Genomic DNA, 55756 nt, shown 5'->3' with positions numbered 1-55756 from the left:
CGGAGCCCCAGGGCCGGCAGGCCGTGCTGGTCGGGTACGGCGCGGCGCCGTCGTCCACCAAGCGTCGGCCGCGCAAGGCGCGGCCGGAGACGGCTGCGGCCTCGGTGGCCGCAGCCGTGCAGGCCGAGCTGAACGGGCACGGCGCGGCTCCCGCCGGCCCGGCGACCCCGGTCGCCCCTGCAGGTGCCGGAGCCGGGGTCGCTCAGGCGCCGGCCGCGCCCGCCGCCCCCGCGGCGCCGGCCGCGCCCGCCGCCGTACCCGCGCAGGGGCGGGCGCTCGCCAAGCCGCCCGTGCGCAAGCTCGCCAAGGACCTGGGCGTCGACCTGGCCTCCGTCACCCCGACCGGCCCCGGCGGGGTCGTCACCCGTGACGACGTGCACGCCGCCGTCGCCGCGGCGACGCAGGCCGCCCCGGTCGCCCCGGTCGTCGGGACGCCCCCCGCCGCCGTGCCGGCCGCCGAGGCCACCGCGGCCCGCGAGACGCGGATCCCCGTCAAGGGCGTCCGCAAGGCCACCGCACAGGCGATGGTGGCCAGCGCCTTCACCGCGCCGCACGTCACGGAGTTCGTGACCGTCGACGTCACGCGCACGATGAAGCTCGTCGAGAAGCTGAAGTCCGACCCGGACATGGCGGGCCTGCGCGTCAACCCGCTGCTGCTGGTCGCCAAGGCGCTCCTCGTCGCCATCAAGCGCAACCCGGCGGTCAACGCCGCCTGGGACGAGGAGAACCAGGAGATCGTCCTCAAGCACTACGTGAACCTGGGCATCGCCGCCGCGACTCCGCGCGGTCTGATCGTGCCGAACATCAAGGACGCCCACACCAGGACGCTCCCGGAGCTCTCCCGGGCGCTGGGCGAGCTGGTGGCGACCGCCCGCGAGGGCAGGACGAGCCCCGCGGACATGGCGGGCGGCACCGTCACGATCACCAACGTCGGCGTCTTCGGCGTCGACACCGGTACGCCCATCCTCAACCCGGGCGAGTCCGCGATCCTGGCCTTCGGGGCGATCAAGCTGCAGCCGTGGGTCCACAAGGGCAAGGTCAAGCCGCGCCACGTCACCACCCTGGCGCTGTCCTTCGACCACCGCCTCATCGACGGTGAACTCGGCTCCCGCTTCCTCGCGGACGTCGCCGCCGTCCTGGAGGACCCCAAGCGCCTGATCACCTGGGGCTGACGACAGCACGAGGGCCCGCGAGGGCACCCAAGGAAACAGGGCCCGGACGCATCTCTCCTCACCCCCCTCCAGCGAGGAGAGAGCGCGTGTCCGGGCCCTGTTTCCGTGTACGGAGCGGCCTCGGGCCCCCACCCTGACAGAGGGTGGAATGGCCCGTGCTGGGCAATTTACTTAAGATTGACCGACACTTGCAGTGTCGGATTGGGAGGCCGCCGTGAAGGGCGCCGCTGGTCGTGCCGACGACGGCGAATCCATCAGCCGCCTGCTGCGGGCCTGGCGCGCACGCGTCGACGCCCGGACCGTCCCGGAACTGCGCTACGTCCACCCCCGCCCCGGGCGCCGGCTCTCGCAGCAGCATGTCGCCCGGATGACGGGCGTCAGCGAGGGGTGGTACCGCGCCCTGGAGGCCGGCCGGCGCCAGGACTTCTCCGAGGGCTTCCTGCTGCGCGTCGCCGCCGCCCTGCGGCTGAGCGAGGACGAGACCCTGACCCTCTTCCTCGCCGTCACCGGCCGCCGCCCGCCCCGGCCCGCCGAGACCTGCGGCGACCTGCCCCAGGGCGTGCGCGCCCTGCTCGAACAACAGGTCACCTACCCGGCCTATCTCTCGGACGGCGCCTGGAACATCGTGGCCGCCAACACCCTGATGGGCGCGTGGTTCCCGTGGGTGCTGCGGCCCCGGCCCAACCTGATGCGCTGGGCCCTGCTGCATCCCGAGGCCCGCGAGCAGATGCTCGACTGGGAGGACAGCTGCGCCCGCGTCTACCTCGCGATGCTCCGCGTGGCCGCCAACAGCAACCCCACCGACACCGCACTGCGCGCCCTCGTGAGCGAGATCCTGGAGGCCGACGCCGACTGCCGGCGCATCTGGGCCGAGGAGTTCGACGTCGTCGAACACCGCGACGGCCACGTCTTCCGGCTGCGCCTGCCGTACCACGACCACGCGGAGGTGCGGGTGACCAGCCACGTCCTGTTGCCGATACAGCGCATGGACCTGCGCTTCGTCTTCATCACCCCGGTCGACGGCCCGGTCGAGGCGGCCGGCTAGGGCGCCCCGCAGGGGCGCGGGGAACTGCGCGATCAGCCACCGGCGGTCTGCAGCCGAGATGCCACCCCCGGGGTCCGAGCGCAGCACGGCACTCCGCCTGCGGGCGCATCGTGGCTTATCGCGCCCACGCGGCGGCAGCCGCACATCGACAAGGGGCCCCGCGCCCCTACGGGGCACTGCCCTAGGGCGTGTCTGATGAGTCGGTGACCGCCTGGGACATGGGTCGTTCTTGGCCGAGTGGGGCGTGGCGATTTGAGCGAGGCGGAGTGGGCCCGGCTGGAACCGCACCTGCCCGTGAACGTTGGTCGGGGCGGTCGGTGGAAGTGTCACCGCAGGGTGATCAATGGGATTCTGTTCCGGTTGCGTACGGGGATTCCCTGGCGGGACTTGCCGTCCCGGTTCGGCAAGCGGCAGACGGTGCATGGCCGTCATCGCCGATGGTCGGCGGACGGCACCTGAGCGAGGGTTTTGCAAGGGCTTCAGGTCGTTGCCGATGCGGAGGGGCGGATCGACTGGTCCATGGTCGGGGTGGACTCGACCGTCCTGCGTGTCCACCAGCACGCGGCCGGCGCCCGCAAGCGCACCCCGACAGTCCCGGGTAAGCGGACCCGCCCTGCTTGGCACCGGTCGGACGAGGCCCTGGGGCGCTCCCGGGGGGGCCTGACGACGAAGATCCACCTGGCCAGTGAGGGCGGCAGGCGCCCGCTCGCCCTGCTGCTCACCCCGGGGCAGTGGGGTGACGGGCCGCAGATGACCGAAGTCCTCGACCGCATCCGCGTTCCCCGCCCAGGCGGCGGACACCCCCGTACCCGGCCCGGATGTCTAAGCGCCGACAAGGCGTATTCGTCACGCCGCAACCGCCGCTACCTGCGCCGGCGCCGGATCCGGCACGTCATTCCTGAGCGCCGCGACCAGCGGGCCCACCGCCGCATCCGCGGCAGCGCGGGCGGCAGACCCACCGGCTTCAACCGGGATCAGTACGCACGCCGGAACGAAGTCGAGCGCGCCGTGAACGCCCTCAAAGGCTTCCGGGCCGTAGCGACAAAGTTCAACAAGCGCGCCTACGTCTTCCATGGCACGGTCACGCTCGCTGCGATCCGGCTCTGGCTACGCCCGTGACCTGCTTGGCGTCCCCAGCCATTCAGGGCACCACAGCCGGGATCACCACCCGGGCAGGCCACTCTTAGGACACCGCCCGATCGAGGATATCGAGAATGGAGGCGGAGGCGCTGCTGACTGCGTCACCGACGCTGCCGAGGACACCGTCGGCGGCCTGAGCGGGAGTGGCCAGCATGACACTGGCCAGCGCGAGTAGGGCACTTGCTGCAGTAGCGGCAACCACCCGGCGAACACGGATCATGGCATGCCTCCCAAGGACGTGTGCGCGTTGGCACTACGACTAGCCAGCTGGCAGCATTCCCCGTGCATAGCTCGTACACGAGGCACGCAAAAGGCGCAGGGAAGCCTTCAGGAGCGCATGAGAACCGCTGCGAGCCTGCGCCGACGCCGTAACAGACCCATCAGACAGGCCCTAGCGCAGCACGCGGTCCTTCAGGGCCGGGAAGTCCTCGCGGATCTTCGCCACGCGGGACACGTCCAGGTCCACGGTGAGGATCTCCTCCTGCTCGCCGGCCTCCGCCAGCACCTCGCCCCAGGGGTCGACGACCAGGCTGTGCCCGGCCTGTTCGACGCCCGCGTGGGTGCCCGCGGTGCCGCAGGCCAGGACGTAGGACTGGTTCTCCACGGCGCGGGCGCGGGCCAGCAGCGTCCAGTGCTCGCGGCGCCTGGCCGGCCAGCCCGCCGGGACGACGAAGGCCTCGGCGCCGGCGTCGACCAGGGAGCGGAACAGCTCGGGGAAGCGCAGGTCGTAGCAGGTGGCCAGGCCGACCGTGGTGTCCGCCAGGCGGACGGTGGTGGGCTCGGTGCCCGCGGCCATGAGTACGGCCTCGCCCTCGTCGAAGCCGAAGCGGTGGATCTTCCGGTAGGTCGCGGCGAGTTCGCCGGTGGGGGAGAAGATCAGGGAGGTGTTGTAGAGCCGGCCCTCGGCGTCCCGCTCGACGACGGAACCGGCGTGCAGCCACACCCCGGCCTCGCGCGCGGCCCGCGCCATGACCGCGGCCGTCGGCCCGTCCGGCGTCTCGGCCTCCGCGGCGTACGCCTTGTACGCGAAGGCGCCGACCGTCCACAACTCCGGGAGGACGACGAGATCACTGCCGCCCAGGCCGCGCACCAGATCCGCGGCGCGCTCGCGGCGCGCGGCGACGGACTCGTCGGTGTCGACACCCAGCTGGATCAACGAGGCGCGCACAGTACCACCACTCTCCCCATCCCTCGCCCGAAACCTCTGCCGGGGCGACCTGTCGCAGCGTAACTTAGCCGGTGAGAACCCACGCAGCACTTGCTCCCCGCCACTTGCCACGTACGTACGCACGCGCCCACGCACGCACCAGCACCGCCGAGGGAACCGCCCGTGACAGTCCACCCCAGCCTGCAGCCCGCGATCGACGCCTGGACCCATTCCGTCGAATCCGTCAACGAGTTGGTCAAGCCCCTCGCCGAGAGCGACTGGAACCGGGCCACCGAATGCCCCGGCTGGTCGGTGCGCGACGTCGTCTCGCACATCATCGGCGTCGAGTGCGAAATGCTGGGCGAACCACGGCCCATCCACACCCTGCCGCGCGATCTGCGCCATGTCACCGACGAGTTCACCCGCTACATCGAGGTGCAGGTCGATGTGCGGCGCTGCCACACCGCGCCGGAGATGACCTCCGAGCTGGAGCTGACGATCATCCGGCGCTCGCGGCAGCTGCGCGGCGAGCACCGTTCGCCGCAGGCCGTCGTGCGCTGGCCGCTGGGCAGCGGCACCGAGCGCACGCTCGAACGCACCCTGATCATGCGGGCGTTCGACGTGTGGGCGCACGAACAGGACCTGCGCCGCGCCCTGGGCGTGCCCGGCAACCTCGACTCGCCCGCCGCCGCCATCAGCCGCGACGTCCTGCTGGAGGCCCTGCCCACCGTCGTCGCCCGGGACGCGGGCGCGCCCGCCGGATCCGTCGTCGTCTTCGACGTGCACGGCCCGCTGGAGTTCCTGCGGACCGTACGGGTCGGCCCGCAGGGCAAGGCGACCGTCGACACCCGCGTCTCGCTCGGGCCCACCCTGACGCTCGGCCTGGACTGGGAGACGTACGCCCGCCTGGCCTGCGGCCGGGTGCGTCCCGAGGCGGTGGCCGGCAGCGTCAAGACAGAGGGCGACGAGGAGCTGGCGCAGCGGATCCTGCACTCCTTCGCCGTCACTCCCTGAACACGGGCAGCGCGGGCCGTCAGTTGGTGGTGCCGCTGTGCGGCACGGGCACGTGCACGGTCTCCACGCGCGAGGCCACGATCCGCTCCCGCTCGCGCCGTCGCGCCCGCCCGCGCAACCGGAGGATCTGCGTCAGGCCCAGGGCCTGCAGCACGAAGACCGAGGCGAACGCCGTGCGGAAGTCCTCGCCGGTGGCGTCCAGCAGCAGGCCCACCGCCAGCAGGGTGGTGATCGAGGCGATGAAGCCGCCCATGTTCACGATGCCGGAGGCGGTGCCCTGGCGCTCGGGGGGATTGGCGGGCCGCGCGAAGTCGAAGCCGATCATCGACGCCGGCCCGCAGGCCCCCAGCACCACGCACAGCGCCACCAGCAGCGCCGTCGGCGCCCGGCCCGGCCAGCACAGCACCGCCGTCCACATCAGGGCGGTCGCAGTGAGCGTGCCGAGGACCAGCGGCAGCCGCGCCGCGTGGTGGCGGGCGATGACCTGCCCGTAGACGAGGCCGACGGCCATGTTGGCCAGCACCACCAGCGTCAGCAGCGAGCCGGCCGTGCCGCGCGACAGGTGCTGGTCCTCGACCAGGAACGGCATGCCCCACAGCAGCAGGAAGACCATCGCCGGGAACTGCGTGGTGAAGTGCACCCACATGCCCAGCCGGGTGCCCGGCTCCCGCCACGCGTCGGCGATCTGCCGCCCGACGCCGCCGTGCCCGGGGCGGGCACCGGGGGCCGGGGCATGGCCCTCGGGGTGGTCCTTGAGGAAGACCAGCAGCAGGACGAGCACGAGCAGCCCCGCCGCCGCACTGCCCGTGAACGTCGCCGTCCAGCCCTCGTCGTGCAGCAGCCGGGCCAGCACGAGCGTGGAGACGAGGTTGCCGGCCATCCCGAACAACGCGGCGACCTGCGCGATCAGCGGCCCGGTACGGGCGGGGAACCAGCGCGCCCCCAGCCGCAGCACGCTGATGAACGTCATGGCGTCCCCGCAGCCCAGCAGGGCCCGGCAGGCCAGCGCCATGCCGTACGCATGCGACAGCGCGAACCCCAGCTGTCCCACGGTGAACAGCACCGTGCCCAGCGCCAGCACCTTCTTGGTGCCCAGCCGGTCCACCATCAGGCCGACGGGTATCTGCATGCCCGCGTAGACCAGCAACTGGAGTATGGAGAACGTCGACAGCGCCGAGGCGTTGATGTGGAAGCGCGCCGCCGCGTCGATGCCCGCGACGCCCAGGCTCGTGCGGAAGATGATGGCGACGAAGTAGACGGCGACGCCGATGCCCCACACGAAGACCGCCCGGCGGCCGCCGGGCGGGTCGGCGGCCCGGCTCACCGCTCGTCCCCGCGCGCGAGGTTGCGCACCCAGCCGATGTGCCGGTCGACGACGGCGGTTGCCGCGTCGGAGTCCCCCGCGCGCAGCGCCTCGAGGATCTCGGTGTGCTCGGCGATGTTCTTGGCGATCCGGTCGGGGTGGGCGTGCATGACGGCCACGCCCATGCGCAGCTGCCGGTCGCGCAACTGCTCGTACAGACCGGCCAGGATGCGGTTGCCGGCATTGCGCACGATCTCGGCGTGGAAGGCGCGGTCGCTGTGCGAGACGGCGGCCAGGTCGCCGGCCGCGGCCTGCCGCCGCATGTCCGCCACCAGCCGCTCCAGCCGGGTCAGCAGCTCCGGCGGGGCAGGCACGGCCTTGGCCACCGCGTGCTTCTCCACCAGCAGCCGCGTCTCCACCACGTCCGCGATCTCCTGCGCCGACACGGCCAGCACGAGCGCCCCCTTCTTGGGGTAGAGCTTGAGCAGCCCCTCGCCCTCCAGCCGCAGCAGCGCCTCCCGCACGGGCGTGCGCGAGACCCCGACCTCCTCGGCCAGATCGCCTTCGGTGAGCAGCGTGCCCCCTTCGTAACGCCGCTGCAGTACGGCGTCCTTGACATGCGCGTAGACGCGATCGGCGGCGGCGGGACGTCTGACCTGGACGGTGGGCGCGCTCGGCATGCGCACAGCATAGATACAACACAGATGCGTGATGAGCCCCTGTCCGCCATGTGGAACGCCCCCGGCCGTGGACAAACCGATGTGATCCTGCGTTCATCAACGGATGGCACCCTGGTGACATGAACGCTGCCTCCCCCGCCCCGCGTCGTGCCCGTGTCCGTGCCCCCGAGCTGGTCGGAAAGGGAGGCTGGCTCAACACCGGGGGCGAGCAGCTGACGCTCGCCGGGCTGCGCGGCAAGATCGTGATCCTGGACTTCTGGACCTTCTGCTGCATCAACTGCCTGCACGTCCTCGACGAGCTGCGCGAGCTGGAGGAGAAGCACCGGGACACCGTGGTCGTCATCGGGGTGCACTCGCCGAAGTTCGTGCACGAGGCCGACCATCAGTCGGTCGTCGACGCCGTCGAGCGTTATCAGGTGCACCACCCCGTGCTCGACGACCCCGAGCTCGCGACGTGGAAGCAGTACGCCGTGCGGGCGTGGCCCACGCTCGTGGTGATCGACCCCGAGGGGTACGTGGTCGCCCAGCACGCCGGGGAGGGGCATGCGCACGCGATCGCGCGCCTGGTCGAGGAGCTGGAGGCCGAGCACGGGGGCAAGGGGACGCTGCGGCGCGGCGACGGGCCGTACGTGGCGCCCGAGCCGGTCGCGGGCGACCTGCGGTTCCCCGGCAAGGCCCTCGTCCTGCCCGGCGGCAACCTGCTCGTCTCCGACTCCACGCGGCACGCACTGGTCGAGCTCGCGCCCGACGGGGAGAGCGTGGTGCGCCGCATCGGCAGCGGCGAGCGGGGCCTGGCCGACGGGCCGGCGGAGGTGGCGCGCTTCAGCGAGCCGCAGGGGCTCGCGCTGCTGCCCGACGGCACGGTCGTCGTCGCCGACACCGTCAACCACGCCCTGCGCACGTACGACCCGGCCACCGGCCTCGTCGCGACCGTCGCCGGCACCGGACGGCAGTGGTGGCAGGGGTCGCCGACCGACGGCCCGGCCCGCGAGGTGGACCTGTCCTCCCCGTGGGACGTGGCCTGGTTCGAGGGGCGCGTGTGGATCGCCATGGCCGGCGTCCACCAGCTGTGGACGTACGACCCGGCCGCCGGCACCGTCGCCGTCGCCGCCGGCACGACCAACGAGGGCCTGGTGGACGGGCCCGCCGAGCAGGCGTGGTTCGCCCAGCCCTCCGGGCTCGCGGCGGCCGGCGAGCGGCTGTGGGTCGCCGACTCCGAGACCTCGGCCCTGCGCTACGTCGAGCGGGACGGCGAGGGGTACGCGGTGCGCACCGCGGTGGGCACCGGCCTGTTCGACTTCGGGCACCGGGACGGCGCGGCCGGCCAGGCGCTGCTGCAGCACCCGTTGGGCGTGACCGTCCTGCCCGACGGCTCGGTGGCCGTCTGCGACACCTACAACCACGCGCTGCGCCGCTACGACCCGGCCGCGGGCGAGGTCACCACGCTGGCCACGGACCTGCGCGAGCCCTCCGACGCGGTGCTCGTCGACGACGACATCGTCGTCGTGGAGTCCGCCCGGCACCGGCTCACGCGGCTGCGGCTGCCCGAGGAGGCCGTACGGGTGGAGGCGGTGGCGCACCGCACGCAGCGGGAGGCGACGGCCGTCGCCGGCGGGAAGCTGCTGCTGGACGTGGTCTTCCAGGCCCCGGCCGGGCAGAAGCTGGACACGCGCTACGGGCCGTCCACGCGGCTGCTGGTGAGCTCGACGCCGCCGGAGCTGCTGGCGGAGGGCGCCGGCCAGGGCAGCGATCTGCGCCGCGAACTGGTGCTGGCCGACGGGGTGGCCGAGGGCGTGCTGCACGTCTCGGCGATGGCGGCGTCCTGCGACGACGACCCGGCCAACGAGTACCCGGCGTGCCACGTCCACCAGCAGGACTGGGGCGTGCCGGTGCGCATCGCGCCGAGCGGCGCCGAGCGGCTGCCGCTGGTACTGGCGGGCCTGGACGGCTGACCCGGCGGGCGGGCTGCGCGGGGCGCCCTTCGGGGCGCAACAGGGCACCTCGTCTGCGGGCGCGCGGTGGCTTATCGCGCAGTTCCCCGCGCCCCTTACGGACACTGCACCAGCCCACGGCGCCCCGAAGGGGCGCGGGGCGGTATCGATCTGCGGCTGCCGCCGCGCGGGCGCGATCGGCCACCGATGGCCCGCAGTCGACGTGCGACCCCGGGGCCGGGGCGAGCGCGGCGCCCTGTCTGCGGGCGCGGCGGGAGTCCGGCCCCGCCCGCAGCGGAGCGTCACCGCACGAAGCGGTGGTCCTCCTCGACGACCGGTGCGGCCGGGGGCGGCGGCTGCGTCCTGCGGCGTTTGAAGATGCTGATGTAGGCGGCGAGGCCCAGGATGCCCGCGGCCATCAGCATCAGGCCCACGAGCGGCAGGTTGACCCCGTCGACGTGCCAGTCGACGGCGAACGTGAGGATGCCGCCCACGGCAATCAGGGCGACGCACCATCCCATGCCCATGCGGAAGCCTCCCATGCGATCGGCTCGCCGGTGGTGACCGGCCGGGCATGAGTGCGGCTACCCGGCCTGTTCGCGCCCATGCCGGGGTTCACCACTTGAGGGCGGAGGCCTCGTCCGGCTGCCAGTACGTCGTGCGGGCGGTGTCGTCGACGCGGAGGGTGCCGCCGGGCAGGTCGGGGTGGGCGGGCTCGCTGGACAGCGGCTCGCCGGCCGGGGTCTGGAAGCTCACCGAGATCTGTTCGGCGTCGTGGCCGTTGCCGCCGGAGCCGTCCGCGGCGGAGGCCAGCACCCCGGCGTAGGCGGACTTGCCGGGGGCGAGGGTGAGCCTGCCCTGCGTCCTGCTCTTCTCCTCGACGCCCACCGTCGCCTGGTCCTGGTCGAAGCGCAGGAAGGGGAAGCCGTAGGCGACGCAGGCGGCGTCGGAGGTGTTGGTGGCCACCAGCACCACGTGGTGGGCCGGTGAGCTCACGGCCTTGACCTCGATCCTGACCGCCCCGGGGCCGCAGGCGTCGCCCTTCTCCCCCGCCTTGTCGTCGACCGTGGTGCCGGCCTCGCCGTCGTCCTCCCCGCCCTCGCCGCCCTCGTCCCCGGCGAGGGTCTGCGGCTCCGGGGCGGCGGAGGGGCTGCCGGTGGCGGCGGCCTGCTGGTCGTCCTCGGCCTGGCCGCTCCCGGAGTCCGAGCCGCCGCCGCAGGCGGTCAGGGTGAGGGCGGCCGCGGTCGTGAGGGCGGCGACGGCGATCCGCAGGGTGCGGGTGGTCATGGTGCTTCCCCCGGGGGAGTGGGAACGGTGCGGGCAGCGGGTGTGTGGGCTCAGCCTTCCAGGAAGGCGGTCAGTGCGGAAGCCAGGAGGTGCGGGTCGTCGGAGCCGCACAGCTCGCGGGCGGAGTGCATGGAAAGGATCGCCACGCCGATGTCGACGGTGGTGATGCCGTGCCGCGCTGCGGTGATGGGACCGATGGTGGTGCCGCAGGGCATGGAGTTGTTGGAGACGAAGTGCTGCCAGGGCACGCCCGCGCGCTCGCACGCCGCGGCGAAGAGGGCCCGTCCGTGGCCGTCGGTGGCGTAGCGCTGGTTGACGTTGACCTTGAGGATCGGGCCGCCGTTGGGCAGGGGGTGGTGGCCGGGGTCGTGGCGCTCGGCGTAGTTGGGGTGGACGGCGTGGCCGGTGTCGGAGGACAGGCACACGGTGCCGGCGAAGGCGCGGGCGCGGTCCTCGTACGTGCCGCCGCGGGCGAGGACGGACCGTTCCAGGACGGTGCCCAGCAGCGGGCCCTCGGCGCCGGTGTCGGACTGGCTGCCGTTCTCCTCGTGGTCGAAGGCGGCCAGCACGGGGATGGAGGGCAGGCTGGCGGAGGTGGCGGCGGCGGTGAGGGCGGCGAGGCCGGCGTGCACGGAGAGCAGGTTGTCCATGCGCGGGCCGGCGAGCAGCTCGCGGTCGCGGCCGAGGTAGGCGGGCGCCTCGACGCTGTGCGTCATCAGGTCCCAGCCGGCCACCTCGTCGGCGGCCAGGCCGGCCTCCTCGGCGACGAAGCGGATCAGGTCGCCCTCGTGGACGTCGCCGAGGCCCCAGATGGGCGTCATGTGGCGCTGCTTGTCCAGCTTCAGGCCGTCCTGGTTGACGCCCCGGTCGAGGTGGATGGCCAGCTGCGGCACGCGCAGCAGCGGGCGGTCGACGACCACGAGCCGGTGGCTGCCGTCGCGCAGCGTCAGCCGCCCGGACAGGCCCAGGTCGCGGTCGAGCCAGGTGTTGAGCAGGGTGCCGCCGTAGAGCTCCACGGCCACCTGCCGCCAGCCGTGCGCACCGGTGTCGGGCAGCGGCTTGACGCGCAGGTTGGGCGAGTCGGTGTGCGCGCCGACGATGCGGAACGGGGAGGCGGGGGTGGCGCCTTCCGGCACGTACCAGGCGATGATCGCGCCGCCGCGCCGCACGAACTTCCCGCCGGCCTGCCCGTCCCAGGCGTCGGTCTCGGCGACCTCGTGGAAGCCGGCCTTCTGCAGCCGCTCGGCGGTGGTGGCCACCGCGTGGTACGGGGAGGGACTGGCGACGAGGAAGGACATCAGGTCGTCGGTGTGGCCGCGGTCGAAGCGGTGCGCAGAGCTCATGCCAGCAGCATAAAGATGGGGGCAAGAGCCGGGCTGCCCTTTCGGGGCCCGGCTCCTGCCCGTGAATCCATCGGTGGGGGCGCCTTAGAAGGCGGCCTCGTCCAGCTCCATCAGGGAGCTGTCGACGGTCTCGGCGAGGACGCGCTCGGTGGCGACGCCCGGCAGGACCGTGTCGGCGAAGAAGTTCGCCGCGGCGATCTTGCCGGTGTAGAACGCCTTGTCCTTGGCGGAGGCGGTCGGCAGCTTCTCGGCGGCCACGGCGGCGCCGCGCAGCAGCAGGTAGCCGACGACGACGTCGCCGGAGGCCATCAGCAGGCGGGTGGTGTTCAGGCCCACCTTGTAGATGGACTTCACGTCCTGCTCGGTGGCGGCGAGGTCCGTCAGCATGGCGCCGACGATGCCCTCCAGGTCGACGGCGGCCTTGGCGAGCTTCTCGCGGGCCTCGGCGAGCTCCTCGCCGCCGGCGGCCTCGGCGAGGAACTTCTTGATCTCCTCGGACAGGGCGGTCATGGCCTGGCCCTGGTCGCGGACGATCTTGCGGAAGAAGAAGTCCTGGCCCTGGATGGCGGTGGTGCCCTCGTAGAGCGTGTCGATCTTGGCGTCGCGGATGTACTGCTCGATTGGGTACTCCTGCAGGTAGCCGGAGCCACCGAAGGTCTGCAGGGACTGGGCGAGCTGCTCGTAGGACTTCTCCGAGCCGTAGCCCTTGACGATCGGCAGGAGCAGGTCGTTCAGGCCGTGCAGGGCCTTGGCGTCCTCGCCCGCGGCCTCCTTGACCTGGATGTCGTCCTGGATGGCGGCGGTGTACAGCACGAGGGCGCGCATGCCCTCCGCGTACGCCTTCTGCGTCATCAGGGAACGGCGCACGTCGGGGTGGTGGGTGATGGTGACCTTGGGCGCGGTCTTGTCCATGAACTGCGCCAGGTCGGTGCCCTGCACGCGCTCCTTGGCGTACTCCAGCGCGTTGAGGTAACCGGTGGAGAGGGTGGCGATCGCCTTCGTGCCGACCATCATGCGGGCGAACTCGATGATGCGGAACATCTGGCGGATGCCGTCGTGCTTGTCGCCGATGAGCCAGCCCTTGGCGGGGTGCTTGTCGCCGAAGGTCATCTCGCACGTGTTGGAGGCCTTCAGGCCCATCTTGTGCTCGACGTTGGTGGCGTAGACGCCGTTGCGCTCGCCCAGCTCGCCGGTCTCGAAGTCGAACTCGTACTTCGGCACGAGGAAGAGGGACAGGCCCTTGGTGCCCGGGCCGTGACCCTCGGGGCGGGCGAGGACGTAGTGGAGGATGTTCTCCGCCATGTCGTGCTCACCGGAGGTGATGAAGCGCTTGACGCCGGTGATGTGCCAGGAGCCGTCCTCCTGCTGCACGGCCTTGGTGCGGCCGGCGCCCACGTCCGAGCCGGCGTCCGGCTCGGTGAGGACCATGGTGGAGCCCCACTGCTTCTCGGTGGCGAGCGCGGCGATGTGCTTCTGCTGCTCGTTGCCCTCCTCGAAGAGGATGCCGGCGAAGGCCGGGCCCGAGGAGTACATCCAGATGGCGGGGTTCGAGCCCAGGATCGACTCGGCGTACGCCCAGATCAGCGAGCGCGGGGCGGTGGTGCCGCCGATCTCCTCCGGGATGCCCAGGCGCCACCACTCGGCGTCCATGTACGCCTGGTAGCTCTTCTTGAACGTCTCGGGGACCGGAGCGGTGTTCGTCTCCGGGTCGAAGACCGGGGGGGTGCGGTCGGCGTCGGCGAAGGACTCGGCCAGTTCGTTCTCGGAAAGGCGCGTGATCTCCGACAGGATGCTCTTCGCCGTCTCGACGTCCATCTCCCCGAAGGGACCGGTGCCGTACAGCTTGTCGCGGCCGAGGACCTCGAAGAGGTTGAACTCGATGTCGCGAAGATTCGACTTGTAGTGGCCCATGACAGACGGCTCCGTAGGTGACGGGAGGGCGTTCCTCTGTGCGTACCGGTCAGTAAGCAGCATGATGCTACCCGTCGGTAATAAGATGCAAGACCCGATCGGCCAACTGTGACCCTTTACGCTTTGGGCCATGTACGGCTACGACCAGACCGCGGCACAGCAGGGTTACGCGCCTCCGCAGCAGCCGGGCGGCTACGGCGAACAGCCGCTCTACCCCGAGCCGTCGCCCCCGTCCCTCGCCGACGCCGTGCGCGCCTTCACCACGGGCCAGATGTCCGCCGAGGACTTCCAGACCGTCTTCTCCGGTTCCAAGGTCTACTGCCCGCGCGGCGACAACCCCGGCTTCCTCGCCCTGCACAACACCCAGCAGCCGGTGATCCCCATGTTCACCTCGCTGAAGGAGCTGCGGCGCTACGCGGGCAAGGAGTCGAAGTACTTCGTGATCACCGGCGCCGAGGTGCTCGACCTGCTGCCGACCGGGTACGGCTTCGTCCTCGACATGGAGGGGGACCACCGCATCGTCTTCGACGCGAAGTCGGTCGAACAGATGGTGGACTTCGCCATGCGCCGGATGTACGGCTAGACGCCATTGCTTCGCAGATGGCTGAGGCTGCGCTAGCCGTCCGTCGCTAGCCGTCCGTCGCGCGGCGGTAGAGACGCGCCACCGCGTCACCGAAGTAGGGGCTGTACGAGGTCTCCTCGTCGCCGCCCTCGTCCTTGCCGCCCAGCACGCCCACCAGCGTCGCGCCGTCGTCCGCCAGGAACGGACTGCCGCTGGTGCCGTTGAGCAGGCCCTCGCAGTCGAACCGCAGCTGCGTCGCGCCCTCGGCCTGCGTCGTGCCGCGGCAGGCCACCGGCCGCTCCCCGTCGTTGGGGTAGCCCACCACCCGGGCCGGGCCCCGCGCCGGCGGGTCGAAGCGGATGCGGGCCGCACCGGTCGCCCGTTCGAGTGAGCCGGCGCCCTCGGCGGGCTCCATCCTCAAGAAGGCCACGTCGTAGTCGGGGTCGCGGTCCTCGGTCCACTCCGGGGCCACGTCGATCGACCGGGGCACCCACACCCCGTACGGCGCCGCGCCCCGGTCGTAGCCGGGGACGAAGGCCAGGTCCGTGCGGAAGCCGTCCATGTACACGCAGTGCGCCGCGGTGACCACCAGGTCGCCGGCCGCGCTGTGGACGACGCTCGCGGTGCAGCCGTGCACCGGCTCGTCCTGGGCCGTGTAGAACAGCGGGCCGACCGCCGGCGAAGGGTCGGCCTCGGCCGCCGCGCCGTCCTCGGTGGCGGCGGCCGCCTGCGGGGCGCCCAGGGGGCGCTGCCCGCCCTCGCGCACGGCCTCCTTCATGCGCTCCGCGCTCCGCTCGGCGACCTTCCGGGGCTGGGCGTAGTGCCCCTTGCCGTCCCCGGCCGCCAGCGGTGCGTCCGTGGCCAGGCCGCGGTGCGCCACGAGCAGGGCGACGGCGGCCAGGACCAGCGCAAGGGCGGCGACGGCGAGGACGCCGCGGGCTCTGAGACGGGAGCGCATTGATCAAGTGTGCCTCCTTCCGGGGGAACCCGCCGGGTGGAGGAGGGGGCGGGAATGTGTCGCCCTTGCCTGTTGTTAAGTATTCAACTAAATTGGAGGTACGACCGAGGAGGCCACCCATGCCCGCAGTCACCGCAACCAACCCGCTGGCCCTGCCGCGCGTCACCGCGCCCGCCGGCGGCGCCCCGCGCCCCGTGGTGCACGTCGCCACCGCGCCCAGCGGCTTCGAGGGCGAGGGCTTCCCCGTCCGCCGCGCCTTCGCGGGGATCCCGTACCGCCACCTCGACCCGTTCATCATGATGGATCAGATGGGCGAGGTGGACTACGCGGCAGGCGAGCCCAAGGGCACCCCCTGGCACCCGCACCGCGGCTTCGAGACCGTCACCTACATCATCGACGGCACCTTCATCCACCGGGACTCCCACGGCGGCGGTGGCGTGATCACCGACGGCGACACCCAGTGGATGACCGCCGGCTCCGGCCTGCTGCACATCGAGACCCCGCCCGAGGACCTGGTGATCAGCGGCGGGCTGTTCCACGGCCTCCAGCTGTGGGTCAACCTGCCGGCCGCCGACAAGATGATCGCGCCGAAGTACCAGGACATCCGCGGCGGCAGCGTCAAGCTGCTCGCCTCCGAGGACGGCGGCGCGCTCGTCCGCCTGATCGCCGGCGACGTCGCGGGCCACGAGGGCCCGGGAGCGACGCACACGCCGATCACGATGATCCACGCGTCCCTGAGCCCCGGCGCGCAGCTGACGCTGCCCTGGCGGCCCGACTTCAACGCCCTCGCCTACGGCCTGGCCGGCCACGGCTCGGCCGGCACCGAGGGCCGCCCCTTCCGGATGGGCCAGGCGGTCGTCTTCGGCGAGGGCGACACCCTCGTCGTCCGCGCCGACGCCGCCCAGGAGACCCGCACGGAGAACTTCGAGGTGGTCCTGCTCGGCGGCCTGCCGATCCGCGAGCCGATGATGCACTACGGGCCGTTCGTGATGAACACCCACGCCGAGCTGGCCCAGGCCTTCGAGGACTTCCAGGCCGGACGGCTGGGCACCATCCCGGCGGCCTGAGCCGGGGCCCTGCGGGCCCGTACCCGAGTGGTGCCGGGCCCCTGCCGGGGGCACGGTGGAAGGAGGCCTGTCCGCGCCAGGAACGGAGGTCCCGGCCATGACCATCAGTCCCTACGGAGTGGTGACCGGCCGTGCGACCGGCAAACACCGGGAGCCCGGCACCAGCGACAAGCCGCACTTCCAGCTGTTCATCGAGGACAACGCCGGCACCCGCTACCAGGTGCCGGTGAACGTCCTGTCCGACACGCCCCCTTCCCAGGTGCTGTTCCTGGCGGACGACGACTTCCGTCATCCGGTGACGGACCTCCTGCCGCCGGCGGGCAGCGGCTGGCACCCGCTGGCCTCGCACGCGGGTACGGGCGCCCTCGACTACGTCCGGGGCAATCTGTTCGACCCCACCCGGATGCGGGTGCTGCCGCCGGACGTCCAGGGAGTGGACAACGACCTGGAGGACTTCCTGGAGCACTACACGGACCGCGCCATCGCCGACCCCACGGTGGCCGTCTACGCCTTCGGCCAGGGCTTCGGGCGGGTCTCCGTCCTGCGCAGGATCGTCCGCTTCCTGGCCCGCAGGCACACCCACCAGGGCCCTGGCGTCCACGACATCCACATGAATCAGGGCAACGGCGTCAAGCACCGCCCCGACGACGGCGTCTGGCAGGACGGCGGACTGCTCTTCCACTTCCCCGCCGAGCACCGCTGGGTGGGGATCTTCCTCGCCTTCCAGTCGCAGTCCTGGCACACCGACGACCAGGGCCACAGCATCGGCCCGCCGTCCCCGCCCCGGGAGCGCGTGGCGCCGGTGCGCATCGTGGCCGCCCGGGTCGGTGGGCCCGCGGGGTCGGACGGCCAGTCGGTCACGCTGCTCAACGCCTCCGCCGACATCGTCGACCTGGGCGGCTGGCGGCTGGCCGACGAGCGCGGCCACGTCCGGCCGCTCCCCCCGCGCCGCCTCGCCGCCGGCGGCACGGTCACCGTCGAGGGTGGCGACGGGCTGCGGCTCAGCCGGACGGGCGGGGCGCTCAGCCTGCTCGATCCGGTGGGGCTGAAGGTGCACGGCGTGGCCTACACCGACGAGCAGGTGCGCCAGGAGGGCTGGACGACCACCTTCGCCTGAACTGCAACGCCTGAACTGCGTTGCCTGAACTACATCGCCTGAACTACGTCACCGCCTCGAACCGGGCCTCCACCGCAGCCGCGGCCTCGTACAGCTCGAACCAGATGCTCTTGCCCGCGCCCTGGGGGTCCACGCCCCATGCGCCGGCCAGGAGTTCGAGCAGGACCAGGCCGCGGCCGGAGGAGGCCATCTCACCGGGGTGGCGGCGGTGGGGGAGTTCGTCGCTGGCGTCGGCGACGCTCACCCGCAGGCAGCGGGTGCCGGGGGTGCCGGACAGCTCGGCGATCAGCAGGGCGTCGCCGTCGGTGTGCACCAGCACGTTGGTGATGAGTTCGGAGACCATCAGCACCGCCGAGTCCCGCTGCTCCTCGTCGGGCCAGTCGTGCAGCAGTTCGCGCACCTGGTGGCGGGCCTCGGCGATGCGCTCCGGCTCGGCCTGGGCGATGCTCATGACCGTGCGCCGCGGTGGGCACGGCACGGCGCCCGTGCCCACGGGCAGGTCGCGGCGCAGGAGCAGCAGGGCGATGTCGTCCTCGCGGCGGTCGATGAGTGGGCCGGTGGTGTAGTGCGAGGGCGGGCCGTGGACGGCCTGGACGAGGTCGTCGGCGAGCTGTTCGAGGTCCTCGGCGCCATCGGGGCCGGTGCCGTGGTCCTCGATGATCTGCCGCAGCCGCGTCCAGCCGGTCTCCAGGTCGTGGCCGCCGGTCTCGATGAGCCCGTCGGTGCACACCAGCATGGTCTCGCCGGGCTCCAGCACGATCCGCGTCGTGGGGTAGTCGGCGTCCGGCACGATGCCCAGCGGCAGTCCGCCGGCCGTGGGGCGTACGAGCAGGGTGCCGTCGCTGAGCCGGATCGCCGGGTCGGGGTGGCCGGCCCGGGCGATGACGAGCAGTCCGCTGCTGGGGTAGACCTCGATGTACAGGCAGGTGGCGAAGCGCGGGTCCGCATCCTCGTCGGCACCGTTGATGCCCGCCAGGAAGCGCGAGGCGCGCGAGAGCACGGCGTCCGCGTGGTGGCCCTCGGAGGCGTACGCGCGCAGGGCGATGCGCAGCTGGCCCATGAGCCCCGCGGCCCGTACGTCGTGGCCCTGGACGTCGCCGATGACGAGGGCGAGCCGGCCACCGGTGGAGGCGCCGTCCTCGGAAGTTCCGCCGGGCAGCGGGATCATGTCGTACCAGTCGCCGCCGACCTCCAGCCCGCCGCCGGTGGGCACGTAGCGCGCGGCCACCGTCATGCCGGGGATGTCGGGCTGGACGGTGGGCATCATCGAGCGTTGCAGGCCCACGGTGAGCTCACGCTCGGACTCGTGCACGCTGGCGCGCCCGAGCGCCTGGGCGAGCATCCGGGCGACGGTGGCGAGCACCGAGCGCTCGTCGGGGGTGAAGGAGACCGGGACGGAGAAGCCGGCCATCCAGGCGCCGATGGTCTGCCCGGCATTGATCATCGGCAGGAAGGCCCAGGACCGGCGGCCGAAGCGCTCGACCATCGGGTAGATCTCGGGGAAGCGGCGCCGGTAGTCCTCGGGCGAGGGCAGGTACACGGCCCGGCCGGTGCGGATGACCTCGGCGGCCGGGGCGCCGGCCCCCATGGGCTGGTCCATGAAGGCGTCCATGTCCCCGGGGGCGTAGCCGTGCTGCCCGATGAGCTTCACCCGGCCGGCCTCGCCGACGAAGACGGCCAGGCCCGAGGGCTCGAAGCCGGGCATGGACAAGGTGGCCGCGACCCGCAGCACCTCGGAGGTGGAGCGGGCCTCCGCCAGCGCCCGGCCGGCGTCCAGCAGGAACGCCTCGCGGTTGCGCCGCCAGTCGCCGGTGACGGTGCTGCGGGCGGCGGAGGTGCCGGGCTGGGGTGCGGGGACCTCTTCCAGCGTGCCGACGAGGCGGGCGGCGGGCCCGATGCCGTACGGCCGGGTGCGGCTGCGCACGGTCCGCAGCACCCTGCCGTCCTCGTCCACGACCCGCAGCCGGGCCTCGGCGAGGGTGCCCTCGGCGGCGGCGAGGGAGATGATGCCCTGGACCTCCACCCAGTCCACGGCGTGGAAGCGGGCGCGCACGCCGGACTCGGTCAGCTCCACCCGGGTGGGCGGCAGGCCCATGAGCCGGGCGCCTTCGGCGTCGAAGGTGACGGTGCGCGAGGCGGTGTCCCAGTACCACAGGCCGGTCTGGACGGCGGCCAGTACGTCCTCAGTGCGCATTGCCCCACTTTATGCAGGTACGGCCGGAGCGGACCACTGATGGTATGCGAGGGGCAGTACCCTTGCCTGGTGCTGTATGCGCACACTCCACGACGCCTTCGACCACGACTTGGATGAACGATGCATCGTTACCGGTCCCACACCTGCGGCGAGCTCCGTGCGGCCGACGTCGGCACCGACGTGCGGCTCAGTGGCTGGCTGCACAATCGGCGCGACCTGGGCGGCATCCTCTTCATCGATCTGCGTGACCACTACGGCCTGGTCCAGCTGGTGGCGCGCCCCGGCACCCCGGCCAACGAGGCGCTCGGGCACCTGACCAAGGAGACCGTCGTACGCATCGACGGCAAGGTCGTCAGCCGTGGCGCCGACAACGTCAACCCCGACCTGCCCACCGGCGAGATCGAGATCGAGGTCGCCGAGGTGGAGGTGCTCGGCGCCGCCGAGCAGATCCCCTTCACCATCAACGCCGAGGACGGGGTGAACGAGGAGCGCCGTCTGGAGTACCGCTTCCTCGACCTGCGCCGCGAGCGCATGCACCGCAACATCATGCTGCGCACCGCCGTCATCCGCGCCATGCGCGAGAAGATGACCGCGCTCGGCTTCAACGAGCTGGCCACCCCGATCCTGTCCGCCACCTCTCCCGAGGGCGCGCGCGACTTCCTGGTGCCCTCGCGCCTGCACGCCGGCCGCTTCTACGCCCTGCCGCAGGCCCCGCAGCAGTTCAAGCAGCTGCTGATGATCGCCGGCTTCGACCGCTACTTCCAGATCGCGCCCTGCTTCCGCGACGAGGACGCCCGCGCCGACCGCTCGCCGGGCGAGTTCTACCAGCTCGACGTGGAGATGTCCTTCGTCGAGCAGGAGGACGTCTTCCAGGTGATCGAGAAGGTCATGACCGAGCTCTTCGAGGAGTTCGGCGGCGGCCGCCACGTCACCTCCCCCTTCCCGCGGATCCCCTTCCGCGAGGCGATGCTCAAGTACGGCTCCGACAAGCCGGACCTGCGCGCCAAGCTGGAGCTGGTCGACGTCTCCGACGTCTTCGAGGGCTCGGAGTTCAAGGCCTTCGCCGGCAAGCACGTGCGGGCCCTGCCGGTGCCGGCCGTCCAGGACCAGCCGCGCAAGTTCTTCGACGGCCTCGGCGACTTCGCGGTCGAGCAGGGCGCCAAGGGCCTGGCCTGGATCCGCGTGGGCGAGGGCGGCCAGCTGTCCGGCCCGATCGCCAAGTTCCTCACCGAGGACGACGTCAAGGCCCTCACCGAGCGCCTCGGCCTTCAGGCCGGCCACGCCGTGTTCTTCGGCGCGGGCGACTTCGACGAGGTCTCCAAGATCATGGGCGCGGTGCGCGTCGAGGCCGCCAAGCGGGCCGGCCAGTTCGAGGAGAACGTCTTCCGGTTCTGCTGGATCGTCGACTTCCCGATGTTCGAGAAGAACGAGGACACCGGGCAGATCGAGTTCTCCCACAACCCGTTCTCCATGCCGCAGGGCGGTCTTCAGGCCCTGGAGAGCATGGACCCGCTGGACATCCTCGCCTGGCAGTACGACATCGTCTGCAACGGCGTCGAGCTGTCCTCCGGCGCCATCCGGAACCACGAGCCCGACGTCATGTACAAGGCGTTCGAGATCGCCGGCTACAGCAACGAGGACGTCGAGCGCGAGTTCGGCGGCATGCTGCGCGCCTTCAAGTTCGGCGCCCCGCCGCACGGCGGCATCGCCCCGGGCGTCGACCGCATCGTGATGCTGCTGGCCGACGAGCCCAACATCCGCGAGACCATCGCCTTCCCGCTCAACGGCAACGCCCAGGACCTGCTCATGGGCGCCCCCAGCGAGGTCGACGACGCCCGCCTGAAGGAGCTCCACCTGAGCATCTACAAGGGCGCGGCCAAGCCCACCCCGTACAAGCCGACCAAGTAGGTCGTCGCACACGCACCGAAGGCCGGCCGGGCAGCAGCCCGGCCGGCCTTCGGCATGACGGCGTCACACCAGGGCCAGGGGCAGCGGGACTCTCGGGCAGCAGCCGGCCGCGTTGTGCACGGCGCGCGACAGCCGGCCCGGGGTCAGCCGCTCGCGCCACAGCACGGACTCCACGCCGTACTCCCCGACCGCCATCAGCTCCGCCGGGCCCAGGTCGTCGGCCACCACGAGCAGCGGGGCGCGATTCGCGCGGACCATCGCCCGCAGCCGGGCCGGGCCGTCGGGGTCGTGCCGCGACAGCAGCAGGACGTCCACGGCCGCGGTGCGGTCGTCCGCCGCGACGACGCCGATGCCCGACAGGGCGCGCAGCTGCCGGACGACCCGGTACCGGCCCAGCTCGTCGCCGCCGTGGACGCTTACGGTGATGCCTTCGTCGAACACTGCGAACACTGCTCTTCCTCAATCACGCCGAAAGGACATCTTCAGCGTGCAGGGCGGCGCTCAACGAACGATTGCCGATGGATCAACGCATGCGCGAGGGCCCCGGAACCGCACGGTTCCGGGGCCCTCGCGCAGGGATGATCACGCCTCGTCGGTGCCGCCGAAGCGCTCGCGGTAGGACTCCAGGTCCTCCTCGGTGATCTTCGCGAAGAGCACGGGCGGCACGCTGAACGCGGTGCCCGCCGGGACGAACGTCAGCGACTTCGCCTCGTCCGCCGTCACCCACGTCGCGGTGGCGGCCGCCGAGTCCTCCGGCAGCGCGAACGCCGAGCGCATGGCCGCCGCGGAGGCCGGGATGAACGGCTCGGAGACCACCGCGTAGAGGTGGATGAGGTTCATCGCGGTGCGCAGGGTCAGCGCGGCGGCCTCGGGGTCGGTCTTGATCTCCAGCCAGGGGGCCTTGGTCTCCAGGTAGGAGTTGCCCGCGCTCCACAGCGCGCGCAGCGCCTGCGCGGCCTTGCGGAACTGCAGATCCTCCATGTACCGCTCGTACTCGGCGAGCAGCTCGGCGACCTGGCGGCCGAGCTCGGCCTCGGCCTCGCCCTCCTCCAGACCGGCCGGGACGTTCTCGCCGAAGCGCTTGCGCGAGAAGGACAGCACACGGTTGACGAAGTTGCCGAGGGTGTCGGCGAGGTCCTTGTTGACCGTGCCGGCGAAGTGCTCCCAGGTGAAGGACGAGTCGTCCGACTCCGGGGCGTTCGCCATCAGGAAGTAGCGCCAGTAGTCTGCCGGCAGCAGCTCCAGTGCGGCGTCGGTGAAGATGCCGCGCTGCTGCGAGGTGGAGAACTTGCCGCCGTAGTACGTCAGCCAGTTGAAGGCCTTGACGTAGTCGACCTTCTTCCACGGCTCGCGGGTGCCCAGCTCCGTGGCCGGGAACATCACGGTGTGGAAGGGCACGTTGTCCTTGGCCATGAACTGCGTGTAGCGCACGTCGCCGGCCTCGTACCACCACGACTTCCAGTCGCGGTTCGCCGGGTCCTGGCCGGCCCACTCCTTCGTCGCGCCGATGTACTCCACGGGCGCGTCGAACCACACGTAGAAGACCTTGCCCTCGGCCGCCAGCTCCGGCCAGGTGTCCGCCGGGACCGGCACGCCCCAGTCGAGGTCACGGGTGATCGCCCGGTCGTTCAGGCCCTCCGTCAGCCACTTGCGGGCGATGGAGGAGGCCAGCACCGGCCAGTCCTTGCCGTGCTCGTCGATCCACGCCTCGACCTCGCCCTGCAGCTTCGACTGCAGCAGGAACAGGTGCTTGGTCTCCCGCACCTCCAGCTCGCTGCTGCCGCTGATCGCCGAGCGCGCGTCGATCAGGTCGGTCGGGTCCAGCACGCGGGTGCAGTTCTCGCACTGGTCGCCGCGCGCCTTGTCGTAGCCGCAGTGCGGGCAGGTGCCGACGATGTACCGGTCGGGCAGGAAGCGGCCGTCGGCCAGCGAGTAGACCTGGCGGATCGCGCGCTCCTCGATGAACCCGTTCTTCTGCAGCTGACGCGCGAAGTGCTGGGTGATCTCGTGGTTCTCCGGCGAGGAGCTGCGGCCGAAGTAGTCGAACGAGATGTGGAAGCCGTCGTAGATCGCCTTCTGCACGTCGTGCTGCTGCCCGCAGAAGGTGTCCACCGGCAGCCCGGCGTCCTTCGCCGCCAGCTCGGCCGGGGTGCCGTGCTCGTCGGTCGCGCAGATGTACAGCGTCTCGCGGCCGGTCTGCCGCAGGAAGCGCGCGTAGACGTCCGCCGGGAGCATGGACCCCACCATGTTGCCCAGGTGCTTGATCCCGTTGATGTACGGAAGGGCGCTGGTGATGAGGTGTCGAGCCATTGCGGCTGCTCCCTGGTCGCAGTGTTTTCAGGTGTACGTGCACCTTTAGCGTATCCGAGCACTGGGGGCCGACCGCGCGGCATTTCGTACCGACGGTAACTGTGTGTGGTCGATGTGTTGCTGACAGGTACACTCAAAAGGTCCCATCCGGGGGAAGTCCCCCGGATGTCCCTTTCGAGGAGTCATCACACGTGAAGCGCACCACCCTCCGAGCCGCCGGTGTCTCGGTCCTGACCGCCGTCGCCCTGGGCGCAGCAGCCGCCCCCGCCGCCCTCGCTGCCGGTACGACCGGTACCACCGGCACGCCGTCGGTCGAGGTCAGGAAGATCTTCACCGGGAACGGCATCGTCGCGTCCCTCGACGTCTCCTTCGACTACGTCTGCAACGCCGACACCGAGCGCCTGGACGTCACCCTGCTGTCCGCCCCGGCCGGCAGGAAGCCCGTCTACCTGACGGCCACCAAGGCCAAGGGCGACCTGCAGTGCGACGGCAGGAAGCACACGGGCCTCGCGGAGTGGCACGACATGGTCGACGCGAACGTGCCCGCCCGCGCCACCCTGGAGCTCTACGGCAAGGGCAGCGTGCTGCAGACGCCCCTGGTCGAGAAGACCATGAAGCCGGGCCCCGGCCGCCTGCCGTTCGGCGACTGACCGTCTCTCCCGGGGGCTTTGCCCCCTGACCCCCGGTCCTCGAACGCCGGACGGGCTGATCCCAGCCCGTCCGGCGTTCGAGGTTTTCCGCCGCAGGCGTTACCGCAGTACGCCCGCCGTGCGGGCCTCCTGCAGCCAGCCGGGGAACTCCAGCAGCAGCTCGCGGTAGAGCTCCTCGTGCGGCAGCAGCCGCGGGTCGCGGCCCGCGTGGAAGAAGCCCGTGTTGTCGACCGCCCGCCGCTCCGGCACCGCGAGGTCGTCCAGCCGGCGCAGGAAGTCGAAGCCGCGCGCCTCGGGGTCGCCGAAGCCCACGAACTGCCAGAAGACCGGCAGGCCGGCCGCCTCGCACAGGGCCTTTTCGGCAGCCGCCCGGTTCGAGGGGGCGCCGTCGGTCTGGAAGACGACGAGGGCGGGGTCGGTGGTGCCCGTGGCGCGGTAGTGGTCGAGGACGGCCTCGACGGCCAGGTGGTAGTGGGTGCGGCCCATGTGCCCGTAGGAGGCGTGCAGCTCGGCGATGCGGTCGCGGTGGTCGTCCGCCGTCAGTTCGGCGGTGCCGTCGATGCCGGTGGAGAAGAAGACGACGGGCAGGGTGCCGCCCTCCGTGAGGTGGCCGGCGAGGGCGAGGGTCTGTTCGGCGAGGTGCTGGACGGTGCCGTCCTTGTAGTAGGGCCGCATCGAGCCGGAGCGGTCGAGGACGAGGTAGACGGCGGTCCGCCGTCCGGTGAGGCCGGCGGCGGCCAGGGCCGCGCCGGCGGCCATCGCGGGGGAGGGCTCGGGGTCCGGCCCGGGCGGGGGTTCGGGCACGGGGTGGGGGTCGGGCCGCGGGGCCGGCTCGGGTTCGGGCACCGGTTTGGGCTTCGGCATGGGGGTGGGCTGGGGTTCGGGCTCCGGGAGGGGTTCGGGCCGGGCGGGCCCGGGGGTGGGGATGGGGCCGAGGGGGCCGGGGTCGGGGACGGTGGGGGTGCCGGCCCGGTCGGACTCCTCGGCGGTCGGCTGGGTGGGGACCGTGACGGCGCCGTCCGGCGCCTCCTCCGACGCCGCCGGCGCGCAGGCGCCGGGGCCCGTGCTCTGCTGGGGCAGGCTCGCCTCGTCCTGCTCGCCCCCTCTGGCCGCCCGGCCGAACGCGGTGCGCAGCAGACTCCGAATGCCCATGGGGAAGTTGCCCTTCGTCCGATTAGCTGTCCGTAATGCCCGTAAAAGTCCGTTTGCTTGACGAATACGTAAGGCTAGTGGTCAAGCACGGTCCAGGGCGTTCACTCGCGACACGCCGTCGTGCGTGTCGTGTCACGGACAGGGGTCGCCCACAGGGTCACGGGCAGGCGTCCGGGATCCAGTTCCCGTGGAAGCCCACCGGTACCCGCACCGGCAGATGCACCCGGGCCACCGGCCCGGCGGCGAGGTCGCGGGCGGCCAGGACGAGCAGGTCCGTGGCTGCGCGCCGCGGGTCGTGGGCGAAGGCCAGCACCCAGCCGTCGTCCTCGGCGGCGTCGGGGGCCGCCGGCACGAAGACGCCCTCGCCCACGTCCCCGCCCCCGGGGACGGTGAACTCCTCGTGCGTACCGCGCTCCAGGTCGTACTTGACCAGCCCCGGCCCCCGGCCCGGCAGCGGCTGGCGCACGGCGTAGCCGAAGCGGTGGTGGGCGGTGAGCCGGCGGGGGTCGATGCGCGGGTACTCGGCGGGCAGGTCGTCCAGGCGCGTGCGGTGCACGGTGCCGCGCGCCGGCTCGACCGTCCAGCGCTCCAGGTGCGCGACGTGCTGCCCGGGAGCGGGCCGGCGCGGGTCGAAGGCGTCGAACCAGCGCTCGTAGCGCAGGAGGTGGACGACGAGCCGCCGGCCGCCCGGCTGCTCGTAGGCGTTCATCTGGTGCAGGACGAAGCAGGGTTCGAGCTCCAGCCAGCGCACCTCGCCCGCGCCGCCGTCGCGCGGCAGGACCCCGAGCCGGGCGGGCCGGTCCGGGTCCCACACCGGGCGGTGCGCGCCGGTGCGCCCGTTGCGGGCGAAGACCACCGGCAGGTCGTACAGCAGCACGTAGTGCTCGGTCAGCGAGAAGTCGTGCATCATCGGGTGCCCGTCGAGGGGGACGTCCACGTACCGCCGTACGCGGCCGTCACGGCCGGCGACCACGTACTGCACGTACGGCCAGGCCGGGCAGTAGGCCACCGCGTGCAGTTCGCCCGAGCGCGGGTCGACGATCGTGTGCGCGGCCAGCCCGCCCGGCAGCGTGCCGTGGAAGTCGAACGGGCCGATGGTGTACAGCTCCGGGTCGAGTTCGTACGGCAGGGTGCCGCCCTCCACCAGGGCCAGGCAGTGCCCGGCGAAGTACTGCACATGCGTGTTGGGCGCGAAGTCCATGCCCAGGTGGCGCGGCCCGTGCAGCAGCTTCTCGCCCAGTGCCCCGGCCACGGCGTCGGAGCGCACCCAGCGGTTGCGGTACCACTCGGCGCGCCCGTCGCGCAGCCGGACGCCGTGGATCATGCCGTCGCCGCTGAGCCAGTGGTGGTCGGCCGGGTCGTCGACGTGCACCGGGTTGGGGCCGTTGCGCAGATAGCGGCCGCGCAGCGCGGCGGGCAGGCGGCCGGTGACGGGCAGATCGACGGCGGTGGTCTCGTCGTGGACCGGCGCGTAGGGGCCGCTGAGGTAGGGATTGGCGCACGGTCCGGGGCGCGGGGCCGGGTACGTCATGCCCTCCACCATCCAGCGGAAGGGGGCGTTCGGCCAGTGCCGTACGGCAGCGGACGGCGGCGCGAACAACGGGACACGCGCAGGACAAGACCAGTGCAACAAATGGACGAAGGGCAACCCTCTCCGCACGAATCGGCTTCTTTATCGGTGAGGACGACCGGACCGGGACACGAGGAACCGGGACACGAGGACGACAAACCCAGCAGGGGGCAGGAAGTGGGAACCGCATGGGCCTGACCAGCAGGTCGCTTCTGTACACGGTGGTGTTCGCCGCCGTGTTGTGCGTGGGGCTCACCGTGTGGGTCTGGCCCCGGCTGGCCGGCCGGGGCGTGCGTCCGGTGCTCGGCCGGCTCGCGGCCATCGCCACGACCCAGCTGGCGGTCATGGCCGCGCTGGCGCTGGCCGTGAATTCCTGGGGCGGTTTCTTCGGCACCTGGAACCAGCTCCTCGGCCGCGTCGACAAGGCGCCGGTCAACGTCACCGAGATGGGCGGCAACGGCCCGTACGCCACCGTCACCGGGTCGAAGAACGGCCTGGTGCAGCCGGCGGGCCCGCAGGGCCTGGACAAGATAGGCGGAATTCCGCGGGGCCCGGCCGAGAAGGTGGGCAGCGTCCAGTCGGTCAATATCGTCGGGCAGCGCTCGCGGGCGATCAATCCGGCCTTCGTCTATCTGCCGCCGCAGTACTTCCAGAAGCAGTACGACCGCCAGCGCTTTCCGGTGATGGTCGTGATCAGCGGCTATCCCGGCGGGATCACGAATCTGGCGCAGCACCTGCAGGTGCCGCAGACGGCGGGCCGGCTGCTGGCCCAGAACAGGATGCAGCCGACCGTCATCGTCATGGTCCGCCCGACGATCGCGCCCCCGCGCGACACCGAGTGCGTGGACGTCCCCGACGGGCCGCAGGCGGAGACCTTCTTCACCAAGGACCTGCCCGACGCCCTCAAGAGCACCTACCGCGTCGGCCACGACCCCAGCGCCTGGGGCGTGCTCGGCTACTCCTCCGGCGGCACCTGCGCGCTGGAGCTCGCGATGCGCTTCCCGGGCGTCTACCCGGCCGCGGCCGCGCTCTCCGGCGACTACAAGGTCGGCAACGACCTGACCACCGGCAACCTCTTCGGCAGCGGACCGCAGGCCAAGCGCAACCAGCAGGAGCACGACCTGATCTGGCGGCTGGAGAACCTGCCCGCGCCGCGTGTGTCGGTGCTGGTGACCAGCAGCAGGAAGGGCGAGAAGCAGTACGGCGAGACGGAGCGGTTCCTGAAGGCCGTCAAGCCGCCGATGTCCGCCTCCTCGATCATCCTGCCGGAGGGCAGCCACCACTTCACCACCTGGCGCCGGGAGATCGGCCCGGTGCTGGAGTGGACGAGCCGGCAGCTGACCTTCCCGCAGGACACCGCCGACAAGCCCAAGAGCGAGCAGGAGAAGAAGAAGGACGCCGACCGCAAGGCGCAGGAGGACAAGGCGAAGGACGAGCCGTCCGTGGAGCCCGCCCCGCAGCCGTCGCCCACCGCCTCGCAGGACGAGGGCGACGAGGGCTGAGCCCCCGTACCCGGGCGGGCCGGCTACTCCGGGCCGCCCCCCAGCTGCTCGGCCAGCCACGAGAACGCCGCGGGGTAGAGGTTGATCCACGTCCCGTAGTTGTGGCCCCCGGTCGGCAGCAGCATCGTCTTCAGCCGCACCGCGCTGTCCGCCGCCTCCCGCTGGAACTCCTCGATGTAGCGGGGCGGGCTGTCGCGGTCCTGCCGCGAGGTCGCCAGGAACAGGGCCACATCCGCGTCGCTGTGCCGCACCAGGTGCATCGGGCTGTTGCGGCGGCGCAGCTCCGGGTCGGCGATCGCGCCGCCGTCGCCGTCGAGCGGGTCGGGGTCCAGGGCGGCGCCCGCCCCGAAGACATGCGGGTACTGCAGCGGCAGCTTCGCCGCGCAGAAGCCGCCCGTGGAGATGCCGACCAGACCCCACGACTCGGGGGCGGCCTCGGTGCGGAAGTGCCTGCGCAGCAGCTCGGGGACGTCGTCGGCGAGCCAGGTGGCGACCTTGCGGCCGGGCACGTCGGAGCAGTCGGTGTCCACGCCACCGGGGTTGATGATCGGCACGGCGAGGATGAACGGCCGGGTGGTGCCCTCGGTCAGCAGCCGCTCGTACGCCCCCGGCATCCGGCCCTGCTCCAGCCAGGACTGCGGCGAGCCGGGCACCCCGTGCAGCAGCACCACGACGGGGAAGGCGGTGTGGCGGTGGCCGGGCTCGGAGTACTGCGGGGGCGTCCAGACCATGACCTGGCCGGACAGCTGGGAGTGCGCGCCGCGGAAGTACGTCTCGCGCATGCCGCCGTCGCCGCGCGTGAAGCGCGCCCGCTCGGCCGGCGGGCCGGGCATCGCGACGGGCCCGGACTCGCTCGTACGGCCCATCAGGTCGTCCCACGAGGCGTACAGGCCGTAGCTGGAGTTGATCCACACCGCGACCACGCAGATGGCGGTGGCCTGGCACAGCACGATCAGGGCGAGCCGGCCCGCCCAGCGCACGGCGCCGGGGCCGGGGATCCTCGTCCACAGCAGCAGCGCCGCCAGGACGGCCAGCAGGCAGGCGACGACGAGCAGGGCGAAGAACGCGGTGCCGGTCAGGCTCGGAATCATCCCGCGGATACGCTCCCCCGGCTCGGTGGACCGATGGCGCAACGACCCTAAGCGAGGACGGCGGCGGGCGGCGGGGAAAACACGGCGGGTGACCCGGACGGGTCCGTCAGGCGGCCGCGGAGGGGTGCTCGCAGGTGAGTGAGCAGGCGAAGACCAATGCGCCGTCCTGGTGACCGCTGATCCGCGTGAGGGTGGCGCCCGTGTCGGTCTCCTCCACGGGGTCGGCGGATATGTGGACGGGGCTGTCGAGCTCGGCGTAGCGGTGGAAGGAGCTTCTGAGCGAGGTCGGCAGGACGACCGGCCAGGGGGCGAGGGCGGTGGCCGCCTGCCGGGCGGCCTCCAGCAGCACCATGCCGGGGATGTGGTCCACCGGATGGTCGAACAGGACCGGGTGGCGGCCGTCCGCCCGCAGCAGCCAGGACCGCGAGCGCGCGCCCTCGTCCGGCGAGAGGACGACGTCGAAGGGGTAGGTGCGGCCCACCTGCTGCGGCACCACCGGCGCGGTCGTCACCGTCGGCGTACCGGGCAGCCGGGGGCCGCGCAGCCGGCGGTAGACCTCGGGCGAGGTACAGGTGAACGAGGCGCTGCCGGTGGCGGCGACGTGTCCGTCGCGGCGTACGGTGACGTCGTAGTGCATGCCCCCGAAGACGCCGCCCCGCCTGCGGATCCGCGAGCACTGGACGTCGAGTTCGAGTTCGGCGGGTGCCGGGCCGATGGTCATGTGATCGGGCCGCACCGTGCAGTCCAGGTGCCACATCAGGAACTGATGTCCGAGCGGCACGTCGAATTCCGCGTGGGCGAGGAGGGATCCGATCTGCCGCACGGTCTCCGCGACCATCATCGGGTCGTGCAGTGTGCCCTCGACCGGCGTGAAGAAGCTGTGCCCGCGCGGCCATTGGGCCCACACCGTGAACCGGTCACGCCCGGCCCTCCGCCACCCGGTCAGCAACACCTCGGCCACGGCGGCCCGGTGGACGTACTCGCGGGGGACGGTCGTCGTCAGCCGGGGCAGCGCGGGTGCGAGGGATGTCGGGGCGGAGGTGGTCTGGGACATGGTTCCCCCTCGGATCGGTCGGTGCATCGGCGCAGGTCGACCGCGGATGGTCAAGGCGGGTGCTGTCCGGACGGGTGCTTTTAGAGTGTTAACGTTCCCCGGTCAACGCCCCTCGGGGGGTCAAGATACAAGGCTGTTGACGACCACTCAGCCCAGATGTGATTCAGCTCTCTGCGGGGGGAACGCCCGCATCGCGCGGGCGCGTTTTCCGGGGCCCTTCACCCGACAATGGAGGTCGATAGTGGTCGAACAGCTGAGCCGGTTACGCCTGGCCGCCGTCAATATCGACGGTGTCCTTCTCAACGACACGTTCAGCCCGGTGATCCACCGGTTCGTGACCGTCCGGGGCGGCCGGTACACCGCCGAGGTCGAGCGGGCCGTCTTCTCCCAGCCCCGGCACATCGCCGCGCAGGCCCTGGCCGAGGCCGCGGGCGTCGACTGGCCGCCCGAGAAGGTGCTGGAGGTCTACTTCACCGAGCGCGCCGCCCACCTCGAGCACGACCCGGTGCGGCTTATGGACGGCGCGGTCGAACTCGTCGCCCGATTACGGTCGATGGGACTGCGCACCATCTGCTACGGAGGCCTGGACGCCTCCCACTTCGCCCACCACCTCGGCGAGCACGCCCACCTCTTCGACGGCCCCGGCTACGTGTGCACCAACGACTTCCGCCCCGGGGTGCGGGAGATCGCCGAAACCTTCGGACTGCGCCCCGACGAGACGCTCTTCGTCGACGACGTGGCGCGCGTCGCGGAGGCCGCCCGCGACCTGGGGGCCGCCTTCGTGGGACACCCCTCCGCCTTCCCCCACGGATTCCAGCGCGCCGCCATGCACGAGGCGGGCGTACGGCACGTGGTGGACTCCTTGGCCGCCGTCGACGAGGCGCTGGTGCGCACGGTCGACGCGGAGGCGTCGGCGGGCACGTTGTGGGCCCCCGGCCCGGAAATGCGAAACGACGGATGAAGGAAATCGAGGGAATTCACGTCATGGCCGACCAGGGAATACCGCAGGGCGCACCGCAAGAAATGCCGCCCGCGACGCCGCAGGGAATGCCGTACGGAATGCCGCCCGGAATGCTGCACGGGAAAATCACGCTGATCACGGGTGCCAGCAGTGGCATCGGCGCCGCTGCCGCACGGGTGTTCGCACGGGAGGGTGCCACGGTGGTGCTGGCCGCCCGGCGTGAGGACCGTTTGCGCGAACTGGTGGACGAATTGCGGGAAAAGGGCGCCGAGGCGGCCCACGTCGTCACCGACGTCACCCGGCGCACCGACACGGCGCGCGCCGTCGCGTACGCGGTGGAGCGGTACGGCCGGCTGGACGCGGCGTTCAACAACGCCGGTTGGGGCGAGGGCCGCTCGCCGCTGCACCTGATGGACGACGCCACCTACGAGCGCATCATGGACGTCAACGCGCGCGGCGTGTGGAACTGCCTGCGCGACGAGATCACCGCGATGCTCGCCGCCGGAGGCGGCTCGATCGTCAACACCAGTAGTGTGGGCGGCCTGTTGGCCACGCCGGTCGCCGCCCCGTACGTGGCGGCCAAGCATGCGGTCATCGGCCTGACGAAGGCGGCGGCCGCCGAGTACGCGGCGTCCGGCATCCGGGTGAACGCGCTCGCCCCGGGAACCACGCGCAGCGAAGTCGTCGTGGAGTGGTTCACGCAACAGCCGGGCATCGAGGAGACGTTGCACGCCGCCACCCCGCAGGCGCGCACGGCGGAGCCGGAGGAGGTCGCCGAGGCGGCTGCCTGGCTGCTCAGCGACCGGGCGTCGTTCGTCACCGGGGCCACCGTGCCGGTGGACGGCGGGCTGACGATGGTCTGATCGCGTCAGATCGCGCGGATACCGTTCCGGCCGTGCAGGGGATGCTCGTTGGCCACTGCAAGGATCGGGACGGTGTCCTCCAGCGCAATTCACAGAGTGAATTGCGCCAGATTGCCAAGCCGCTCTTGATACGATACGTACTCGCCGGTTTGATTTTCGAGGGGCGGCAGCGGTGTGACGGCCGGTTGCGTGCCGCCCCTCGCCGCCCGGGATGCGGCGGAGATATCTCATCGATCCGGAGGCAGACCGTGGCAAAGCAGGACCGCGCGATCAGGACTCGCCAGTCCATTCTCGAAGCGGCCGCGGTGGTGTTCGACGAGCGGGGCTACGACGCCGCCACGATCACCGAGATCCTCGCGCGGGCCGAGGTCACCAAGGGGGCGCTGTATTTCCACTTCGCCTCCAAGGAGGAACTGGCGCTCGCGGTGATCGACGCCCAGATGGCCACCGACCTGCCCGCCGGCGAGCCGGGCCGGACCTCCAAGATGCAGGAACTGGTGGACATGGGCATGATCTTCGCCCACCGGCTGCTGGTGGACCCGCTCCTGCGCGGCAGCGTGCGGCTGACCCTCGAGCACGGCTCGACCAACCTCAACCGCAGCAGCCCGTTCAACGGTTGGACGGAACTGCACACGCGCGTCCTGGAGGAGGGCAAGGAGCGCGGCGAGGTGCTCCCGCACGTCGTGCCGGCCGACACCGCCGAGCTCATCGTCGGCGCCTACGCGGGCATCAACACCATGTCCCAGGCGATCAACAACCGCGCCGACCTGGAGCGCCGCGCCACCGTGCTGTACGAGCACGTGATGCCCAGCGTCGCCGTGCCCTCCGTGCTGGCCCGCCTCGACATGGCCCCCGGCCGCGGGGCCAGGGCGCTGGCGGAGGCGGAGCGGTGGCGGGCGGCGGCCGCGGCCGCGGCGGAGGCCCCCGAGGTGGCCCCGGCGGGCGTGGCCTGAGTCCCGGCCGACACCTGCAGCTTCCTTGACGGAATTAACTGTTCCGTAAGCGGAGGATGAACTCCTCCCGCCGGAAGAGCCGCTTGGTGATCAAGAAACCGACTCTCCGGTATTGAAGTGCGGCCCGAAGGGGCAGCAGGCGCCGTACGGGTATCCCGTCGGCCCCCGGCGCACGGGCGCGCGGGCCGGGGCCCGCGGTGCGACCGCGAGCGGGCCCGCCGGTTCAGCCCACGGCGTCCAGGGCGGCCGCGGTCTCCTCACGGGCGGCGGAGTCGAGGATCTCCAGGCCGACGCGCAGCACGGCCGCCCGCTTCTCCTCCTTGTCGCCCGGCAGCCCGTCCAGCGTGAGCGCCCCGAAGTGCACCGCCAGCATCGCGCTGGAACAGCGCACCCGGCCGTCCAGCGAGCCGGCGCCGGCCTGCAGCAGCGCGCCGACGTCCGTCAGGCGTTCCCGCAGCGCCGCGCCGATGCTCAGCTCCCGCAGCGTGGCCTGGTTCTCCTGCAGGATCCGGTAGATGGGGGCCGCGTCGCGCAGCGCCTCGCTGTAGCGGCGCAGCAGCTCGCGCTTGGTCTCCGGCGTGGGCGGCTGCTCCCGGCCCCAGGCGACGAGCTCGTCGACCGGCCGGCCGAGCTCGTCGGAGAGCGCGGTGAGGATGTCCTCCTTGGTCTTGAAGTGGTAGTAGAGCGCGGCCTTGGTGACCCCGAGCTCCTCGGCGATCTCCCGCAGCGAGGTCTTCTCGTAGCCGCGTGAGACGAAGAGGTCGAGGGCCGTCCTCTGGATGCGTTCGCGCGTGCCGCTCCTGCGCGCCTTCGGGGTGCTCCCCATGGGCTCACTCTCCTGCTGTCCGTCGTGAACCAGCCACCCCGGGTGAGCCTACTTGACGCCCGGCTAGTGGGTGGCCGCCCCTGCCACGAGGGCTAACCCGGCCCGGCGGGCCCGGGGTAACGGCCGCGGTCGTACGTCCACGGTATCTAGCCGGGCGGCAGGCCAGACAAAACCATACTTGACGCCCGGCAAGGAGCCTCATACGCTTCCCGCTGAGCTGACTAGCCTGGCGGCAGGTACGTAAATACGACTGACCGAGGGGATGGTGTGCGTCGACATGGCACGAAACGCTGCTGCCGCGATCGACCCCTACGCCACGTACGACGACTACGCGACGGCCGACCGCACGGCGTGCCGGCGCGCTGCGGAGGAACCCATGCCCGCGGTCTTCGAGGGGCTGAGCGTCCCGGTGCGCACGGCCGCCTCGCTGCTGGGGCTCTCGCCGTGGACCGTGGCGCATCTGATCGACCGCGGGGAACTGCGCAGTGAGCGCGGCGGACAATATCGGTACGTGACGCTCACAAGTCTCTTTCAGTACCGTAGACATACGAGTTGAGCCGCCCATGGTCGCGGGCGTTGCTTGCTGATGCGAATGAGTGACATCGCGAAACTTCTCAAAAGGGTCGCAGTTGTTCAGAACGCTTCAGTGGGGGCGCTACACGATCGAAAGGCATAGACGTGCTCAAGAAGTTTCTCGCCACCACCGCCCTTGCGGTAACCGCGGTCGGGTCGCTGGCGGGCCCTGCAATGGCCCAGGGCGACGACGAACAGGACGGCGCGAACGCCAACGGCGCGAAGACCGGGTACGGCAACACGCGTACGGGCGGCAAGGAAAGTCCTCAGATGAGCCTCATCCAGGGCACGCTGAACAAGCCCTGCATCGCTCTGCAGGACATCGCAGCCGTCCTGGCGATCACGGACATTCAGCTCCTGTCCTCGAACCAGGAGATGCAGTGCACCGACAACTCGCAGATCGTCGACGGTGACGACCCGCTGTCGGAGATCCTGGACGGCATCATTTCGGGCAACGGCTCGTTCAACAGCGGTGGCCCGGGCGGGCACTGAGCAGCTTTGGACGTGTCGGACCGACCCCCTTGCAGCCGGAGTGCGGGACCGCTGCGAGGGGGCGTTCCATTCTGCTCACGGCTCCCGTTCAGGTGCCGCCATGCGTTCGTTCTGACAAAGGATCCGCGACCGTAGCGAGGGAAAGAACGTGATCAAGAAAGCAATGGCAGTGGTCGCCATGGCGGCCTCCGCCGTCGGTGCTTCGGGAAGTGTCGCCCTTGCGGCCGATGGCGGGGACCAGGGACAGCACGTGGCCAATGCCAACGGTGCGGGGCAGTTCTACGGAAACACCTGGACGAGCGGCTACATGAGCCCACAGATCGGGCTCATCAACGGGTCGTTCAACAAGATCTGCGTTGGCGTCAGCGATCTCGGGGTCCTGGGCCTCACGGACATCCAGCTTCTGTCCTCGAACCAGCAGCAGCAGTGCACGGAGAACTCGGTGATCAACGACGGGGACGACCCGCTGTCGCATTTCCTGGACCACCTCATCTCGGGCAACGGCTCCGGGAACAAGGACGTCCACCGCGACAAGCACCACTGATCGGCCCGCTGTCGCACCCGAGCCGCCCCCGGTCCCACCGGGGGCGGCTCCCGTGTGTCCTCAGCTCTCGTAAATGGTCAGAACAGCGCCGTCCACCTCCACCCGGCGCCGCCCCAGCGGTTCGCCGCGGCGCAGCGCGCACAGACACGCGCGGAACATGGTCATCTCCTCGCCGGTCAGCACCGCGGCTGCCAGGTCGAGGAGTTCGGCGACGCTCCGGTCGGTGAGCACTTCGGGCAGTTCCCCGGAGAGCAGCACCACGGATTCCCCGGAGCGGCCCCGGACGACGGCGTTGGTGGTCGATCCACCACTGACAACGAGCACGCATTCCCCCTGGCTTCGGGCAGATCGAGACGATAGCGGGGAAGGGGGGTGCGGCTCGGGCGGACGCGAATATTCGCTGGATTCAACCGTTCCGGGAACCGGGTGCCGGGCGAACGGCGTCCGGTTATGGCTCAGTTCTCGGTACGGGGTTCGTTCCCGGCGGCCTTGGGCCCGCGTTCGAGCAGGGATTCGACCAGGGCGGCCACATGCCGCCGGTCGTCGGAGCTGAGTCGCTGGACACTGGCGATCAGCAGGTCGACCTCGGGGTCCGGCGGGGTGTCCGGGGTCTTGTCCTCGTCGGCCGGGTAGAGGTGGATGCCGCAGGTCTCGGCGGCGGCGCGGCGCACGGTGTCCAGCGGGAGGTCGAGCCCGCGGGAGAGCCCTTCGAGGGTGGCCGGCTGCGGCATGCGCACCAGGCGTTCGGCGGTGGCCAGGTGGTGCACGGTCGAGCGGGGGATGCCACCCCTGCGGGCCACGTCCCCGTACGACCATCCCTGACGGTCCAGGCGCTGTCTGATGATCTGCTGCAGTGCGTTCGCCACGGACTGGTCGCTTCCTGCTCAGGTCGGATCGGGCCTCGGGTGAACCGATTCTACGGGGGGCGTCCAGAGGCCCCTTCTCCAAGGTTCGCCGGAAGCCCTTGCGCGGCGTCCGACGACGCCGCTAGTGTCCAATCTCGTTGGACAGCTCGTCCGACCGCATCGGACGCGAGGCCGGGGGGAACCTGCCTGCGTCCGGGCGCCACCGCACGGTTCGCAGGCGAACCGTCGTCCCGGAGGGGGAACCAGCATGCTCGACATGCACGAGCTCGAGGCCGAGTCCGCGGAGCTGCTGCCGGGCCGTGAGGCCCTGGGGAAGCTGAAGTTCAGCTTCACGCGCACCACCACCGTCACCAAGCACGTGGCCGACGTCCACGCCCACAACACGTCGACCGCGCTGAACGTCTGCTCGCCGGACGCCGTGGCCCAGTCGGCCGCCACGCAGTCGATCGCCATCCAGCAGTAGCAGCGATCGCCGGCAGGAGCGCACTTCCCAGTAGTAGCAGCAATTCCCAGCAGTAGTAACGCCATCCAGCTGTAGTAGTGAAGGAGAGCATCACCATGAGCATGAACCCGCACGAGCTCGAGGCCGAGTCCGCGGAGCTGCTGCCGGGCCGTGAGGCCCTGGGCAAGCTGAAGTTCAGCTTCACCCGCACCACCAACATCACCAAGCACGTGGCGAACGTCCACGCCCACAACGAGTCCCTCGCGGCCAACGACAACTCGCCCTGGGCGGTGGCGCAGTCCGAGGCCGCCCAGTCCATCTCCATCAAGCAGTAGCCGGCCGTCCGGTCCGGCCGCGCACCGGGGGGTGGCGGCCGGACCGGCCGAGGGGGGCACCACGAGCGCAGCGTCCCGTCCAGGGGGGAGAGCAGATGACGGTGGTCGGAGATCACCAGGCCGGCCACAGCCGCCATCGCACGACGGGCGGGACGACGACGCTCCCGCCCGGCACCACCGGCTCCGGGCTGCGGACAGGGGAGACCGGAGCGCCGGTGCCGGGATTCGGCGGCTTCCCGTACGCCTCCACGGCGTACGACGAGGGGGAGGAAGCCGCCACGCTCGAACTGCCGGTGATCCGGCAGGCCGAGCAGGAGAAGGAGGCGCAGGAGGGGGAGCCGCCCGCGGCCGGGGACGTCGTCCCCCGGCTCAGCGCGGGCCTGCGCCTGCACGGCGAGTACCAGGGCTCGGGCTTCACCGAGCCCAAGTACATCGCCCGCCGTGGCGACGGCCAGGTGGTGCAGCTCTCCCGTCTGCTGCACCTCGTCGCCTCCGCCGTCGACGGCGTGCGCGACCAGCGGGAGATCGCCCGCCTCGTCAGCGCCGGCTTCGGCCGCGACGTCAGCGCGGAGAACGTCGGCTACCTCGTCGAGAGCAAGCTCCAGCCGCTCGGCATCACCGTGCCGCCCGGCCAGGAGAGCGACGAGGTCGACGGCCCGCGCTCGGACCTGCTGCTCGCCCTCAAGGGCCACCGCGTCCTGTTCGACGAGCCCAAGGTCGCCGTCATCGCCCGCGCCCTGGCCTGGCTGCACCGTCCGCCCGTCGTCGCCACCGCCCTGCTGCTCGCCGCGGCCATGGACGTGTGGCTCTTCGGCTTCCACGGCGCCATGACGCCCGTGCTCAACGTGCTCGACCAGCCGCTGCTGCTGCTCGCCGTCTTCGGGCTCACCGTCGCCTCGCTGCTCTTCCACGAGTTCGGCCACGCCTCGGCCTGCCACTACGACGGCGCCAGACCCGGCTGCATCGGCTGCGGCCTGTTCCTGATCTGGCCCTCCATGTACACCGACGTCACCGACGTCTACCGCATCGGGCGCGCCGGACGCCTGCGCACCGACCTCGGCGGCGTCTACTTCAACGTCGTCTTCATGCTCATGCTGACCGGGCTGTACTTCGTCACCGGGGCGCCCTTCCTGCTCTGCGCCGTCTACCTCGGCCACTTCGAAGTGCTCGAACAGCTGATGCCGGCCGTCCGCCTCGACGGCTACTTCATCCTCGGCGACCTCGCCGGCGTCCCCGACCTCTACGGCAAGATCAAACCGATCCTGCTCGGCATGATCCCCGGCCGCCGGCCCGAACCCGCCGTCGCCGACCTCAAGCGCAGCACCCGCGTCATCGTCACCACCTGGGTGCTGACCATGGTCCCGCTGCTGGCCGCCGAGGCCGGGTACGCGCTGTGGAACCTGCCCCGCCTCGTCGCCACCGGCATCCGCTCGCTCACCACCCAACTCACCGGCACCTACGAGGCCTTCGCCGACGGCGAGATCGCGGCCGGCCTCGCCGGCGTGCTCGGCAGCCTCATGCTCATCGTGCCGCTCGCCGGCATGACGTACCTGTCGATCCGGCTCTCCGGCCGCCTCGGCCGCAACGCCGTGCGCGCCACCGACGGACGCCCCCGGCTGCGCGCTGCCCTCCTCCTCGGCGTCCTCGCCGTGGCCGGCACCCTCGCCTACGCCTGGACCAGCGGCGTCACGCCCAAGCCGCTGCCGCCCAAGCCGCCCATCGCGCCCATCCTGCAGCCGCACGTCCCCGTCGCCCCGGCCACGCCCGAGGACGACCGGCTCGGGGCGCGCCCCGCCGCGCAGGAACCCGACCCGGTCGGCGGCCACCGCCCCGACGGCAGCGCGCCGATCGTCGCCCCCCTGCCCTGGCGCACCCCGCCACCCGCCCCCGGCCTGCCCTCGCCGCCCCCCTCCGCCGCACCCGCGCCCCCGGCCGGCGCCCCGGCACCCGGCCCCGCCCCGGCCCCCGCGCCCAGCACCGGTCCCGTGCCCGCCCCGGTCGTGGTACCGCCGGCGCCGCAGCCCAGCGCCAGCCCCAAGCCCGTGCCGGCGCCCAGCCCCTCGGCCTCCACCCCCGCCCCGGCGCCCAGCGTCCCGGCCCCGGCCGCCAGCACCCCGCCGCCGGCCGCCACCACACCCCCGCCGGCGTCGCCGCCGGCCCCCGCGCCCAGCGCGTCCGCACCATCACGAGCCACACCATGAGGAGCGACAACCCGTGAACCCGTACCTCACCCGCCACTTCGTCCGGATCGGCCTGCTCGCCGCCGGCCTCGCCACGGCCGCCACCGCCGGGCCTGCCCAGGCCGCCTCGTCGGTCGCCGTCGTCGGCGACGGCGCCCGCACCACCGCCAACCACCGGCACCACGTCGAGTACCACGACACCTTCGCCGTCCACCAGCTCGGCACCGTCCTCGGCGCCCGCGTCGCCAACCACGCCGACGCCACCTCCGCCGGCTGCACGGCCGACGACGCCTGCCGCTCGGTGGCCCTGTCGTTCCAGATCGTCACCCTCTCCGGGGAGAACGTCCGGCTCAACGCCATCAACAAGGGCCACGCCGTCAACGACCACTGCACCGGCTGCCAGACGCTCGCCGGCGCCTACCAGTTCGTGGTCTCCACGGCCCACCCCACCCGCCTGACCGCCGACGCCCAGCGCCAGCTCGACGGCATCCACCGCCGCCTCGACGACCTGGGCCGCTCCCGGCTCCCCGCCGCCGACCTCAAGCGCAAGGCCGACGCCCTGGCCGCCGAGGTCACCGCCCTGCTCTCCCGCCCCACCTCCCTGACGCCCACCACCGGCCACACCGCGCCCCCGCGCCCGGCCGTGCAGGTCCACCGCCACCTGGACGGGTGGCCGGGGCACTGACGGGTGACGGCGGCGGGCCGAGACGGTGTGGAAGCGGGATAATCCCGGGTATGTCGACTGACAAGAAGCTCCCGGAGCTGCAAGGGACGTCGTACGCCGACCTCCGCCGCACCCAGCTCGCGGCCCGCCTTCCGGACAGCCTTTCGGAGCTCGCCGGACCTGCGCACGGAGTGGTCGAACCGCCGCTCCATGTGGTGTGGTCCGGCTTGCGCCGCTTCGACTTGGACCATCGAGGCGAGCGTCTGGGTCTCTACCAGGTCCTGCTCAACGAGGGCCGGGCCGAAGACCTGATCAGGTTCCTGAATCCCGATGTGCTGGTAGCCGACTGGCCGCTCCTGCGCAGGCTTCTCGGCAAGCACGTCCGGCACGTGTGGGAAAGCACCTTCATGGAACTCGGCGCAGGAACGGACTCGGCAGCCGCGTGAGAATCAATGATCTGCACCGCCGGCTGCTCGCCGACGTCGTGGCCATCGGCTCCCCGTACCCGCTCGTCCTCACGGGTGGGTACGCGGTGCAGGCCCATGGACTGGTGGAGCGGCTCAGCGACGACCTCGACCTAGCCACTGAGGCTCAGGTGCCGATGGCGGAGATCGCGGCAGCCCTGCGTCGCGGCCTGATCGAACGCGGCTGGCGGGTCAGCGCGCTCGAGACCGAGCCCATCTCGGCCCGCATGGTCGTCTCCAACCCGGAAACGGGCGAGGAGTGCGAGGTGGACGTCCTCAAGGAGACGATGGCCCGCCCGCCGCTGCAGACCGCGTACGGTCCGGTCCTCGCACTCGACGACGTCGTCGGCACCAAGGTGCGCGCCCTCGCCGCCCGCGGTTACCCCCGCGACCTCGTCGACGTCCACGCCGCGTCCGCCACCGGCCGCTGGTCGCGCATCGAGCTCGAGGAACTCGGCCGCAGTCGTGCCTGGGACGACTTCGACCTCACGGACCTGCGGGCCCGGCTGGAGACCGTCGAACTCCTCGACGACCGCCTCTTCGCCGCCTACGGGCTGGACGAGGAGGCGATCGCCGAGCTGCGCCGCTGGGCGCAGGAGTGGTCCGACGACATCGGCGAACGGCTGATGGAGGAGGCCCCGTACGAGGAGCCCCCCGAGGAGCCCTCCGAGGACTAGGGCCTGTCCGGCGGATCGTGCAGCGCCCCGTAAGGGGCGCGGGGCGGTGTCGATGTGCGGCTGCCGCCGCGTGGGCGCGACAAGCCACGACGTGCCCGCAGATTGCCCGGGCCCCCGGGGTGGCGTGTCAGCTGCGGGCCGTCGCCGGCTGATCGCGCAGTTCCCCGCGCCCCTGACGGGGCGCCGTGCATGACGAAGATCGGCCGGAGACGGCCTAGTAGTCGTCGCCCTCGTAGTAGTTGTTGACGATCACCTCGGGCTCGTCGTCGCTCATCGCCTCGTTCAGCAGTGCACCGCCGACGAGACCGGCCGCGCCCGCGCCGATGAGCGCACCGGTGCCGAAGCGCCGGCCCTGGCCCTGCTGGCCGGGCTGGCCCTGCTGGGGGTAACCCTGCTGCTGCACCGGCTGGGGGTAGCCCTGCTGCGGGTACCCGACCTGGGGGTAACCCGCCTGCGGCGGAGCCGTGTAGTACGGCGGGGCGGTGGTCTGGACGCGCTGGGCGCAACCGTGGCACGCGTCCACCGGGCGGGCGACGCCCCACTGCGGCGACCACATCACGGAGACGGCACCGGGGCCGTGGCCGGCATCGAAGAAACACGTCACGGGGGAACTCCCTGGGGTGTGCTGAGGTGCGGTTACGGGAACAGGCGGTACCAGAGGTACGGGCGGTGCCGGCGGTACGGGCGCGGGCGCCGCCGCCTCCCGAAGGACGTCGACGCCGTAGTCGGTGGCGATGCCGGCGAGCCCGGAGGCGTACCCCTGGCCGATCGCGCGGAACTTCCACTCGGCGCCGTGGCGGTACAGCTCGCCGAAGACCATCGCGGTCTCGGCGGAGGCGTCGCTCTTCAGGTCGTAGCGGGCGAGCTCGGCGCCCCCGCCGTCCTCGTCGACGACGCGGATGTACGCGCCGGCGAGCTGCCCGAAGTTCTGCCCGCGCTGCGCGGCCTCGTAGATCGAGACCGGGAAGACGATGCGGGTCACCTCGGCGGGCACGCGGGCGAGATCGACGCGGATCCGCTCGTTGTCCCCGCCGCTGCCGCCACCGCTCGCGTTGCCGGTGTGGACCACCGAGCCGTCGGGGCTGCGGAGGTTGTTGAAGAAGACGAAGTGCTGGTCGGAGAGCACGGTGCCGTTCGCCCCGCACAGCAGCGCACTGGCGTCCAGGTCGAAGCCGTCGCCGGCTGCGGCCCCCGCCCGCACCTGCCATCCGAGCCCGACCGTCACGGTGGTCAGACCGGGCGCCTGCTTGGACAGCGACACGTTGCCGCCCTTGGACAAGGCCACGCCCATCAACGTCCTCCAGTGCTGATGCGTCTTCTCCTGCGTCACTGCAGGAAACGGGATCCAGTGGCCCGTGGTTCCCCAGTTGCGCAAGTAAGAAAATAACCCCCATGAAAATAACCCCGCCGCATCCCGTGGGGTTGCGGCGGGGTGGGGCGGCCCGGGTCGGCCTGCCGGGCCGGGGGCCTCAGGAGCCGAGGGCGTCGGCGGCGGTCGGCTGCCAGACCGTGACGGAGGGAGAGCGGACGACGCCGGCGGCGAACTTCCCGTACAAGGTCTCGGCCGCGGACCCGCAGGTGCCGGACGTCGATGCCTCGACGCTCCGCCACGACGTCAGCTGGTATCTGGAGCTGACGTGGAGCAGTGGCGACCGTCAGGGAGCCACCCGCATCGACGACCACGGACAGCCCTTCCGCACCGTCGCCCTGAACACCGACCACCGCTACTGGTACAACGCGGACGGCCCGAACGCCTGGGTTCCGTTGTCCTCCTGAACCCGCAGCACGCCGGCCGCATGGACCACTGAAGATGCTGGGTAGGGACAGCCGGACGCACGCACGCGAAGGAAGGCCACTGGATGTCCCTTTCCCCCGCCGAGCCGCAGGCAGCCCCCCTCGTGGACCTCACCACCGCGAAGGGGCGCATTTTCGCGATGCTGGACATGGACGGGGACGGAGTCGCCTCCAGACACGACTACTTCGTCCGGATCGAGCGGGCCACGCAGGCGTCCGGGCGCAAGGACGACGACCCCCTGGTCATCGCTGCACGCGCCACCGGTGAGCGCGCCTGGGCGGCGATGGACGCGAACGGCGACGGCGTGATGACCTTCGACGAGTACGCGGCGTGGGTCGACGCCGAGAAGTTCGACACCATCTGCCAGTACGCGCTCGGTGCCCTCTTCGACCTCGCCGATGCCGACCAGGACGGCGCGCTGGACCGGTCGGAGTTCACGATGCTGCGGCAGGCATTGGGCAACCGGGCGGACCATGCCGACGCGGCATTCGACGCCCTGGATGCCGACGGCGACGGCCTGGTCGGCCGCCCCCAGTACTTGGCGTCGATCCGCGCCTACGTCACGGGCGAGGACTCCCCGATGGGGGATGCCCTGTACTGAGACGGTGTACGGAAACGAGGAGGGCCCAGGTCGCCGACCTGGGCCCTCGGTCCTACTTTTCTTCGGTGACGCAGGTGGTGTGGTTGAGGACACCGATGGTGTCCGTCCCGCAGTTGTTGCTGAATCCGGAGGCGTTGCGGGAGTCGATGTTGGAGAGCAGGCCGCCGCTCGGGCCGGTCACCTGGCGGTTGTCGCCGTGACGGTGGTGGGAGTCGTAGCGGGCGACGCAGGTCCGGTCGTTGAGGAGGCTCACCCGGCCGGCGCCGCACAGGTTGGAGTGACCAGCGGTGTTCCGGCTGCCGATGTTCGACAGCAGGCCACCCGCTCCCTGGTCGATCGTGTCGGCGCTCGCGGCCCCGATGCACACCGGGGAGGCCAGGATGGCCACGGCCATGCCGGACAGCACTGCGAATCGCTTGAAGGAAGCCACTGCTCCGCCTTGTTCTTCGGTGGGATACGACACGGTGAGAGGCGCGGTCCACGCCATGCGGCTCTGTCGGCAACTCTCACCCGGTCGGCCTAACGCCACGGTGTGACCGGAGTTATGGTCCGAAGAGACACAGAGCGACAACATCGCTAGGCGGTTTCCGACAGGTCGATCAGGGCCCACAGGTTCCGCCACCATTGCTCGAGGAAGCCGTAGTGGCGAACGGTGTGTGCCACGAAGTAGAGCCCGAAGCGGTTGACGGCCAGGTCCTTGAGGGCGAGGCGATATCCGCATTCCCACTGGGCCCGGTCGAGGGTGGTACGGGCGTGGGTCTCCAGCGACCTGCGGTGGGTTTCCGAGAGCTCGGCGACCGTCGCCGCATTGATGTCGTCGGGGTCGAGGGCGGTGCAGAGCAGCTCGGCCAGGTCGTGCTGGGGAATGTGCAGGGTGGCGAGCTCCCAGTCGTACGCGCACAGCCTGCCGTCCGCCCGGATGGCGAGGTTGCGGGGGTTGAAGTCGTTGTGCACGAGCGTCCTGGGCATCGCCTCGATCTGCGGCCACCAGTGGTCGATGGTTGCGATGCAGGAAAGCAGCCGAGCGTGGTGGCGTGCAACGACGATCTCGGGGAATTCCTCCGCCGCGTGGTCGGCCAGAGCCAGCCACAGGTCCTTCATCTCCACCATGTCGGAGGCGTTGGGAACGTGCCCGATCCACGGCATCCGGCGGAGCGCCGGTTCCTTGCCGTACCAGAGGGAGTGGAGCTGTCCGAGGTCGCGCAGGGCAATGTCGAGGTGCCGGCGGGACCATGCGCGGGGACGCTCGGACGTGTCCATCAGCTCCATGTCGCCGAGGCACTCCATGACGATGACGTAGGCCTCCCGCCGATCGTCGCGATAGGTCCGGTACGGTCGCGGCACCAGGCTGGTGAAGCGGGTGTCGGTCTGCTCGTACAGGGCCAGTTCCCGCACGTCGCACCCCACGAAGCCGAGACGTTGCTCGAACCTGCGGTAGTGGGTTGCCACCGGGCCGCCGCACAAGCCGGCTGCCAGGCCGGCCATCTTCATGACCTCGCGGTCGGTGGGCTTCACCTTGACCATGACGTCGAGCTTTTCCTCCGCATCGCCGTCGGCGACCCTCAGCTGCATCGGAAAGAGGCCGACGGCCTTCTTCACTGTGCGCGACGTCAGCTCGGACAGGACGCTGGGGCCCATGGGAATGCCGGAGGCTTCGACGCCGGTGACCTTGACGCCCGGCCTGGCGGAATGGCCCAGGGCCGACTCGAAGAATGCGGCGTCGAGTTCGTCGAGGCCGAACCAGCGGACCGGCCTGTTGCGGCCGAGACGCTCATGGGCGCTGGCGAACTGTCCGGAAACGGCGGCCGAGACCGTCGACAGGTCCAGGGCCAGTGCGAAGCCGGCGATGATTTCCGCCAGGCGGGCCGCGCTCCTGCGGCCCGTGCACCCCATCGTTTCCAGGAGCTCGTGCTGCGTGGTCAGGTGGGTGCCGCCGCCGACCGTCCCGATCGCCAGGCCGGGGAGGGTCATGCTCGCGTAGACGCCGTCCGGCGTCCGTTCGAGAATGAACTGCCCCACGCCCGACTCGTGGACGCAGGCGATGTCCTGACCGGTCGCGGTGAAAATCGCCGCCACCATGTTGGCCGTGTTCGCGTTCGACCCCAGCACCCCGCTGTGCACGGCGCCTGCGGCGATGTGCTGGTAGCCCGTGACCAGTTCGTCGGGGGTGGTCTTCAGCACTCGTTCGACCACACCTGCCGACAGGAGACAGTCGGCGGACACTCTGATGCCGCGGCCTTCCCCCATGGCCTGGGAGGACGCCTTCTTGTCGCCCGAGGTGTTCCCCTCGATGATGAACGATTCCAGTTCCCCCTCCCCGGCCAGGTCGGGCTGCTGCAGGATCCACTGGCAGGCGTGCCAGGTGCAGGCCGTGGTCATGTTCTGCCCCGCTGCGTCCCCGGTGGTGTACCGGAACCGCAGGTGAACCGTCCTGCCCAGCACCACGGGTTCGAGGGAGACGAGTTCGGCGTGCTGGGAGACCTGCCGGACGGCCGTGCGGAGGTCGTCGAGGTGCCGGGGAATCGCCGCGGCGAAACGGCCGGCGGCCGACAGCCGGGAGAAGGCGAAGACGGGTGCGCGCGTCATCGCCTGGGAGACGGCACAGGTGGTGACCCCGCCTGACATGGTGACGGCCAGGGCGCCCCGCGTGGCGGAGGAGACGAGGGCGCCCTCGGTGGTCGCCATGGGGGCGTAGATCTCGCCCTGGACGTTCTCCCCGCAGAACAACAAGGGCCCGGCAATGCCGATCGGGATTTCGACGGTACCGACGAATCCTTCGATGTTCCCGGTGAGTTTGCCGGCGTCGAGCCGTGTGTGCTGCAGGGAGTCCAGGCTCGTCCGGGTGGTGGAGCGAAGCCAGCCGAGCCGCTGAAGACGCGCGGATTCCGTGTGGATTCCCCTGGCGGGAACGTACCGTCCGGTGGGGCGGGGCGGACGGGGCCGGTCCGGATTTCCTCCAGAGCTCATGCGGCATCGCTTTCTCTTTGCAGGCACGCGCGTGCCCGGTCGGCTTGTTCCGGGACGGTGGTGCCCCGGGGCATATCGGCGGGCGAGGAACTGCGCAGGACGAGGAACGGGACGGCGAGGGCGAGGGTGCCGACGGCCAGGCCGTTCCACAGCCCCAGCCAGGTTCCGGCGGTACCGGCGAGGAGGGCGGCCACCGGCTGCGAGCCGTACACCACCCACCGGCTCGTGGCGAGCATGCGGCCCTGCAGCGCGGGCTCGCAGACGGCCTGGCGGACGGTGCGCTGGGTGGAGCCCTGGACGACGGCGCAGCCCGACTGGACGAACATCGCCAGGCCGACGGCGATCTGCCAGAGGCGTCCGGGCGCGGCGAGCAGGAGCGGCACCTCGGTGAAGGGGGCCAGGGCGAGGGCGGTGAGCATGACGCGCACCGGTCCGTACCGTGCGACCACCGGACGGACGACGAGCGCGCCGCAGAACCCGCCGAGCGCGGCCACGCTCAGCGTCGTGCCCAGAGCCGCACTCGAATAGTGCAGGTCACGCAGCACGTACACGGACCACAGGGTGGTCAGGAACGCCATGACGGCGATGTACGCGGTGGCGGCGAGCATCAACGGCCGGATCGTGGGATGGGACCACACATAGCGCATGCCCTCGGCGATCCCGGCCCGGAAGGTCGTGTTCTTCGCCGGCCGTGCCGTGGCCGGTTCGGCGGTGCGGATGCGGGTGAGGAGGAGAGCACAGGCCAGGTAGGAGGCGACATCCAGGTAGACGGCATGGGCGGCACCGAGAACGGTGACCAGGGCGCCACCGAGCTGGGAGCCGGCACTGTCGGCCAGGGAATTGATGCCGCCGAGCTGGGAGTTGGCCTCCAAAAGCTGTCGACGGGGCAAGAGCGAGGGAAGGAAGCTGATGCGCGCGGTGGAGCCGAACACCTCGGCGACCGAGCTCACCAGTGCCACGCCGTACAGCAGCCCCAAGGACAGCCGGCCGATGGCGTCGGCAAGCGGGACGACGAGGAGCGCGGCGCCGCCGGCCAGCGCCGCGCCCACCATCACGGGACGCTTGCGGTGCCGGTCCGCGACCGCCCCGGCAGGGAGCGACACCAGCAGGGGCGGCAGGGTCTGTGCGAACGACAGCAGCGCGACCTGCCAGACGGAGGCGTGCAGTGCCACCACTGCGACCAGCGGAAGCGCCACCCGCGTGACCCCGCTGCCCACGAGGTCGACGGCGTTCGCGCTCCAGTAATGGAGAAAGCCCCGATGCCGCCAGAGGCCGGCGTCCGCTGCGGCGCCCATCCGCCGTCGTACGGTCATACCCGTGACAACGAGGGGCGCAGGAAAGGGTTCGTCCGGACAACGACGAACCCCCAGGTCTCTGACCTGGGGGTTCTGTGAAGAGCGGGCGACGAGAATCGAACTCGCGCTCTGAGCTTGGGAAGCTCATGTTCTACCATTAAACTACGCCCGCGCGGGACGCCCATCAAGGCGTCTCATCGTCGCACACTGTACCTCATCACGGACCCCCGGTGCACCCGCCCGGGGGTTCCGTCGTTGTGTGAGGAGGGTGTGCGGGGTGGGGGATACGGGCGAGTGGGGCCGGGAGTTGGGGCGTACCGTGGGGGCGCGGCAAACGGCCGGGGGAGTGGTCGGGGTGCCGCCTTCAGGAGGCTCCGACGCATCCCTTAATGTGGCTTTTGTCCTTTCGTGTCGGCCATGGGGAAAGGGAGCTCGATGGAGCGCACCGTCGTTCGTTGTGCCGAAGGGCACGTGTTCAGCACCGCTTCGTTCCCGATGCAGCACCTCGGCCCCGACCGGATCGGCCCCGGGCGGCTCCTGCGCTGCCCGCGCTGCGCCCGGTTGCGGCAGTCGGTGCCGGTGGGGTCGGAGAAGCGGTGAGCCCGGTGCGGGCCCGGCCCGGCAGGGGTCGGGCCCGCGTTGTCGGGGTGCCTGTCTTCTTTGCGTATCCTCGAAGCGTGCTTCTCTCAGACAAGGACATCCGGGCCGAGATCGACGCCGGCCGTGTGCGGATCGACCCGTTCGACGAATCGATGGTGCAGCCGTCGAGCATCGATGTGCGGCTGGACCGCTACTTCCGGGTGTTCGAGAACCACCGGTACCCGCACATCGACCCGGCCGTCGAGCAGCCGGACCTGACGCGCGAGGTGGTGCCGGAGGGCGACGAGGCGTTCATCCTGCACCCCGGTGAGTTCGTGCTGGCCTCGACGTACGAGGTGATCACGCTCCCCGGTGACATCGCCTCGCGACTGGAGGGCAAGTCCAGCCTCGGCCGGCTGGGGCTGCTGACCCACTCGACGGCCGGCTTCATCGACCCGGGCTTCTCCGGGCACGTGACGCTGGAGCTGTCGAACATGGCGACCCTGCCGATCAAGCTGTGGCCGGGGATGAAGATCGGCCAGCTGTGCATGTTCCGGCTGACGTCACCCGTCGAGCATCCTTACGGGTCCGCGAAGCACGGTTCCCGGTACCAGGGACAGCGGGGCCCCACGCCCTCGCGGTCCTTCCAGAATTTCCACCGCACGCAGGTCTGAGCGACCAGGGAACAAGGCGAAGAGCAACGTGAGCGACATCCGCGAGAACCTGACCTACCCGATCTTCGGGCAGGCCATCCGTGAGCTGGCACAGACCATCGCGGACGACGGCTACGAGCCGGACATCATCCTGTCCATCGCGCGCGGCGGCGTCTTCGTCGCAGGCGGCCTCGCCTACGCGCTGGACTGCAAGAACATCCACCTGGTGAACGTGGAGTTCTACACGGGAGTCGGTTCGACTCTCGAGATGCCAGTCATGCTCGCCCCCGTGCCCAACGCGATCGACTTCTCCAACAAGAAGGTCCTCATCGCCGACGACGTCGCCGACACCGGCAAGACGCTCAAGCTGGTGCACGACTTCTGCCTGGAGCACGTCGCCGAGGTGCGCAGCGCGGTCATCTACGAGAAGCCGCAGTCGCTGGTGAAGTGCGAGTACGTCTGGAAGCGCACCGACGACTGGATCAACTTCCCGTGGTCGGTCGAGCCGCCGGTCGTGCGCCGTGAGGGTCAGGTTCTCGACGCCTGACAGCCGTGAAGCATCGCGAAAGGGCCCGTTCCGGGATCGGAACGGGCCCTTTCGCATGGCGTGCGTGACTACAGCGTTCCCAGCTTGATCAGCGACAGCAGGGCGACCAGCTGGATCGCCGAGGCGCCCAGCGCCCTCGGCCACGGCAGGTCGTGCGACTTGCTCACCATGGACGTCAGCAGCGCACCGGCCGCCACCCAGGTGGCCCAGCCCAGCACCTGCACGAGCGTGCTGTCGCCGCCGAGGAACATCGCGAAGAGCAGCCGCGGTGCGTCCGTGATCGACATGATCAGCATCGACAGGCCGACGGTCGGCTGCCATATGCCGTCGCCGCCCAGCTGGCGGGCGAGGGTGTGGGTGACCGCGCCGAGGATCAGGCCGGCGATCACCATGATGACGCCGGTGATCAGTACGGCGGGCAGGACCTGGCCCAGCGAGGCCTTCAGGACGTCCGCGCGCGCCTTGTCGAAGCCGAAGACGGCCAGCAGGCCGTAGACGAAGGTGACGATCAGGGCCGGCGCCCACACCTGGTGGTCGCGCATCTGCCAGAAGGTGGCCGAGGGGCGCAGCACGATGCCGCTCAGCAGGTCCTTCCAGTGCAGCCGCGGCCCGGGGGGCGGCGCCGGCGGGCCGCTCTCGCCGCCGTACGGGCCGTAGGCGTCCTGCCCGTACGCGTCCGGGGCCTCGCCGATGCTGAACTGCCGCGTCTGGTCCGCGCCGCCGGGGGCCTGCCCCTGACCCTGCCCGTAGTACGGGTCGTAGCCGCCCTGCGGGTGCGGCCGGGGATGCGGCTGCCCGCCGAAGTACTCGGGCTCGTCGTACCCGCCACCGCCCTGCTGCTGCCACTGCGGTTGCCCGCCGGGCGCGCCCTGGCCGCCGTACGGCGCCTGCGCCTGCTGCTGTCCGTGCCATGCGGGCCCGGGCTGCTGCTCGTCCCGTCCGCGTCCCATCCTGAATCCAGCCACGTCAACGAACGTACCCGCTCCGGGGAGCGCCCGGAGCCGCCCCCGGGGGAACGGGCCGTGCTTTGCGGCCGACCTGTGACATCCCCTAGGGGAAAGCCCGGGGGCCCCTGCCGCCGGCGCGTTCTCAGCGCTTGGGCAGCCGGCGGTCGGGCGAGAGCAGCTCGTCGGCGCCCACGTTGCTGATCATGCGGCGCAGGACGGTGAGGGCGGCGGCGTACTCCTCGTCCGTGATGCCGGCGTGGATCTCCGCGCGCACCCGGCGCACGACCTCGAAGATGCGTGCCTTGGCCTCGCGGCCGGCATCGGTCAGCACGTAGCGGCCCTCGGTGCCCTCGGCCATCCAGCCACGGGCGACGAGGGAGTACAGGGCCTGGTCGATCTCCTCGGGCCGGTGGTCGAGGTTGGCGGTGAGCGCCACGCGCAGCTCCTGCTGCGTCAGCCCGCCCTCGACGAGGACGGTGCGGTTGAGCACCCACCACTGCGGCTGCGTGACGTCCTGCGTGGCCAGGGCGGCCCGGATGTGCCGGATGACGGCCATGTGGGCGGCGTAGCTCCAGTAGCCGATGGGCTGCCCGGCGAGGTTGCTGTCGTCGAACTTGGGGGTGGTGAGCTGGGTGTTCTGCGTCGTCGTCATGTCTTCGACGGTAGGACCTCAAGCATGGTTGAGATCAAGAGTGTTGGTCGTCACGGCCGTCGTCACGGAAACGGCCGAGGCCGGGCCCCGCGAACACTCGCGGGGCCCGGCCTCGTACACGGCACGGAAGTGGCTACTTCACCGGCTCCGGGTCCGGCTCCGGCGCGTCAGCCGGCTCGCCGTCGCCCTCCGGGGCGGCCGGGGTCTTCACCGACTCCAGCAGCAGCTGGGCGACGTCGACGACCTGGATGGACTCCTTGGCCTTGCCCTCGTTCTTCTTGCCGTTGACCGAGTCGGTCAGCATGACAAGGCAGAAGGGGCAGGCGGTGGAGACGATGTCCGGGTTGAGGGACAGCGCCTCGTCGACGCGCTCGTTGTTGATGCGCTTGCCGATGCGCTCCTCCATCCACATGCGCGCGCCGCCGGCGCCGCAGCAGAAGCCGCGCTCCTTGTGGCGGTGCATCTCCTCGTTGCGCAGGCCCGGCACCTTGGCGATGATCTCGCGCGGCGGCGTGTAGACCTTGTTGTGGCGGCCCAGGTAGCAGGGGTCGTGGTAGGTGATCAGACCCTCGACCGGGGTGACGGGGATCAGCCTGCCCTCGTCGATGAGGTGCTGCAGCAGCTGCGTGTGGTGGATGACCTCGTACTCGCCGCCGAGCTGCGGGTACTCGTTGGCGATCGTGTTGAAGCAGTGCGGGCAGGTCGCGACGATCTTCTTCTTGGACTTCTCGACCTTGACGCCTTCCTCGGCGTCCTCGCCGAAGGCCATGTTCAGCATCTCGACGTTCTGCTGGCCGAGCTGCTGGAAGAGGAACTCGTTGCCCAGGCGGCGCGCGGAGTCGCCCGTGCAGGCCTCGTCGCCGCCCATGATGGCGAACTTCACGCCCGCCATGTGCAGCAGCTCCGCGAAGGCCTTGGTGGTCTTCTTGGCGCGGTCCTCCAGGGCGCCGGCGCAGCCGACCCAGTAGAGGTAGTCGACCTCGGTGAGGTCCTCGACGTCCTTGCCGACGACCGGGACCTCGAAGTCGACCTCCTTGGTCCACGCGAGGCGCTGCTTCTTGGCCAGGCCCCAGGGGTTGCCCTTCTTCTCCAGGTTCTTGAGCATCGTGCCCGCCTCGGACGGGAAGGAGCTCTCGATCATCACCTGGTAGCGGCGCATGTCGACGATGTGGTCGACGTGCTCGATGTCGACGGGGCACTGCTCGACGCACGCGCCGCACGTGGTGCAGGACCACAGCACGTCGGGGTCGATGACGCCGTTCTCCTCCAGCGTGCCGACCAGCGGGCGCTCGGCCTCGGCCAGGGCGGCGGCCGGGACGTCCTTCAGCTGCTCCGCGGTGGCCTTCTCCTCGCCCTCCGCGGACTTGCCGCCGCCGGCGAGCAGGTACGGCGCCTTGGCGTGCGCGTGGTCGCGCAGCGACATGATCAGCAGCTTGGGGGAGAGCGGCTTGCCGGTGTTCCAGGCGGGGCACTGCGACTGGCAGCGGCCGCACTCGGTGCAGGTGGAGAAGTCGAGGATGCCCTTCCAGGAGAACTCCTCGATCTTCGAGACGCCGAAGACGTCGTCCTCGCCCGGGTCCTCGAAGTCGATCGGCTTGCCGCCGCTGGTCATCGGCTGCAGGGCGCCGAGGGCCACGTCGCCGCTCGCCTCGCGCTTGAACCAGATGTTGGGGAAGGCCAGGAAGCGGTGCCAGGCCACACCCATGTCCGTCTTCAGCGAGACCGTGATCATCCAGATGAAGGACGTCGCGATCTTCAGACCGGCGAAGAAGTAGGTGAGGTTCTGGAGGGTGGAGAGGTCCATTCCCTCCAGCCACGAGACGACCGGGTACGAGATGAAGAACGAGGCCTCGTAGCCGTCGACGTCGTGCTGGGCGCCCTCCAGGGCGTGCAGCATGAAGATGCAGATGCCGACGATGAGGATGACGGCCTCGACGAAGTACGCCTGGCCGAAGTTGGAGCCGGCGAAGCGGGACTTGCGGCCCGCCCCGCCCGGCCGGCTCAGCTGCCGGACGGCGATCAGGACGAGGATGCCGAGCGCGGTCATCGTGCCGACGAACTCGACGAAGACGTTGTACGGGGCCCAGTCGCCGATGATCGGCAGGATCCAGTCGGCCTTGAACAGCTGGCCGATGGCGTTGACGATCGTCAGCAGCAGCGAGAAGAAGCCCACCGCCACGAACCAGTGCGCCACGCCGACGACGCCCCACTTGTTCATGCGGGTGTGGCCGAGGAACTCCTTGACCACCGTCACGGTGCGCTGCACCGGCTCGTCCGTCCGCGTGCCGGCGGGGACGGGCTGGCCCAGCCGCATGTGCCGGTAGATCTGGAGGAGGGCACGGCCGAACAGCGCGATGCCGACCGCCATTAGGGCCAGCGACACGATGATCGCGGCGAGTTGCATGGGTGGCTCCTCGGGCTGCGAAAGCGGGATTACTAATCGGTAACTTATCCAGTCCGTACGAGACTACTCACTCTCGCGCGCGCGATATACCCGCATCGCCGGTGATCTGTGTCGCGCAAGGCAACCCTTGCCCCGGTGCTGCTGCAGCGTGAACGTCCGCCACTGCCAGTAAGTGCCGCATAAAGGTTGAGCCCGGCTGGCTCAGGTCTGTTGACAGGTTTGCATCCCTGTTGCACCCTTGAGTCTGTTCCACTCAAGTCAGCTGGAGGAATCGACATGGCACGTGCGGTCGGCATCGACCTGGGTACGACGAACTCCGTCGTCAGTGTTCTCGAAGGCGGTGAGCCCACCGTCATCACCAACGCCGAGGGCGCCAGGACCACGCCGTCCGTCGTCGCCTTCGCGAAGAACGGCGAGGTGCTGGTCGGTGAGGTCGCCAAGCGCCAGGCCGTGACCAACGTCGACCGGACGATCCGCTCGGTCAAGCGCCACATGGGCACCGACTGGAAGATCAACCTCGACGGCAAGGACTTCAACCCCCAGCAGATCAGCGCCTTCATCCTGCAGAAGCTCAAGCGGGACGCCGAGGCCTACCTGGGCGAGAAGGTCACCGACGCGGTCATCACCGTCCCGGCGTACTTCAACGACTCCGAGCGTCAGGCCACCAAGGAGGCCGGCGAGATCGCGGGCCTGAACGTCCTGCGCATCGTCAACGAGCCCACCGCGGCCGCCCTGGCCTACGGTCTCGACAAGGACGACCAGACCATTCTCGTCTTCGACCTCGGTGGCGGCACCTTCGACGTCTCGCTGCTGGAGATCGGCGACGGCGTCGTCGAGGTCAAGGCCACCAACGGTGACAACCACCTCGGTGGTGACGACTGGGACCAGCGCGTCGTCGACTACCTGGTCAAGCAGTTCGCCTCCGGCCACGGCGTCGACCTGTCCAAGGACAAGATGGCGCTGCAGCGTCTGCGCGAGGCCGCCGAGAAGGCGAAGATCGAGCTGTCCTCCTCCACGGAGACCTCGATCAACCTGCCCTACATCACGGCGTCCGCCGAGGGCCCGCTGCACCTGGACGAGAAGCTCACCCGCGCCCAGTTCCAGCAGCTGACCGCCGACCTGCTCGAGCGCTGCAAGGTGCCGTTCCACAACGTCATCAAGGACGCGGGCATCGCCCTGTCCGAGATCGACCACGTGGTCCTGGTCGGTGGCTCCACCCGTATGCCCGCCGTCGCCGAGCTCGTCAAGGAGCTGACCGGCGGCCAGGAGGCCAACAAGGGTGTGAACCCGGACGAGGTCGTCGCCATCGGCGCCGCCCTGCAGGCCGGTGTCCTCAAGGGTGAGGTCAAGGACGTCCTGCTCCTCGAC

The 55756-nt window shown here is 71.0% G+C and carries 53 protein-coding genes, 1 tRNA gene and 1 pseudogene (1 of these 55 cut by a window edge); 29 read left to right on the top strand and 26 right to left on the bottom strand.

Annotated elements, in window-relative coordinates:
* The 3 genes and pseudogenes from AB0K17_RS02640 to AB0K17_RS02630 form a co-directional block, all read left to right on the top strand.
* On the top strand, positions 1 to 1172 hold the 3' portion of the coding sequence (locus AB0K17_RS02640; RefSeq protein WP_365982042.1) for a dihydrolipoamide acetyltransferase family protein. The gene continues 352 nt to the left of window position 1, outside the view; 1172 of the gene's 1524 nt are visible here — the last part of the coding sequence; its start codon lies off the left edge, out of view; its stop codon occupies positions 1170 to 1172.
* 214 nt (positions 1173 to 1386) lie between these two features.
* The gene (locus AB0K17_RS02635) at positions 1387 to 2217 is read left to right on the top strand and encodes a helix-turn-helix transcriptional regulator (RefSeq protein WP_365981869.1); all 831 of its coding nucleotides are present in this window, start codon (positions 1387 to 1389) and stop codon (positions 2215 to 2217) included.
* A gap of 237 nt (positions 2218 to 2454) precedes the next feature.
* Positions 2455 to 3336: pseudogene (locus tag AB0K17_RS02630) on the top strand (IS5 family transposase).
* A 412-nt stretch (positions 3337 to 3748) separates the two neighbouring features.
* On the opposite strand, the gene AB0K17_RS02625 reads toward AB0K17_RS02630, so the two are convergent.
* On the bottom strand, positions 3749 to 4525 hold the full coding sequence (locus AB0K17_RS02625) for a carbon-nitrogen family hydrolase (RefSeq protein WP_365981868.1): 777 nt from the start codon (positions 4523 to 4525) through the stop codon (positions 3749 to 3751).
* A gap of 162 nt (positions 4526 to 4687) precedes the next feature.
* Between AB0K17_RS02625 and AB0K17_RS02620 the strand changes: the two genes are divergently transcribed.
* A complete protein-coding gene (locus AB0K17_RS02620) occupies positions 4688 to 5518 on the top strand; it encodes a maleylpyruvate isomerase family mycothiol-dependent enzyme (RefSeq protein ID WP_365967806.1) in 831 nt (276 codons plus the stop codon).
* A 19-nt stretch (positions 5519 to 5537) separates the two neighbouring features.
* Here AB0K17_RS02620 and AB0K17_RS02615 read toward each other — a convergent pair whose 3' ends face one another.
* On the bottom strand, positions 5538 to 6842 hold the full coding sequence (locus tag AB0K17_RS02615; RefSeq protein ID WP_365981867.1) for an MFS transporter: 1305 nt from the start codon (positions 6840 to 6842) through the stop codon (positions 5538 to 5540).
* Entirely contained in the window at positions 6839 to 7501 is a 663-nt protein-coding gene (locus tag AB0K17_RS02610; RefSeq protein WP_365981866.1) for a GntR family transcriptional regulator, read from the bottom strand. The genes AB0K17_RS02615 and AB0K17_RS02610 overlap by 4 nt, the downstream gene beginning before the upstream one ends.
* 119 nt (positions 7502 to 7620) lie before the next feature.
* Here AB0K17_RS02610 and AB0K17_RS02605 point away from each other — a divergent pair, with 119 nt between their 5' ends.
* Positions 7621 to 9453, top strand: a complete 1833-nt coding sequence (locus tag AB0K17_RS02605) for an NHL domain-containing thioredoxin family protein (RefSeq protein ID WP_365981865.1) — start codon at positions 7621 to 7623, stop codon at positions 9451 to 9453.
* 281 nt (positions 9454 to 9734) lie between these two features.
* Here the strand turns inward: AB0K17_RS02605 and AB0K17_RS02600 are convergent, their stop codons facing one another.
* The 4 genes from AB0K17_RS02600 to AB0K17_RS02585 all read right to left on the bottom strand — a co-directional run bounded on the left by AB0K17_RS02600 (position 9735) and on the right by AB0K17_RS02585 (position 13973).
* Positions 9735 to 9959, bottom strand: coding sequence for a DUF6458 family protein (locus AB0K17_RS02600; RefSeq protein WP_344433266.1), 225 nt, complete (start codon positions 9957 to 9959; stop codon positions 9735 to 9737).
* An 88-nt stretch (positions 9960 to 10047) separates the two neighbouring features.
* Complete coding sequence (locus AB0K17_RS02595) at positions 10048 to 10719, bottom strand: DUF4232 domain-containing protein (protein WP_365981864.1); 672 nt, start codon at positions 10717 to 10719, stop codon at positions 10048 to 10050.
* A 50-nt stretch (positions 10720 to 10769) separates the two neighbouring features.
* Entirely contained in the window at positions 10770 to 12062 is a 1293-nt protein-coding gene (locus AB0K17_RS02590; protein WP_365981863.1) for a M18 family aminopeptidase, read from the bottom strand.
* Between the two features lie 84 nt (positions 12063 to 12146).
* Entirely contained in the window at positions 12147 to 13973 is a 1827-nt protein-coding gene (locus AB0K17_RS02585; protein WP_365981862.1) for an acyl-CoA dehydrogenase, read from the bottom strand.
* Positions 13974 to 14103: 130 nt separating this feature from the next.
* Here AB0K17_RS02585 and AB0K17_RS02580 point away from each other — a divergent pair, with 130 nt between their 5' ends.
* On the top strand, positions 14104 to 14556 hold the full coding sequence (locus AB0K17_RS02580; protein WP_344432935.1) for an SseB family protein: 453 nt from the start codon (positions 14104 to 14106) through the stop codon (positions 14554 to 14556).
* A 46-nt stretch (positions 14557 to 14602) separates the two neighbouring features.
* Here the strand turns inward: AB0K17_RS02580 and AB0K17_RS02575 are convergent, their stop codons facing one another.
* Positions 14603 to 15493 (bottom strand): serine protease, encoded by an 891-nt coding sequence (locus tag AB0K17_RS02575; protein ID WP_365981861.1) that lies wholly within the window; start codon positions 15491 to 15493, stop codon positions 14603 to 14605.
* 119 nt (positions 15494 to 15612) lie between these two features.
* On the opposite strand from AB0K17_RS02575, the gene AB0K17_RS02570 reads away from it, so the two are divergent.
* Positions 15613 to 16560: a pirin family protein gene (locus AB0K17_RS02570; protein WP_365981860.1), complete on the top strand. Its 948-nt coding sequence runs from the start codon at positions 15613 to 15615 to the stop codon at positions 16558 to 16560.
* Positions 16561 to 16657: 97 nt separating this feature from the next.
* Positions 16658 to 17677 (top strand): DUF2278 family protein, encoded by a 1020-nt coding sequence (locus AB0K17_RS02565; protein WP_365981859.1) that lies wholly within the window; start codon positions 16658 to 16660, stop codon positions 17675 to 17677.
* Positions 17678 to 17720: 43 nt separating this feature from the next.
* Here the strand turns inward: AB0K17_RS02565 and AB0K17_RS02560 are convergent, their stop codons facing one another.
* A complete protein-coding gene (locus AB0K17_RS02560; protein WP_365981858.1) occupies positions 17721 to 19871 on the bottom strand; it encodes a SpoIIE family protein phosphatase in 2151 nt (716 codons plus the stop codon).
* Positions 19872 to 19991: 120 nt separating this feature from the next.
* Here AB0K17_RS02560 and aspS point away from each other — a divergent pair, with 120 nt between their 5' ends.
* Positions 19992 to 21779 (top strand): aspartate--tRNA ligase, encoded by a 1788-nt coding sequence (gene aspS / locus AB0K17_RS02555; RefSeq protein WP_365981857.1) that lies wholly within the window; start codon positions 19992 to 19994, stop codon positions 21777 to 21779.
* 63 nt (positions 21780 to 21842) lie between these two features.
* Here aspS and AB0K17_RS02550 read toward each other — a convergent pair whose 3' ends face one another.
* Complete coding sequence (locus AB0K17_RS02550) at positions 21843 to 22229, bottom strand: DNA-binding response regulator (RefSeq protein ID WP_365981856.1); 387 nt, start codon at positions 22227 to 22229, stop codon at positions 21843 to 21845.
* 132 nt (positions 22230 to 22361) lie between these two features.
* A complete protein-coding gene (metG, locus tag AB0K17_RS02545; protein ID WP_365981855.1) occupies positions 22362 to 24089 on the bottom strand; it encodes a methionine--tRNA ligase in 1728 nt (575 codons plus the stop codon).
* A gap of 191 nt (positions 24090 to 24280) precedes the next feature.
* Between metG and AB0K17_RS02540 the strand changes: the two genes are divergently transcribed.
* Entirely contained in the window at positions 24281 to 24739 is a 459-nt protein-coding gene (locus AB0K17_RS02540) for a hypothetical protein (RefSeq protein ID WP_365981854.1), read from the top strand.
* A 99-nt stretch (positions 24740 to 24838) separates the two neighbouring features.
* Here the strand turns inward: AB0K17_RS02540 and AB0K17_RS02535 are convergent, their stop codons facing one another.
* Both AB0K17_RS02535 and AB0K17_RS02530 read right to left on the bottom strand, forming a co-directional pair.
* Positions 24839 to 25891: a VWA domain-containing protein gene (locus tag AB0K17_RS02535; protein ID WP_365981853.1), complete on the bottom strand. Its 1053-nt coding sequence runs from the start codon at positions 25889 to 25891 to the stop codon at positions 24839 to 24841.
* Between the two features lie 157 nt (positions 25892 to 26048).
* Positions 26049 to 27422: a carotenoid oxygenase family protein gene (locus tag AB0K17_RS02530; RefSeq protein WP_365981852.1), complete on the bottom strand. Its 1374-nt coding sequence runs from the start codon at positions 27420 to 27422 to the stop codon at positions 26049 to 26051.
* 227 nt (positions 27423 to 27649) lie between these two features.
* Between AB0K17_RS02530 and AB0K17_RS02525 the strand changes: the two genes are divergently transcribed.
* Entirely contained in the window at positions 27650 to 28963 is a 1314-nt protein-coding gene (locus AB0K17_RS02525; protein WP_365981851.1) for an alpha/beta hydrolase-fold protein, read from the top strand.
* Between the two features lie 23 nt (positions 28964 to 28986).
* On the opposite strand, the gene AB0K17_RS02520 is transcribed toward AB0K17_RS02525, so the two are convergent.
* Together AB0K17_RS02520 and AB0K17_RS02515 are read right to left on the bottom strand one after the other, a co-directional pair.
* Positions 28987 to 30054 carry an alpha/beta hydrolase-fold protein gene (locus AB0K17_RS02520; RefSeq protein ID WP_365967827.1) on the bottom strand — a complete coding sequence of 356 codons (1068 nt, stop codon included), beginning with the start codon at positions 30052 to 30054 and terminating at the stop codon, positions 28987 to 28989.
* A gap of 106 nt (positions 30055 to 30160) precedes the next feature.
* Entirely contained in the window at positions 30161 to 31108 is a 948-nt protein-coding gene (locus AB0K17_RS02515) for a ScbA/BarX family gamma-butyrolactone biosynthesis protein (protein ID WP_365967828.1), read from the bottom strand.
* Between the two features lie 238 nt (positions 31109 to 31346).
* Between AB0K17_RS02515 and AB0K17_RS02510 the strand changes: the two genes are divergently transcribed.
* The 3 genes from AB0K17_RS02510 to AB0K17_RS02500 all read left to right on the top strand — a co-directional run bounded on the left by AB0K17_RS02510 (position 31347) and on the right by AB0K17_RS02500 (position 33885).
* Positions 31347 to 32069, top strand: a complete 723-nt coding sequence (locus AB0K17_RS02510; protein ID WP_365982041.1) for an HAD family hydrolase — start codon at positions 31347 to 31349, stop codon at positions 32067 to 32069.
* A 110-nt stretch (positions 32070 to 32179) separates the two neighbouring features.
* Complete coding sequence (locus tag AB0K17_RS02505; RefSeq protein ID WP_365981850.1) at positions 32180 to 32932, top strand: glucose 1-dehydrogenase; 753 nt, start codon at positions 32180 to 32182, stop codon at positions 32930 to 32932.
* Between the two features lie 248 nt (positions 32933 to 33180).
* A complete protein-coding gene (locus tag AB0K17_RS02500) occupies positions 33181 to 33885 on the top strand; it encodes a ScbR family autoregulator-binding transcription factor (RefSeq protein WP_365981849.1) in 705 nt (234 codons plus the stop codon).
* Positions 33886 to 34108: 223 nt separating this feature from the next.
* Here the strand turns inward: AB0K17_RS02500 and AB0K17_RS02495 are convergent, their stop codons facing one another.
* Positions 34109 to 34711: a TetR/AcrR family transcriptional regulator gene (locus AB0K17_RS02495; protein WP_365981848.1), complete on the bottom strand. Its 603-nt coding sequence runs from the start codon at positions 34709 to 34711 to the stop codon at positions 34109 to 34111.
* Positions 34712 to 34988: 277 nt separating this feature from the next.
* On the opposite strand from AB0K17_RS02495, the gene AB0K17_RS02490 reads away from it, so the two are divergent.
* The 3 genes from AB0K17_RS02490 to AB0K17_RS02480 all read left to right on the top strand — a co-directional run bounded on the left by AB0K17_RS02490 (position 34989) and on the right by AB0K17_RS02480 (position 36320).
* Positions 34989 to 35267 (top strand): hypothetical protein, encoded by a 279-nt coding sequence (locus AB0K17_RS02490; RefSeq protein WP_365967831.1) that lies wholly within the window; start codon positions 34989 to 34991, stop codon positions 35265 to 35267.
* A 122-nt stretch (positions 35268 to 35389) separates the two neighbouring features.
* The gene (locus AB0K17_RS02485; RefSeq protein WP_365967832.1) at positions 35390 to 35776 is read left to right on the top strand and encodes a rodlin; all 387 of its coding nucleotides are present in this window, start codon (positions 35390 to 35392) and stop codon (positions 35774 to 35776) included.
* Between the two features lie 148 nt (positions 35777 to 35924).
* The gene (locus tag AB0K17_RS02480; protein WP_365967833.1) at positions 35925 to 36320 is read left to right on the top strand and encodes a rodlin; all 396 of its coding nucleotides are present in this window, start codon (positions 35925 to 35927) and stop codon (positions 36318 to 36320) included.
* A 60-nt stretch (positions 36321 to 36380) separates the two neighbouring features.
* On the opposite strand, the gene AB0K17_RS02475 is transcribed toward AB0K17_RS02480, so the two are convergent.
* Both AB0K17_RS02475 and AB0K17_RS02470 read right to left on the bottom strand, forming a co-directional pair.
* A complete protein-coding gene (locus AB0K17_RS02475; RefSeq protein WP_365967834.1) occupies positions 36381 to 36644 on the bottom strand; it encodes a hypothetical protein in 264 nt (87 codons plus the stop codon).
* A 131-nt stretch (positions 36645 to 36775) separates the two neighbouring features.
* Positions 36776 to 37186 carry a helix-turn-helix transcriptional regulator gene (locus AB0K17_RS02470; RefSeq protein ID WP_365967835.1) on the bottom strand — a complete coding sequence of 137 codons (411 nt, stop codon included), beginning with the start codon at positions 37184 to 37186 and terminating at the stop codon, positions 36776 to 36778.
* A 247-nt stretch (positions 37187 to 37433) separates the two neighbouring features.
* Here AB0K17_RS02470 and AB0K17_RS02465 point away from each other — a divergent pair, with 247 nt between their 5' ends.
* The 6 genes from AB0K17_RS02465 to AB0K17_RS02440 all read left to right on the top strand — a co-directional run bounded on the left by AB0K17_RS02465 (position 37434) and on the right by AB0K17_RS02440 (position 41948).
* A complete protein-coding gene (locus AB0K17_RS02465; protein ID WP_365967836.1) occupies positions 37434 to 37649 on the top strand; it encodes a hypothetical protein in 216 nt (71 codons plus the stop codon).
* A 95-nt stretch (positions 37650 to 37744) separates the two neighbouring features.
* Positions 37745 to 37963, top strand: coding sequence for a hypothetical protein (locus AB0K17_RS02460; RefSeq protein WP_365967837.1), 219 nt, complete (start codon positions 37745 to 37747; stop codon positions 37961 to 37963).
* Positions 37964 to 38058: 95 nt separating this feature from the next.
* The gene (locus AB0K17_RS02455; RefSeq protein WP_365981847.1) at positions 38059 to 40164 is read left to right on the top strand and encodes a hypothetical protein; all 2106 of its coding nucleotides are present in this window, start codon (positions 38059 to 38061) and stop codon (positions 40162 to 40164) included.
* Between the two features lie 13 nt (positions 40165 to 40177).
* Complete coding sequence (locus tag AB0K17_RS02450; RefSeq protein ID WP_365967839.1) at positions 40178 to 40828, top strand: hypothetical protein; 651 nt, start codon at positions 40178 to 40180, stop codon at positions 40826 to 40828.
* Positions 40829 to 40878: 50 nt separating this feature from the next.
* The gene (locus tag AB0K17_RS02445) at positions 40879 to 41253 is read left to right on the top strand and encodes a transcriptional regulator (RefSeq protein WP_365967840.1); all 375 of its coding nucleotides are present in this window, start codon (positions 40879 to 40881) and stop codon (positions 41251 to 41253) included.
* Positions 41250 to 41948 carry a nucleotidyl transferase AbiEii/AbiGii toxin family protein gene (locus AB0K17_RS02440; RefSeq protein ID WP_365981846.1) on the top strand — a complete coding sequence of 233 codons (699 nt, stop codon included), beginning with the start codon at positions 41250 to 41252 and terminating at the stop codon, positions 41946 to 41948. The genes AB0K17_RS02445 and AB0K17_RS02440 overlap by 4 nt, the downstream gene beginning before the upstream one ends.
* A gap of 214 nt (positions 41949 to 42162) precedes the next feature.
* Here the strand turns inward: AB0K17_RS02440 and AB0K17_RS02435 are convergent, their stop codons facing one another.
* Positions 42163 to 43239: a TerD family protein gene (locus AB0K17_RS02435; protein WP_365981845.1), complete on the bottom strand. Its 1077-nt coding sequence runs from the start codon at positions 43237 to 43239 to the stop codon at positions 42163 to 42165.
* 218 nt (positions 43240 to 43457) lie between these two features.
* On the opposite strand from AB0K17_RS02435, the gene AB0K17_RS02430 reads away from it, so the two are divergent.
* Positions 43458 to 43724, top strand: a complete 267-nt coding sequence (locus tag AB0K17_RS02430) for a hypothetical protein (protein WP_365981844.1) — start codon at positions 43458 to 43460, stop codon at positions 43722 to 43724.
* Between the two features lie 83 nt (positions 43725 to 43807).
* A complete protein-coding gene (locus tag AB0K17_RS02425) occupies positions 43808 to 44344 on the top strand; it encodes an EF-hand domain-containing protein (RefSeq protein WP_365981843.1) in 537 nt (178 codons plus the stop codon).
* Positions 44345 to 44396: 52 nt separating this feature from the next.
* Here the strand turns inward: AB0K17_RS02425 and AB0K17_RS02420 are convergent, their stop codons facing one another.
* From AB0K17_RS02420 to AB0K17_RS02405, 4 genes are all read right to left on the bottom strand, one after another.
* Entirely contained in the window at positions 44397 to 44774 is a 378-nt protein-coding gene (locus tag AB0K17_RS02420; RefSeq protein ID WP_365981842.1) for a hypothetical protein, read from the bottom strand.
* A gap of 146 nt (positions 44775 to 44920) precedes the next feature.
* The gene (locus tag AB0K17_RS02415; RefSeq protein ID WP_365981841.1) at positions 44921 to 47311 is read right to left on the bottom strand and encodes a phosphotransferase; all 2391 of its coding nucleotides are present in this window, start codon (positions 47309 to 47311) and stop codon (positions 44921 to 44923) included.
* Entirely contained in the window at positions 47308 to 48624 is a 1317-nt protein-coding gene (locus AB0K17_RS02410) for an MFS transporter (RefSeq protein ID WP_365981840.1), read from the bottom strand. The genes AB0K17_RS02415 and AB0K17_RS02410 overlap by 4 nt, the downstream gene beginning before the upstream one ends.
* Before the next feature lie 83 nt (positions 48625 to 48707).
* Positions 48708 to 48778: transfer RNA gene (locus AB0K17_RS02405), tRNA-Gly, on the bottom strand.
* A 263-nt stretch (positions 48779 to 49041) separates the two neighbouring features.
* Between AB0K17_RS02405 and AB0K17_RS02400 the strand changes: the two genes are divergently transcribed.
* From AB0K17_RS02400 to AB0K17_RS02390, 3 genes are all read left to right on the top strand, one after another.
* A complete protein-coding gene (locus tag AB0K17_RS02400) occupies positions 49042 to 49206 on the top strand; it encodes a hypothetical protein (RefSeq protein ID WP_365981839.1) in 165 nt (54 codons plus the stop codon).
* Between the two features lie 77 nt (positions 49207 to 49283).
* On the top strand, positions 49284 to 49859 hold the full coding sequence (dcd, locus tag AB0K17_RS02395; protein WP_365967847.1) for a dCTP deaminase: 576 nt from the start codon (positions 49284 to 49286) through the stop codon (positions 49857 to 49859).
* Positions 49860 to 49887: 28 nt separating this feature from the next.
* A complete protein-coding gene (locus tag AB0K17_RS02390) occupies positions 49888 to 50385 on the top strand; it encodes a phosphoribosyltransferase (RefSeq protein WP_365967848.1) in 498 nt (165 codons plus the stop codon).
* A gap of 68 nt (positions 50386 to 50453) precedes the next feature.
* On the opposite strand, the gene AB0K17_RS02385 is transcribed toward AB0K17_RS02390, so the two are convergent.
* From AB0K17_RS02385 to AB0K17_RS02375, 3 genes are all read right to left on the bottom strand, one after another.
* Positions 50454 to 51335 (bottom strand): Yip1 family protein, encoded by an 882-nt coding sequence (locus AB0K17_RS02385; RefSeq protein ID WP_365967857.1) that lies wholly within the window; start codon positions 51333 to 51335, stop codon positions 50454 to 50456.
* 139 nt (positions 51336 to 51474) lie between these two features.
* Positions 51475 to 51984, bottom strand: coding sequence for a MarR family transcriptional regulator (locus tag AB0K17_RS02380; protein ID WP_365981838.1), 510 nt, complete (start codon positions 51982 to 51984; stop codon positions 51475 to 51477).
* 133 nt (positions 51985 to 52117) lie between these two features.
* Positions 52118 to 54388, bottom strand: coding sequence for a (Fe-S)-binding protein (locus tag AB0K17_RS02375; protein ID WP_365981837.1), 2271 nt, complete (start codon positions 54386 to 54388; stop codon positions 52118 to 52120).
* 276 nt (positions 54389 to 54664) lie between these two features.
* On the opposite strand from AB0K17_RS02375, the gene AB0K17_RS02370 reads away from it, so the two are divergent.
* A partial coding sequence (locus tag AB0K17_RS02370) for an Hsp70 family protein (RefSeq protein WP_365981836.1) occupies positions 54665 to 55756 on the top strand: 1092 nt, incomplete at its 3' end.

Source organism: Streptomyces sp. NPDC049585, assembly GCF_040675615.1.
Classification (GTDB): Bacteria; Actinomycetota; Actinomycetes; order Streptomycetales; family Streptomycetaceae; genus Streptomyces; species Streptomyces luteosporeus.
Note: the sequence above shows the minus strand (reverse complement) of the source record. Positions and strands in the feature narration are given on the sequence as shown.

Bases quoted from the DNA above. Each gene is read 5' to 3' on its own strand.
- AB0K17_RS02425 (WP_365981843.1), top strand. From the start codon at position 43,808: ATGTCCCTTTCCCCCGCCGAGCCGCAGGCAGCCCCCCTCGTGGACCTC.
- AB0K17_RS02490 (WP_365967831.1), top strand. From the start codon at position 34,989: ATGGCACGAAACGCTGCTGCCGCGATCGACCCCTACGCCACGTACGAC.
- AB0K17_RS02610 (WP_365981866.1), bottom strand. From the start codon at position 7,501: ATGCCGAGCGCGCCCACCGTCCAGGTCAGACGTCCCGCCGCCGCCGAT.
- AB0K17_RS02590 (WP_365981863.1), bottom strand. From the start codon at position 12,062: ATGAGCTCTGCGCACCGCTTCGACCGCGGCCACACCGACGACCTGATG.
- AB0K17_RS02585 (WP_365981862.1), bottom strand. From the start codon at position 13,973: ATGGGCCACTACAAGTCGAATCTTCGCGACATCGAGTTCAACCTCTTC.
- AB0K17_RS02570 (WP_365981860.1), top strand. From the start codon at position 15,613: ATGCCCGCAGTCACCGCAACCAACCCGCTGGCCCTGCCGCGCGTCACC.
- AB0K17_RS02435 (WP_365981845.1), bottom strand. From the start codon at position 43,239: ATGGGCGTGGCCTTGTCCAAGGGCGGCAACGTGTCGCTGTCCAAGCAG.
- AB0K17_RS02535 (WP_365981853.1), bottom strand. From the start codon at position 25,891: ATGGGCATTCGGAGTCTGCTGCGCACCGCGTTCGGCCGGGCGGCCAGA.
- AB0K17_RS02385 (WP_365967857.1), bottom strand. From the start codon at position 51,335: ATGGGACGCGGACGGGACGAGCAGCAGCCCGGGCCCGCATGGCACGGA.
- AB0K17_RS02505 (WP_365981850.1), top strand. From the start codon at position 32,180: ATGCTGCACGGGAAAATCACGCTGATCACGGGTGCCAGCAGTGGCATC.
- AB0K17_RS02400 (WP_365981839.1), top strand. From the start codon at position 49,042: ATGGAGCGCACCGTCGTTCGTTGTGCCGAAGGGCACGTGTTCAGCACC.
- AB0K17_RS02455 (WP_365981847.1), top strand. From the start codon at position 38,059: ATGACGGTGGTCGGAGATCACCAGGCCGGCCACAGCCGCCATCGCACG.
- AB0K17_RS02565 (WP_365981859.1), top strand. From the start codon at position 16,658: ATGACCATCAGTCCCTACGGAGTGGTGACCGGCCGTGCGACCGGCAAA.
- AB0K17_RS02605 (WP_365981865.1), top strand. From the start codon at position 7,621: ATGAACGCTGCCTCCCCCGCCCCGCGTCGTGCCCGTGTCCGTGCCCCC.
- AB0K17_RS02520 (WP_365967827.1), bottom strand. From the start codon at position 30,054: ATGATTCCGAGCCTGACCGGCACCGCGTTCTTCGCCCTGCTCGTCGTC.
- aspS (WP_365981857.1), top strand. From the start codon at position 19,992: ATGCATCGTTACCGGTCCCACACCTGCGGCGAGCTCCGTGCGGCCGAC.
- AB0K17_RS02580 (WP_344432935.1), top strand. From the start codon at position 14,104: ATGTACGGCTACGACCAGACCGCGGCACAGCAGGGTTACGCGCCTCCG.
- AB0K17_RS02380 (WP_365981838.1), bottom strand. From the start codon at position 51,984: ATGACGACGACGCAGAACACCCAGCTCACCACCCCCAAGTTCGACGAC.
- AB0K17_RS02375 (WP_365981837.1), bottom strand. From the start codon at position 54,388: ATGCAACTCGCCGCGATCATCGTGTCGCTGGCCCTAATGGCGGTCGGC.
- AB0K17_RS02515 (WP_365967828.1), bottom strand. From the start codon at position 31,108: ATGTCCCAGACCACCTCCGCCCCGACATCCCTCGCACCCGCGCTGCCC.
- AB0K17_RS02495 (WP_365981848.1), bottom strand. From the start codon at position 34,711: ATGGGGAGCACCCCGAAGGCGCGCAGGAGCGGCACGCGCGAACGCATC.
- AB0K17_RS02525 (WP_365981851.1), top strand. From the start codon at position 27,650: ATGGGCCTGACCAGCAGGTCGCTTCTGTACACGGTGGTGTTCGCCGCC.
- AB0K17_RS02415 (WP_365981841.1), bottom strand. From the start codon at position 47,311: ATGAGCTCTGGAGGAAATCCGGACCGGCCCCGTCCGCCCCGCCCCACC.
- AB0K17_RS02600 (WP_344433266.1), bottom strand. From the start codon at position 9,959: ATGGGCATGGGATGGTGCGTCGCCCTGATTGCCGTGGGCGGCATCCTC.
- AB0K17_RS02410 (WP_365981840.1), bottom strand. From the start codon at position 48,624: ATGACCGTACGACGGCGGATGGGCGCCGCAGCGGACGCCGGCCTCTGG.
- AB0K17_RS02445 (WP_365967840.1), top strand. From the start codon at position 40,879: ATGTCGACTGACAAGAAGCTCCCGGAGCTGCAAGGGACGTCGTACGCC.
- AB0K17_RS02530 (WP_365981852.1), bottom strand. From the start codon at position 27,422: ATGACGTACCCGGCCCCGCGCCCCGGACCGTGCGCCAATCCCTACCTC.
- AB0K17_RS02575 (WP_365981861.1), bottom strand. From the start codon at position 15,493: ATGCGCTCCCGTCTCAGAGCCCGCGGCGTCCTCGCCGTCGCCGCCCTT.
- AB0K17_RS02465 (WP_365967836.1), top strand. From the start codon at position 37,434: ATGCTCGACATGCACGAGCTCGAGGCCGAGTCCGCGGAGCTGCTGCCG.
- metG (WP_365981855.1), bottom strand. From the start codon at position 24,089: ATGGCTCGACACCTCATCACCAGCGCCCTTCCGTACATCAACGGGATC.
- AB0K17_RS02460 (WP_365967837.1), top strand. From the start codon at position 37,745: ATGAGCATGAACCCGCACGAGCTCGAGGCCGAGTCCGCGGAGCTGCTG.
- AB0K17_RS02560 (WP_365981858.1), bottom strand. From the start codon at position 19,871: ATGCGCACTGAGGACGTACTGGCCGCCGTCCAGACCGGCCTGTGGTAC.
- AB0K17_RS02595 (WP_365981864.1), bottom strand. From the start codon at position 10,719: ATGACCACCCGCACCCTGCGGATCGCCGTCGCCGCCCTCACGACCGCG.